Annotated in this window: 49 protein-coding genes, 6 tRNA genes, 3 rRNA genes and 1 pseudogene (1 of these 59 running past the window's edge); 11 read left to right on the forward strand and 48 right to left on the reverse strand. The window is 54.8% G+C overall.

The window, feature by feature from the left end; genetic code table 11:
- Positions 1-279 precede the first annotated feature (279 nt).
- The 11 genes from rplL to KTJ90_RS18135 form a co-directional block, all read right to left on the reverse strand.
- The gene (gene rplL, locus KTJ90_RS18085) at positions 280-642 is read right to left on the reverse strand and encodes a 50S ribosomal protein L7/L12 (RefSeq protein ID WP_008927142.1); all 363 of its coding nucleotides are present in this window, start codon (positions 640-642) and stop codon (positions 280-282) included.
- Between the two features lie 65 nt (positions 643-707).
- Complete coding sequence (rplJ, locus tag KTJ90_RS18090) at positions 708-1,205, reverse strand: 50S ribosomal protein L10 (RefSeq protein WP_003848098.1); 498 nt, start codon at positions 1,203-1,205, stop codon at positions 708-710.
- 365 nt (positions 1,206-1,570) lie between these two features.
- Positions 1,571-2,275 (reverse strand): 50S ribosomal protein L1, encoded by a 705-nt coding sequence (gene rplA, locus KTJ90_RS18095; RefSeq protein ID WP_003848092.1) that lies wholly within the window; start codon positions 2,273-2,275, stop codon positions 1,571-1,573.
- A gap of 3 nt (positions 2,276-2,278) precedes the next feature.
- On the reverse strand, positions 2,279-2,707 hold the full coding sequence (gene rplK, locus KTJ90_RS18100) for a 50S ribosomal protein L11 (protein ID WP_006121495.1): 429 nt from the start codon (positions 2,705-2,707) through the stop codon (positions 2,279-2,281).
- A gap of 147 nt (positions 2,708-2,854) precedes the next feature.
- On the reverse strand, positions 2,855-3,400 hold the full coding sequence (gene nusG, locus KTJ90_RS18105; protein ID WP_003848088.1) for a transcription termination/antitermination protein NusG: 546 nt from the start codon (positions 3,398-3,400) through the stop codon (positions 2,855-2,857).
- 1 nt (position 3,401) lies between these two features.
- Positions 3,402-3,785: a preprotein translocase subunit SecE gene (gene secE, locus KTJ90_RS18110; protein WP_008927141.1), complete on the reverse strand. Its 384-nt coding sequence runs from the start codon at positions 3,783-3,785 to the stop codon at positions 3,402-3,404.
- Between the two features lie 231 nt (positions 3,786-4,016).
- Positions 4,017-5,201, reverse strand: coding sequence for an elongation factor Tu (gene tuf, locus KTJ90_RS18115; RefSeq protein WP_013359730.1), 1,185 nt, complete (start codon positions 5,199-5,201; stop codon positions 4,017-4,019).
- A 108-nt stretch (positions 5,202-5,309) separates the two neighbouring features.
- Positions 5,310-5,385, reverse strand: a tRNA-Thr gene (locus tag KTJ90_RS18120).
- Between the two features lie 5 nt (positions 5,386-5,390).
- Positions 5,391-5,465: transfer RNA gene (locus KTJ90_RS18125), tRNA-Gly, on the reverse strand.
- A 190-nt stretch (positions 5,466-5,655) separates the two neighbouring features.
- Positions 5,656-5,740, reverse strand: a tRNA-Tyr gene (locus KTJ90_RS18130).
- 7 nt (positions 5,741-5,747) lie between these two features.
- Positions 5,748-5,823 (reverse strand) — tRNA-Thr (locus tag KTJ90_RS18135).
- Between the two features lie 779 nt (positions 5,824-6,602).
- On the opposite strand from KTJ90_RS18135, the gene coaA reads away from it, so the two are divergent.
- A complete protein-coding gene (coaA, locus tag KTJ90_RS18140; protein WP_033743664.1) occupies positions 6,603-7,550 on the forward strand; it encodes a type I pantothenate kinase in 948 nt (315 codons plus the stop codon).
- Positions 7,551-7,592: 42 nt separating this feature from the next.
- Here coaA and birA read toward each other — a convergent pair whose 3' ends face one another.
- The 11 genes from birA to pepQ all read right to left on the reverse strand — a co-directional run bounded on the left by birA (position 7,593) and on the right by pepQ (position 19,366).
- Entirely contained in the window at positions 7,593-8,552 is a 960-nt protein-coding gene (gene birA / locus KTJ90_RS18145) for a bifunctional biotin--[acetyl-CoA-carboxylase] ligase/biotin operon repressor BirA (RefSeq protein ID WP_008927172.1), read from the reverse strand.
- Positions 8,549-9,586 (reverse strand): UDP-N-acetylmuramate dehydrogenase, encoded by a 1,038-nt coding sequence (murB, locus tag KTJ90_RS18150; protein WP_008927171.1) that lies wholly within the window; start codon positions 9,584-9,586, stop codon positions 8,549-8,551. The genes birA and murB overlap by 4 nt, the downstream gene beginning before the upstream one ends.
- Positions 9,587-9,736: 150 nt before the next feature.
- Positions 9,737-9,852, reverse strand: a 5S ribosomal RNA gene (rrf, locus tag KTJ90_RS18155).
- Between the two features lie 93 nt (positions 9,853-9,945).
- Positions 9,946-12,853 (reverse strand): 23S ribosomal RNA (locus KTJ90_RS18160).
- Positions 12,854-13,061: 208 nt separating this feature from the next.
- Positions 13,062-13,137 (reverse strand) — tRNA-Ala (locus KTJ90_RS18165).
- Between the two features lie 142 nt (positions 13,138-13,279).
- Positions 13,280-13,356 (reverse strand) — tRNA-Ile (locus KTJ90_RS18170).
- A 73-nt stretch (positions 13,357-13,429) separates the two neighbouring features.
- A 16S ribosomal RNA gene (locus KTJ90_RS18175) occupies positions 13,430-14,972 on the reverse strand.
- Together the 16S, 23S and 5S rRNA genes with 2 tRNA genes alongside form the textbook arrangement of a ribosomal RNA operon.
- A gap of 410 nt (positions 14,973-15,382) precedes the next feature.
- Positions 15,383-15,916, reverse strand: coding sequence for a menaquinone-dependent protoporphyrinogen IX dehydrogenase (gene hemG / locus KTJ90_RS18180; RefSeq protein WP_039658599.1), 534 nt, complete (start codon positions 15,914-15,916; stop codon positions 15,383-15,385).
- 17 nt (positions 15,917-15,933) lie between these two features.
- Complete coding sequence (gene trkH, locus KTJ90_RS18185; RefSeq protein ID WP_004571219.1) at positions 15,934-17,385, reverse strand: Trk system potassium transporter TrkH; 1,452 nt, start codon at positions 17,383-17,385, stop codon at positions 15,934-15,936.
- A 32-nt stretch (positions 17,386-17,417) separates the two neighbouring features.
- Entirely contained in the window at positions 17,418-18,035 is a 618-nt protein-coding gene (locus KTJ90_RS18190) for an IMPACT family protein (protein ID WP_286862900.1), read from the reverse strand.
- The gene (gene pepQ, locus KTJ90_RS18195) at positions 18,035-19,366 is read right to left on the reverse strand and encodes an aminopeptidase P family protein (protein ID WP_499025652.1); all 1,332 of its coding nucleotides are present in this window, start codon (positions 19,364-19,366) and stop codon (positions 18,035-18,037) included. Before pepQ ends, KTJ90_RS18190 begins: the two co-directional genes overlap by 1 nt.
- Positions 19,367-19,553: 187 nt before the next feature.
- On the opposite strand from pepQ, the gene fadB reads away from it, so the two are divergent.
- Entirely contained in the window at positions 19,554-21,737 is a 2,184-nt protein-coding gene (gene fadB, locus KTJ90_RS18200) for a fatty acid oxidation complex subunit alpha FadB (RefSeq protein ID WP_499025654.1), read from the forward strand.
- A 10-nt stretch (positions 21,738-21,747) separates the two neighbouring features.
- Complete coding sequence (gene fadA / locus KTJ90_RS18205) at positions 21,748-22,911, forward strand: acetyl-CoA C-acyltransferase FadA (protein ID WP_039658602.1); 1,164 nt, start codon at positions 21,748-21,750, stop codon at positions 22,909-22,911.
- 80 nt (positions 22,912-22,991) lie between these two features.
- Here the strand turns inward: fadA and fre are convergent, their stop codons facing one another.
- Both fre and ubiD read right to left on the reverse strand, forming a co-directional pair.
- Positions 22,992-23,693 carry an NAD(P)H-flavin reductase gene (gene fre, locus KTJ90_RS18210; RefSeq protein ID WP_008926461.1) on the reverse strand — a complete coding sequence of 234 codons (702 nt, stop codon included), beginning with the start codon at positions 23,691-23,693 and terminating at the stop codon, positions 22,992-22,994.
- Between the two features lie 41 nt (positions 23,694-23,734).
- Positions 23,735-25,219 carry a 4-hydroxy-3-polyprenylbenzoate decarboxylase gene (gene ubiD, locus KTJ90_RS18215; protein WP_008926460.1) on the reverse strand — a complete coding sequence of 495 codons (1,485 nt, stop codon included), beginning with the start codon at positions 25,217-25,219 and terminating at the stop codon, positions 23,735-23,737.
- A 240-nt stretch (positions 25,220-25,459) separates the two neighbouring features.
- On the opposite strand from ubiD, the gene rfaH reads away from it, so the two are divergent.
- On the forward strand, positions 25,460-25,948 hold the full coding sequence (rfaH, locus tag KTJ90_RS18220) for a transcription/translation regulatory transformer protein RfaH (RefSeq protein ID WP_008926459.1): 489 nt from the start codon (positions 25,460-25,462) through the stop codon (positions 25,946-25,948).
- Here rfaH and tatD read toward each other — a convergent pair.
- The 10 genes and pseudogenes from tatD to udp form a co-directional block, all read right to left on the reverse strand.
- Entirely contained in the window at positions 25,945-26,727 is a 783-nt protein-coding gene (gene tatD / locus KTJ90_RS18225) for a 3'-5' ssDNA/RNA exonuclease TatD (protein WP_039658603.1), read from the reverse strand. The genes rfaH and tatD overlap by 4 nt on opposite strands.
- 94 nt (positions 26,728-26,821) lie before the next feature.
- Positions 26,822-27,580 (reverse strand): Sec-independent protein translocase subunit TatC, encoded by a 759-nt coding sequence (tatC, locus tag KTJ90_RS18230; protein WP_192378256.1) that lies wholly within the window; start codon positions 27,578-27,580, stop codon positions 26,822-26,824.
- Complete coding sequence (tatB, locus tag KTJ90_RS18235; RefSeq protein ID WP_154926814.1) at positions 27,580-28,281, reverse strand: Sec-independent protein translocase protein TatB; 702 nt, start codon at positions 28,279-28,281, stop codon at positions 27,580-27,582. The genes tatC and tatB overlap by 1 nt, the downstream gene beginning before the upstream one ends.
- Positions 28,282-28,284: 3 nt before the next feature.
- Positions 28,285-28,539 carry a twin-arginine translocase TatA/TatE family subunit gene (gene tatA / locus KTJ90_RS18240; RefSeq protein ID WP_008926455.1) on the reverse strand — a complete coding sequence of 85 codons (255 nt, stop codon included), beginning with the start codon at positions 28,537-28,539 and terminating at the stop codon, positions 28,285-28,287.
- A gap of 109 nt (positions 28,540-28,648) precedes the next feature.
- Entirely contained in the window at positions 28,649-30,286 is a 1,638-nt protein-coding gene (gene ubiB, locus KTJ90_RS18245; protein WP_008926454.1) for a ubiquinone biosynthesis regulatory protein kinase UbiB, read from the reverse strand.
- Complete coding sequence (gene ubiJ / locus KTJ90_RS18250) at positions 30,283-30,888, reverse strand: ubiquinone biosynthesis protein UbiJ (RefSeq protein WP_008926453.1); 606 nt, start codon at positions 30,886-30,888, stop codon at positions 30,283-30,285. Before ubiJ ends, ubiB begins: the two co-directional genes overlap by 4 nt.
- A gap of 11 nt (positions 30,889-30,899) precedes the next feature.
- Positions 30,900-31,658 carry a bifunctional demethylmenaquinone methyltransferase/2-methoxy-6-polyprenyl-1,4-benzoquinol methylase UbiE gene (gene ubiE / locus KTJ90_RS18255; RefSeq protein ID WP_008926452.1) on the reverse strand — a complete coding sequence of 253 codons (759 nt, stop codon included), beginning with the start codon at positions 31,656-31,658 and terminating at the stop codon, positions 30,900-30,902.
- A gap of 75 nt (positions 31,659-31,733) precedes the next feature.
- Complete coding sequence (gene rmuC / locus KTJ90_RS18260; protein WP_105100016.1) at positions 31,734-33,233, reverse strand: DNA recombination protein RmuC; 1,500 nt, start codon at positions 33,231-33,233, stop codon at positions 31,734-31,736.
- 85 nt (positions 33,234-33,318) lie between these two features.
- A pseudogene (locus KTJ90_RS18265) lies at positions 33,319-34,588 on the reverse strand (tetratricopeptide repeat protein).
- A gap of 89 nt (positions 34,589-34,677) precedes the next feature.
- Entirely contained in the window at positions 34,678-35,439 is a 762-nt protein-coding gene (udp, locus tag KTJ90_RS18270) for a uridine phosphorylase (RefSeq protein WP_008926449.1), read from the reverse strand.
- Between the two features lie 304 nt (positions 35,440-35,743).
- On the opposite strand from udp, the gene KTJ90_RS18275 reads away from it, so the two are divergent.
- The gene (locus KTJ90_RS18275) at positions 35,744-36,577 is read left to right on the forward strand and encodes a dienelactone hydrolase family protein (protein ID WP_008926448.1); all 834 of its coding nucleotides are present in this window, start codon (positions 35,744-35,746) and stop codon (positions 36,575-36,577) included.
- Positions 36,578-36,627: 50 nt separating this feature from the next.
- Here the strand turns inward: KTJ90_RS18275 and metE are convergent, their stop codons facing one another.
- Complete coding sequence (gene metE, locus KTJ90_RS18280; RefSeq protein ID WP_499025661.1) at positions 36,628-38,898, reverse strand: 5-methyltetrahydropteroyltriglutamate--homocysteine S-methyltransferase; 2,271 nt, start codon at positions 38,896-38,898, stop codon at positions 36,628-36,630.
- Positions 38,899-39,042: 144 nt separating this feature from the next.
- Between metE and metR the strand changes: the two genes are divergently transcribed.
- Positions 39,043-39,969 (forward strand): HTH-type transcriptional regulator MetR, encoded by a 927-nt coding sequence (gene metR / locus KTJ90_RS18285; protein WP_003854400.1) that lies wholly within the window; start codon positions 39,043-39,045, stop codon positions 39,967-39,969.
- 83 nt (positions 39,970-40,052) lie between these two features.
- The gene (locus KTJ90_RS18290) at positions 40,053-40,532 is read left to right on the forward strand and encodes a YehS family protein (RefSeq protein ID WP_003854397.1); all 480 of its coding nucleotides are present in this window, start codon (positions 40,053-40,055) and stop codon (positions 40,530-40,532) included.
- A 321-nt stretch (positions 40,533-40,853) separates the two neighbouring features.
- Here the strand turns inward: KTJ90_RS18290 and KTJ90_RS18295 are convergent, their stop codons facing one another.
- Positions 40,854-41,714: a carboxylate/amino acid/amine transporter gene (locus KTJ90_RS18295; protein ID WP_003854395.1), complete on the reverse strand. Its 861-nt coding sequence runs from the start codon at positions 41,712-41,714 to the stop codon at positions 40,854-40,856.
- 375 nt (positions 41,715-42,089) lie between these two features.
- Between KTJ90_RS18295 and glpT the strand changes: the two genes are divergently transcribed.
- Positions 42,090-43,430: a glycerol-3-phosphate transporter gene (gene glpT / locus KTJ90_RS18300; RefSeq protein WP_499025664.1), complete on the forward strand. Its 1,341-nt coding sequence runs from the start codon at positions 42,090-42,092 to the stop codon at positions 43,428-43,430.
- A 49-nt stretch (positions 43,431-43,479) separates the two neighbouring features.
- Here the strand turns inward: glpT and yigL are convergent, their stop codons facing one another.
- Both yigL and pldB read right to left on the reverse strand, forming a co-directional pair.
- The gene (gene yigL / locus KTJ90_RS18305; RefSeq protein WP_337028811.1) at positions 43,480-44,280 is read right to left on the reverse strand and encodes a sugar/pyridoxal phosphate phosphatase YigL; all 801 of its coding nucleotides are present in this window, start codon (positions 44,278-44,280) and stop codon (positions 43,480-43,482) included.
- 51 nt (positions 44,281-44,331) lie between these two features.
- Positions 44,332-45,324 carry a lysophospholipase L2 gene (pldB, locus tag KTJ90_RS18310; protein WP_003854390.1) on the reverse strand — a complete coding sequence of 331 codons (993 nt, stop codon included), beginning with the start codon at positions 45,322-45,324 and terminating at the stop codon, positions 44,332-44,334.
- A 112-nt stretch (positions 45,325-45,436) separates the two neighbouring features.
- Here pldB and rhtB point away from each other — a divergent pair, with 112 nt between their 5' ends.
- On the forward strand, positions 45,437-46,060 hold the full coding sequence (rhtB, locus tag KTJ90_RS18315; RefSeq protein ID WP_003854387.1) for a homoserine/homoserine lactone efflux protein: 624 nt from the start codon (positions 45,437-45,439) through the stop codon (positions 46,058-46,060).
- Between the two features lie 71 nt (positions 46,061-46,131).
- On the opposite strand, the gene KTJ90_RS18320 is transcribed toward rhtB, so the two are convergent.
- The 4 genes from KTJ90_RS18320 to pldA form a co-directional block, all read right to left on the reverse strand.
- Positions 46,132-46,941, reverse strand: a complete 810-nt coding sequence (locus KTJ90_RS18320; protein WP_003854384.1) for a DUF1460 domain-containing protein — start codon at positions 46,939-46,941, stop codon at positions 46,132-46,134.
- 221 nt (positions 46,942-47,162) lie between these two features.
- Complete coding sequence (gene rhtC / locus KTJ90_RS18325) at positions 47,163-47,786, reverse strand: threonine export protein RhtC (RefSeq protein WP_003854380.1); 624 nt, start codon at positions 47,784-47,786, stop codon at positions 47,163-47,165.
- A 12-nt stretch (positions 47,787-47,798) separates the two neighbouring features.
- On the reverse strand, positions 47,799-49,628 hold the full coding sequence (gene recQ / locus KTJ90_RS18330; protein WP_003854379.1) for an ATP-dependent DNA helicase RecQ: 1,830 nt from the start codon (positions 49,626-49,628) through the stop codon (positions 47,799-47,801).
- Positions 49,629-49,652: 24 nt separating this feature from the next.
- Positions 49,653-50,531 (reverse strand): phospholipase A, encoded by an 879-nt coding sequence (gene pldA / locus KTJ90_RS18335; RefSeq protein WP_003854378.1) that lies wholly within the window; start codon positions 50,529-50,531, stop codon positions 49,653-49,655.
- A gap of 194 nt (positions 50,532-50,725) precedes the next feature.
- Between pldA and KTJ90_RS18340 the strand changes: the two genes are divergently transcribed.
- Together KTJ90_RS18340 and rarD are read left to right on the forward strand one after the other, a co-directional pair.
- A complete protein-coding gene (locus KTJ90_RS18340) occupies positions 50,726-51,196 on the forward strand; it encodes a thioesterase family protein (protein WP_003854376.1) in 471 nt (156 codons plus the stop codon).
- A gap of 23 nt (positions 51,197-51,219) precedes the next feature.
- Positions 51,220-52,125 carry an EamA family transporter RarD gene (gene rarD / locus KTJ90_RS18345; protein WP_003854374.1) on the forward strand — a complete coding sequence of 302 codons (906 nt, stop codon included), beginning with the start codon at positions 51,220-51,222 and terminating at the stop codon, positions 52,123-52,125.
- Here rarD and KTJ90_RS18350 read toward each other — a convergent pair.
- From KTJ90_RS18350 to xerC, 6 genes are all read right to left on the reverse strand, one after another.
- Complete coding sequence (locus tag KTJ90_RS18350) at positions 52,090-53,148, reverse strand: AbrB family transcriptional regulator (protein ID WP_499025668.1); 1,059 nt, start codon at positions 53,146-53,148, stop codon at positions 52,090-52,092. The two genes, rarD and KTJ90_RS18350, sit on opposite strands and share 36 nt — an antisense overlap.
- 97 nt (positions 53,149-53,245) lie before the next feature.
- The gene (corA, locus tag KTJ90_RS18355) at positions 53,246-54,199 is read right to left on the reverse strand and encodes a magnesium/cobalt transporter CorA (protein ID WP_003854370.1); all 954 of its coding nucleotides are present in this window, start codon (positions 54,197-54,199) and stop codon (positions 53,246-53,248) included.
- Positions 54,200-54,377: 178 nt separating this feature from the next.
- Complete coding sequence (gene ysgD, locus KTJ90_RS18360; protein WP_369690086.1) at positions 54,378-54,434, reverse strand: YsgD/CorL family protein; 57 nt, start codon at positions 54,432-54,434, stop codon at positions 54,378-54,380.
- A 67-nt stretch (positions 54,435-54,501) separates the two neighbouring features.
- A complete protein-coding gene (gene uvrD, locus KTJ90_RS18365) occupies positions 54,502-56,664 on the reverse strand; it encodes a DNA helicase II (RefSeq protein WP_003854368.1) in 2,163 nt (720 codons plus the stop codon).
- 154 nt (positions 56,665-56,818) lie between these two features.
- On the reverse strand, positions 56,819-57,535 hold the full coding sequence (yigB, locus tag KTJ90_RS18370) for an HAD family hydrolase (RefSeq protein WP_499025671.1): 717 nt from the start codon (positions 57,533-57,535) through the stop codon (positions 56,819-56,821).
- A protein-coding gene (xerC, locus tag KTJ90_RS18375; protein WP_499025673.1) for a tyrosine recombinase XerC crosses the window boundary here: on the reverse strand, positions 57,532-57,671 show its end. 766 nt of this gene lie beyond the right edge of the window; 140 of the gene's 906 nt are visible here — the last part of the coding sequence; its start codon lies beyond the right edge, outside the window; its stop codon occupies positions 57,532-57,534. The genes yigB and xerC overlap by 4 nt, the downstream gene beginning before the upstream one ends.

Below are 57,671 nucleotides of genomic sequence, written 5' to 3' on the forward strand. Positions count from 1 at the left end.
GACAGTTCATGCAACACGATTTTGTTTGATTCACTGGCTGCGCGGCAGCAGTGCAATACCTCTTTCTATCACGCTTAAATCATTTCATCGCTTTTGAGAAGGCAGGGAACCCGCACAGGAAAGCGGTATATTAAGTCGTCGATAGAGAAAGATATTGAAGAGTAACAATGGACAAACAGTGTGAAACCCCATTGAGACCCTGTAGCGCAAAAAGGCTGGTGACCAAAAAGTCACCAGCCATCAGTCTGAAACTACTCAGACTGCAACCCGAAGGTTGTCTTACTTAACTTCAACTTCAGCGCCAGCTTCTTTCAGAGCAGCTTCAAGTGCAGCTGCGTCGTCTTTGCTGATTGCTTCTTTGATCACGCCAGTTGCTTCAACCAGGTCTTTGGCTTCTTTCAGGCCCAGACCAGTTGCAGTACGTACGGCTTTGATTACTGCTACCTTGTTCGGGCCAACAGCTTTCAGGACTACGTCGAATTCAGTTTTTTCTTCAACAGCTTCAGCCGGGCCAGCAGCAACAGCTACAGCAGCAGCAGCAGAAACGCCGAATTTTTCTTCCATTGCAGAAACCAGCTCAACAACTTCCATTACGGACATCGCTGCAACAGCTTCCAGAATTTGGTCTTTAGTGATAGACATGACAATTGTTCCTAAGAATCAGAAAAAGTTTATACGTAAGCAAGTACGAAGAAAAGAATATGGCCTTAAGCCGCTTCTTTTGCATCGCGTACAGCAGCCAGAGTGCGGACCAGTTTGCCGGCAGCGGCTTCTTTCATGGTCGACATCAGACGTGCCAGTGCTTCTTCGTAGGTCGGCAGAGTTGCCAGACGGTCAATATTGGCCGCCGTGATCAGCTCACCTTCAAAGGCTGCAGCTTTGACCTCAAATTTTGCATTCGCTTTCGCGAAATCTTTGAACAGACGAGCAGCAGCGCCCGGGTGTTCCATAGAATATGCAATCAGGGTCGGACCAACAAACGTGTCTTTCAGGCACTCAAACTGAGTTCCTTCAACGACGCGGCGCAGCAGGGTGTTACGAACAACACGCATGTAAACGCCAGCTTCACGGCCTGCTTTACGCAGTTCGGTCATTTTATCAACGGTAACGCCACGGGAATCCGCAACAACCGCTGAAAGCGCACCTTTGGCTACTTCGCTGACTTCAGCAACAATCGCTTGTTTGTCTTGAAGATTTAATGCCATTAGCTTTTGCTCCTGGATTTGACCGGGAAAGGATTTCCCCGGAACTCACTTCACTTAGCCACCCCGGAGGGTGGTAAGCGCTCGAACACGGTGAGCAGAATCCAGCTAAGAAAAAATTCTTTTGGTTCTGTCACCGTCTACGCAGGGTATTAAGCGGAATATCCGGAGATAAACAGCGCCTGCGGTCTTGGACGGAGGCCAGGATAAGGCCTGGCTCCAACCTAAATTCTGTGTGACACAGCAGAGTCAGAAGGAAAGGCGATAAACGCAACAGTCAGTTCCGACTCTCTGATGTCCTGTTCTGCTAATAACAGAACAACGGGCGTAAGATTCTAGGTGAATTTTTCGCCCGTTTCAAGCAGCAATTAGTTTGCTGTTGCGTTCAGACCAGCCTGGTCAACGGCAACGCCGGCGCCCATGGTGGTTGAAAGGCTGACTTTCTTGATGTACACGCCTTTCGCCTGAGATGGTTTTGCTTTTTTCAGCGCGACCAGCAGAGATTCCAGGTTTTCTTTCAGTTTGTCAGCGTCAAAGTCCACTTTACCGATGGTAGTGTGGATGATGCCGTTTTTGTCGTTACGATAACGAACCTGACCCGCTTTAGCATTCTTAACTGCTTCAGCAACGTTAGGGGTTACAGTACCGACTTTCGGGTTTGGCATCAGGCCGCGTGGGCCCAGAATCTGGCCTAACTGGCCAACAACGCGCATTGCATCCGGAGAAGCAATAACAACGTCAAAATTCATTTCGCCTTTCTTGATCTGATCAGCCAGGTCTTCCATGCCTACCAGCTCAGCGCCTGCTGCTTTAGCAGCTTCAGCGTTTGCGCCCTGGGTGAAGACAGCAACACGTACTGAACGACCAGTACCGTGTGGCAGAACGGTCGCGCCGCGCACGTTCTGATCAGATTTACGTGCATCAATGCCGAGGTTGACAGCAACGTCAACGCTTTCAACGAACTTGGCAGTAGCCAGTTCTTTCAGCAGAGCAACAGCTTCAGCAATGTCATACTGCTTGGTCGCGTCAACTTTGTCGCGAATTACGGTCATGCGCTTGGTCAGCTTAGCCATTTCTTAGTCCTCTACTACCAGGCCCATGGAACGAGCAGTACCTTCGATTGAGCGAGTCATCGCTTCAACGTCAGAACCAGTCATGTCCGCAGCTTTGGTTTCTGCGATTTCACGTACCTGAGCACGAGTCACTTTACCGACTTTATCTTTGTTCGGCTTACCAGAACCAGACTTGATGCCCGCTGCTTTTTTCAGCAGTACGGCAGCCGGAGGCGTTTTGGTAATGAAGGTAAAAGAACGGTCGCTGTATACGGTGATAACAACAGGAGTCGGCAGACCTTTTTCCAGAGATTCGGTCTTAGCGTTGAACGCTTTACAGAATTCCATGATGTTAACGCCCTGCTGACCCAGTGCTGGACCAACCGGTGGACTTGGGTTCGCCATACCAGCTGCAACCTGCAGCTTGACGTAGGCTTGGACTTTCTTAGCCATGATATTTCCTCAATTGGGTTATAGCGCCTGTAAAGGCTCCCCGTGATAACGATTTACACGCTGTTGCCAGCGCATAAAAACAAAAGGCGCGAAATTGTAGTTAAATTTCGCGCCTGCTGCAACAGCTAATTTGTGAGCGGAAAGAGGTTAACCTTTCTCCACCTGACCAAAGTCCAGCTCAACCGGTGTTGCACGACCAAAGATAGATACGGAAACCGTCAGGCGGCTCTTCTCGTAATCCACATCTTCAACCACACCGTTAAAGTCAGCAAATGGACCGTCATTAACGCGAACCATTTCACCCGGCTCAAACAGCGTTTTCGGACGAGGCTTGTCGCCGACCTGCTGCAGACGGTTCATGATCGCATCAACTTCTTTATCGCTGATAGGCGCCGGACGGTCAGAGGTACCGCCGATGAAACCCATCACGCGCGGGACGCTGCGTACTAAGTGCCAGCTGGCGTCATTCATGACCATCTGAACCAGTACGTATCCCGGGAAAAACTTGCGCTCGCTCTTACGACGCTGGCCACCACGGATTTCAACGACTTCTTCAGTCGGAACCATGACGTCGCCAAACAGCTCTTCCATGTTGTGCAATTTGATATGCTCGCGCAGCGATTGGGCTACGCGGCCTTCAAAACCGGAAAACGCCTGTACGACGTACCAGCGTTTCTTTGGAGCTTCAGACATCTCAGAACCTCAGGCCAGTGATAAACGATACCAGACGGACCAGAATACCATCCAGCCCCCACAAAATCAGTGACATCACGGCAGTAACCGCGGCAACGATTAACGTGGTGTGCAGCGTTTCCTGGCGGGTTGGCCAGATAACCTTACGCATTTCTGTTCTTGCTTCACGAGCAAAAGCCACGGTCGCTTTGCCTTTGGTCGTTAAAAGCGCAATGCCGCCAGCCGCTGCAATCAGTACAACTACGGCTAATGCACGCAGTGGCAGTGACACATCACGATAGAGGTAGTTACCTACAATCGCTGCAAGCAGCAGTAATACAACTACTACCCACTTTACCGCTTCCAGGCCACGCCCGCTCCCTTGAGCTTCGGTATTCGCACTCATAAACCAACCTGCCACAATAATTCAGAAACTATTCTGCCCCGCAGTGCGAGGCGTCCAAACCGAATGAGCTTTTGAGGCGTAACTCGGTATCCAACGCCGCATAACAGAGCCTGTCTCAGCAATGATTATGATTCAAAAAATCACTGATGAGCCAGGTTCTATGAAACAGCGTGCAAAAAGGGCATCAAATGATGCCCTTTCCGTGTGCATTGCGTCAAACGTTATCGGTAATTATGCGATAACTTTAGCAACAACACCCGCGCCAACGGTACGGCCACCTTCGCGGATTGCGAAGCGCAGACCTTCGTCCATTGCGATTGGGTGGATCAGGGTAACAACCATTTTGATGTTGTCGCCTGGCATGACCATTTCAACGCCTTCTGGCAGCTCTACTGAGCCGGTTACGTCAGTTGTACGGAAGTAGAACTGTGGACGATAGCCTTTGAAGAACGGAGTATGGCGACCACCTTCGTCTTTAGACAGAACGTAAACTTCTGACTCGAACTGGGTGTGTGGCTTGATTGAGCCTGGCTTAGCCAGAACCTGGCCACGCTGGATGTCTTCACGCTTGATACCGCGCAGCAGAACACCACAGTTTTCGCCTGCCTGACCCTGGTCCAGCAGCTTACGGAACATCTCAACACCGGTACAGGTTGATTTCGCAGTATCTTTGATACCCACGATTTCAACTTCGTCGCCGACTTTAACGATGCCGCGCTCAACACGACCGGTAACAACAGTACCACGGCCAGAGATTGAGAATACGTCTTCGATTGGCAGCAGGAACGGCATGTCGATCGCACGGACTGGATCCGGGATGTAGTTGTCCAGGTGTTCAGCCAGTTCGATGATTTTCGCTTCCCACTCAGGAACGCCTTCCAGCGCTTTCAGAGCAGAACCACGAACGATTGGGGTGTCGTCGCCTGGGAAGTCGTACTGTGACAGCAGGTCACGTACTTCCATCTCTACCAGCTCCAGCAGCTCTTCATCATCAACCATGTCACACTTGTTCAGGAACACGATGATGTAAGGAACGCCAACCTGACGACCCAGCAGGATGTGCTCACGGGTTTGTGGCATTGGGCCATCAGTCGCAGCAACAACCAGGATCGCGCCGTCCATCTGCGCAGCACCGGTGATCATGTTTTTCACATAGTCGGCGTGGCCTGGGCAGTCAACGTGAGCGTAGTGACGTGCAGCAGTCTCATACTCAACGTGAGCGGTGTTGATGGTGATACCGCGGGCTTTTTCTTCAGGTGTGCTGTCGATCTGATCGAATGCACGAGCCTGGCCGCCGTTGGTTTTAGCCAGTACGGTAGTGATAGCTGCAGTCAGGGTGGTTTTACCGTGGTCAACGTGACCGATGGTGCCCACGTTTACGTGCAGTTTGTTACGTTGAAATTGCTCTTTAGCCATCGCTAGTCCCTCTAAGACACGGATATATCAATGATATCATCACATTAACCAGGCATTGCCTGACTGCAAGGAAGTTACAGAGAAAATCAGGAGGGAGATTAAAGGAAGTGGTGCTGATACCCAGAGTCGAACTGGGGACCTCACCCTTACCAAGGGTGCGCTCTACCAACTGAGCCATATCAGCACATCTGGAGCGGGCAGCGGGAATCGAACCCGCATCATCAGCTTGGAAGGCTGAGGTAATAGCCATTATACGATGCCCGCATCCTGGAACTCGGCTACCTGTTCTTTCTGTAGCTTGCAGATAACAGTGAATGTTTCTCTGCTATCTACTGTCTGCCAGCGAAGCTGACCGACGTTGACTTCGCTAACGCTCAGTCTGAATTCAGGGTGATAAGTGACTCACCTGACAGATAAACAGGTTGTTTACCTGTACTCAACCGTGAGGCTGAGATGGTGGTGGGAGAAGGATTCGAACCTTCGAAGTCTGTGACGGCAGATTTACAGTCTGCTCCCTTTGGCCGCTCGGGAATCCCACCTACTTGATGGTGCCGGCTACCGGAATCGAACTGGTGACCTACTGATTACAAGTCAGTTGCTCTACCAACTGAGCTAAGCCGGCATCAAGTGGAGCGCATTCTAGGAAGGTCGGGCCTTCGATGCAACTAAAAAATCACTAATTTTGTTCTATCGCTTACTATTTGTGCAAATCATCGCATTCTGGCGTTTTTGTGCAGAATATTTGTGCGATCTGGTCCTGTTTTTACACCGCCCACCCTGCCTCGCTATCGTCCCCTGCTGCTCTGGCATGCTCTTTTTAAGGTAAAATATTCCGCCCATCGCCTTTTTATTTTGCGCAGCCTGTTCTGAGTGATGCTTTTTTAACCCTTATCGGCGTTATTTTTCGTGCACTTAAGATATCTGCAGAACAGGGAGACGTTTTTGTCCTGCATATCTCTCTCGCTGGTACGACGATAACGGTAAAAAACGGTTCCAGTGTCTCGCAGCTCTTTATTCTTCAGTCGGGAAATATACGCTGCATATTGAATGTATGTGCTTTTAGCCTCTCTGTACGCCGTTACAGCTCTATTGGGTCATACAGGGCGTCTGACTGCTATTTAAGGCAGATAAAAGCCGCACATAAGCTTTGATGGCCCGTGTAGCACTATACGTAGTGATACAGCTGTCAGAATTAGCGTTATTATGATGTTTTGTGGGTATGCCGACGAAAGCGTGATCACGTTTATCTTTTTACTTCTGTTAAAAGCCATACTGGTGATACCCTCCAGCCCATTGTTCTCACTGATAAACCAGCGATTCGTGATTTATTTCACCTGTGCTCTCCTGCTTATCGGATGACACGCGGTTGATAGCGATGAATTTGCGGTCAGATGCATGCTTATGGATAAAACGACCCCCCTGACAACGCCTTATTTAGAGTTCACTCGTGAGCAGTGGGCTGCATTACGTGATTCCGTTCCTATGACACTGTCAGAGGAAGAGATCGCGCAGCTGGAGGGCATCAACGAGGATCTCTCGCTGGAGGAGGTAGCAGAAATTTATCTGCCACTTTCGCGTCTGCTTAATTTCTATATCAGCTCTAATGTTCGTCGGCAGGCTGTACTGGAGCAATTTCTCGGCACCAATGGCCAGAAAATCCCCTATATCATCAGTATTGCGGGCAGCGTAGCCGTCGGTAAAAGCACAACTGCGCGTGTATTACAGGCGTTGCTCAGCCGCTGGCCTGAACATCGTAAAGTAGAATTGATCACGACGGATGGCTTTCTTCATCCCAATGCCGTGCTGAAAGAGCGCGGATTAATGAAGAAAAAAGGGTTTCCGCAATCTTATGATATGCACCGGCTGGTCAATTTCGTCTCCGATTTGAAATCAGGCGCCAGTCAGGTCACAGCACCGGTCTATTCGCATCTGATTTATGATGTCATCCCTGATGGCGATAAAGTGGTTCAGCAGCCTGATATCCTTATTCTGGAAGGTCTGAATGTATTGCAGAGTGGCATGGACTATCCCCATGACCCACATCATGTCTTTGTTTCAGACTTCGTTGATTTTTCTATCTATGTCGACGCTGAGGAAGAGCTGCTGCAAAGCTGGTATATCAATCGATTCCTCAAATTCCGCCAGGGTGCATTTACCGACCCGGACTCTTACTTCCACCATTATGCCCAGCTCTCAGAAGCGGAAGCAGTAGAGATAGCGGGCAATTTATGGAAAGAGATTAACTGGCTAAACCTGCGGGAAAATATCCTGCCAACACGCGAACGGGCCAGCCTGATCATGACTAAAAGTGGCAATCATGCGGTCGACAGGGTTCGCTTGCGTAAATAACCGCTCCAGTAAAAAAGCCTGCATTAGTGCAGGCTTTTTTGATCAGAGAGGACGTAGAGATATTTCTCCGCCCACCCAGGCTTTTATTTCGCCATCCTGCTCAAGTAACAGGCCACCCTGACTGTCAATGCCCCGCGCAATACCATGCACTTCACGTTCACCAATGAGCAATTTAACAGGCCGGTGAATAAAGTTATCCAGCACCATCCAGCGTGTAACAAAGGGCGTTAACCCTTCCTGCTCAAACAACGGCAGGGCTTCGCGCAGATTATTTATCAGATGGGCGGCCAGCTCATTGCGGTTAACGGATACACCGGCTTCCTGCAGGTTAATCCAGCCCTGATTAATCTGCGATGCATCGGCTGTACGCATAGCAAGGTTAATCCCGGCCCCCATGACGATATGCGCGGCATCACCCGTTTTACCGGTCAGTTCGACCAGAATACCTGCCAGTTTGCGATCGTTAAGGTAAATATCATTGGGCCATTTGACGCGAACATCATCAGCCCCTAATGAACGTAATGTCTCAGCAATGATAATACCAATCACAAGACTAAGACCCATCGCCGCAGCGGGTCCCTGCTCCAGACGCCAGTACATAGACATGTAGAGATTAGCGCCAAAGGGAGAGAACCATTGACGCCCACGACGGCCACGACCAGCCTGCTGATACTCAGCGATACAGGCAGCACCCGACTCCATCTCATGCATGCGCTCCAGCAGATACTGATTTGTGGAGTCAATCACCGGGATAACAGAGATATTGCCCTGCTTAACCTGAGCGACAATTGCCTGCTCATCCAACAGCTGCATCGGGGCAGAGAGACTGTAGCCCTTCCCTGTCACGGTATAAACGTCAAGTCCCCAGCTTTTTAAGGTCTGGATATGCTTGTTAATGGCTGCGCGACTCATGCCCAGTGTTTCACCCAGCTGTTCGCCAGAATGAAACTCACCGTCAGATAAAATATCGACCAGCTTTAGCGGGATACTGTTGTCTTTCATGCGATTACCCCGACAGCATTGCACTCGCCCTGTGCCTGAATAAACCGCACCTCAGGCTCCAGCCAGACATCAAACTTTTCACCCACCTTCGCACGCACGGTTTTTGCCAGCGCAACGATATCGTCAGGTGTGGCATTATCAGCATTAATCAGCACCAGAGCCTGTTGCTGATGAACGGCGGCACCGCCGATACGATAACCTTTCAACTGACACTGATCGATAAGCCATCCGGCTGCCAGCTTGGTTTCACCATTCGGCATCAGATAGTGTGGCATAGCTGGAAAATGCGCCAGCAAGGCGCTGCACTGCGCCTCGGTAACGACCGGATTTTTGAAGAAGCTGCCTACATTCCCGGTCACTTTTGGATCCGGTAATTTGCTCTGCCGCATCTGGCACACCGCGTGATAAACATCCCAGGCGCTAGCCGTTACCGGATTCAGAGTCTTCAGATCACCGTAGGTCAATACGGGCTGCCATTGTTTAGGCAGGATTATCCCGACCGCGACGATGACATAACCTCTCTGATAGCGATGCTTGAAAATGCTGTCACGATAGCCAAATTCACAGGCTTCACGATCGAGACGCTCTGTCTCACCACTGTCCAGGTTAAGCACATCCACATATTCGCAGACATCTTTTAATTCCACACCATAGGCACCAATGTTCTGAATCGGTGCAGAACCCGTCATTCCAGGGATTAATGCCAGATTCTCCAGGCCAGTGATCCCTTTTTCCAGTGTGCTCTTAACCAGCTGATGCCAGTTCTCACCTGCTCCGACATGCAACTTCCAGTACTCATACTCATCCTGAATGTTGATGCCTTTAATGCGGTTAAGTACCACAGTACCAGCGAAATCATCCAGAAAGAGGACATTGCTGCCTTCACCAAGCACCATGAAAGGGGTCTGATCACGCTGGCTGGCCTGCCATGCAGCCAGAATGGCAGCTGGCGTCTCAGCAACGATGCGTTTCTGTGTATGTACTTCAAGCCCAAGCGTATTGTCGGCTTTTAAGGAAGGATGCTGGCTGGACATTTGACGACCTTTACTGAGTTATCTGGGCGTAGTTTACCGTATCAGGGAGGGGTTCTCAGGCTGTTTTCGGGGATTATGATGAGGTTTTTCACGATCTGCAGACGTAAAAAAGCCCCGCACTTTCGTGCGGGGCTTCTTCACTTATTTAATGCCTGGCAGTTCCCTACTCTCGCATGGGGAGACCCCACACTACCATCGGCGCTACGGCGTTTCACTTCTGAGTTCGGCATGGGGTCAGGTGGGACCACCGCGCTAAAGCCGCCAGGCAGATTCTGTTCTCCGCGCCGCCCCTTAAGGCCGCGCAGATATATCCGGTACAGGCTGAAAATCGTGTCTCTCAAAAACGCCTCTGGCGTTGTAAGGTTAAGCCTCACGGGTCATTAGTACCGGTTAGCTCAACGCATCGCTGCGCTTACACACCCGGCCTATCAACGTCGTAGTCTTCAACGTCCCTTCAGGACTCTCAAGGAGTCAGGGAGAACTCATCTCGGGGCAAGTTTCGTGCTTAGATGCTTTCAGCACTTATCTTTTCCGCACTTAGCTACCGGGCAATGCCATTGGCATGACAACCCGAACACCAGTGGTGCGTTCACTCCGGTCCTCTCGTACTAGGAGCAACCCCCCTCAATTCTCCAGCGCCCACGGCAGATAGGGACCGAACTGTCTCACGACGTTCTAAACCCAGCTCGCGTACCACTTTAAACGGCGAACAGCCGTACCCTTGGGACCTACTTCAGCCCCAGGATGTGATGAGCCGACATCGAGGTGCCAAACACCGCCGTCGATATGAACTCTTGGGCGGTATCAGCCTGTTATCCCCGGAGTACCTTTTATCCGTTGAGCGATGGCCCTTCCATTCAGAACCACCGGATCACTATGACCTGCTTTCGCACCTGCTCGAGCCGTCACTCTCGCAGTCAAGCCAGCTTATGCCATTGCACTAACCTCACGATGTCCGACCGTGATTAGCTGACCTTCGTGCTCCTCCGTTACTCTTTAGGAGGAGACCGCCCCAGTCAAACTACCCACCAGACACTGTCCGCAGCCCGGATCACGGGCCTACGTTAGAACATCAAACATTAAAGGGTGGTATTTCAAGGTTGGCTCCACGCGAACTGGCGTCCGCGCTTCAAAGCCTCCCACCTATCCTACACATCAAGGCTCAATGTTCAGTGTCAAGCTGTAGTAAAGGTTCACGGGGTCTTTCCGTCTTGCCGCGGGTACACTGCATCTTCACAGCGAGTTCAATTTCACTGAGTCTCGGGTGGAGACAGCCTGGCCATCATTACGCCATTCGTGCAGGTCGGAACTTACCCGACAAGGAATTTCGCTACCTTAGGACCGTTATAGTTACGGCCGCCGTTTACCGGGGCTTCGATCAAGAGCTTCTCCTTACGGATAACCCCATCAATTAACCTTCCGGCACCGGGCAGGCGTCACACCGTATACGTCCACTTTCGTGTTTGCACAGTGCTGTGTTTTTAATAAACAGTTGCAGCCAGCTGGTATCTTCGACTGGCTTCGGCTCGGGGAGCAAGTCCCTCCACCTACGCGCCAGCGTGCCTTCTCCCGAAGTTACGGCACCATTTTGCCTAGTTCCTTCACCCGAGTTCTCTCAAGCGCCTTGGTATTCTCTACCTGACCACCTGTGTCGGTTTGGGGTACGATTCTGTGTTACCTGATGCTTAGAGGCTTTTCCTGGAAGCTGGGCATTTATCACTTCAGCACCGTAGTGCCTCGTCGTCACGCCTCAGCGTTGATAAGGGACCGGATTTACCTGGACCCTCCGCCTACACGCTTAAACCGGGACAACCGTCGCCCGGCTGATATAGCCTTCTCCGTCCCCCCTTCGCAGTAACACCGAGTACAGGAATATTAACCTGTTTCCCATCGACTACGCCTTTCGGCCTCGCCTTAGGGGTCGACTCACCCTGCTCCGATTAACGTTGAACAGGAACCCTTGGTCTTCCGGCGAGCGGGCTTTTCACCCGCTTTATCGTTACTTATGTCAGCATTCGCACTTCTGATACCTCCAGCATGCCTCACAGCACACCTTCGACGGCTTACAGAACGCTCCCCTACCCAACAACACATAGTGTCGCTGCCGCAGCTTCGGTGCATGGTTTAGCCCCGTTACATCTTCCGCGCAGGCCGACTCGACCAGTGAGCTATTACGCTTTCTTTAAATGATGGCTGCTTCTAAGCCAACATCCTGGCTGTCTGTGCCTTCCCACATCGTTTCCCACTTAACCATGACTTTGGGACCTTAGCTGGCGGTCTGGGTTGTTTCCCTCTTCACGACGGACGTTAGCACCCGCCGTGTGTCTCCCGTGATAACATTCTCCGGTATTCGCAGTTTGCATCGGGTTGGTAAGCCGGGATGGCCCCCTAGCCGAAACAGTGCTCTACCCCCGGAGATGAGTTCACGAGGCGCTACCTAAATAGCTTTCGGGGAGAACCAGCTATCTCCCGGTTTGATTGGCCTTTCACCCCCAGCCACAGGTCATCCGCTAATTTTTCAACATTAGTCGGTTCGGTCCTCCAGTTAGTGTTACCCAACCTTCAACCTGCCCATGGCTAGATCACCGGGTTTCGGGTCTATACCCTGCAACTTAACGCCCAGTTAAGACTCGGTTTCCCTGCGGCTCCCCTATACGGTTAACCTTGCTACAGAATATAAGTCGCTGACCCATTATACAAAAGGTACGCAGTCACCCCCATAAAGAAGGCTCCCACTGCTTGTACGTACACGGTTTCAGGTTCTGTTTCACTCCCCTCGCCGGGGTTCTTTTCGCCTTTCCCTCACGGTACTGGTTCACTATCGGTCAGTCAGGAGTATTTAGCCTTGGAGGATGGTCCCCCCATATTCAGACAGGATACCACGTGTCCCGCCTTACTCATCGAGCTCACAGCATATGCGCTTTTGTGTACGGGAGTATCACCCTGTACCCTGCGACTTTCCAGACGCTTCCACTAACACACATGCTGATTCAGGCTCTGGGCTGCTCCCCGTTCGCTCGCCGCTACTGGGGGAATCTCGGTTGATTTCTTTTCCTCGGGGTACTTAGATGTTTCAGTTCCCCCGGTTCGCCTTGCAGCACTATGTATTCATGCTGCAATGATGCACAGAGTGCACCGGGTTTCCCCATTCGGACATCGACGGCTGTAGCGGTTCATATCACCTTACCGTCGCTTTACGCAGATTAGCACGTCCTTCATCGCCTCTGACTGCCTGGGCATCCACCGTGTACGCTTAGTCGCTTAACCTCACAACCCACAGGCGTTTTACAACGCTGCGAGCTGCAAGCATTTGAGAGACTCGAACGTGTCGCGCTTTTCATTCTTATTACGGAGAATGAAAACGACACGTCGTTTCAATTTTCAGCTTGTTCCGGATTGTTAAAGAGCATAATACTTCGCAGCACACCGTTGCCGGTACGCTCTGAAGTATTCAGAAAAAACAGTTAAAACGGTATGGTGGAGCTAAGCGGGATCGAACCGCTGACCTCCTGCGTGCAAGGCAGGCGCTCTCCCAGCTGAGCTATAGCCCCATACAGTTACTGCAGAGACCACTACTACCACTCAACCGAGTACACTTCGTGAGAAATGCAATTCGTGCTCAGGCAAGGCATGTTTCCGCGAAGCATAGTGAACTATGCAAGCCGGAGACATAACGCAGCGTGAGTGCGAATTTGGTAGGCCTGAGTGGACTTGAACCACCGACCTCACCCTTATCAGGGGTGCGCTCTAACCACCTGAGCTACAAGCCTGTAGAGGTTTTTTCTGCTCGTTACTTTTTATCAGACAATCTGTGTGGACACTGCGCGGGAAGGTATCTTCAGGTAAGGAGGTGATCCAACCGCAGGTTCCCCTACGGTTACCTTGTTACGACTTCACCCCAGTCATGAATCACAAAGTGGTAAGCGCCCTCCCGAAGGTTAAGCTACCTACTTCTTTTGCAACCCACTCCCATGGTGTGACGGGCGGTGTGTACAAGGCCCGGGAACGTATTCACCGTGGCATTCTGATCCACGATTACTAGCGATTCCGACTTCACGGAGTCGAGTTGCAGACTCCGATCCGGACTACGACGCACTTTGTGAGGTCCGCTTGCTCTCGCGAGGTCGCTTCTCTTTGTATGCGCCATTGTAGCACGTGTGTAGCCCTACTCGTAAGGGCCATGATGACTTGACGTCATCCCCACCTTCCTCCGGTTTATCACCGGCAGTCTCCTTTGAGTTCCCGCCATCACGCGCTGGCAACAAAGGATAAGGGTTGCGCTCGTTGCGGGACTTAACCCAACATTTCACAACACGAGCTGACGACAGCCATGCAGCACCTGTCTCAGAGTTCCCGAAGGCACCAATCCATCTCTGGAAAGTTCTCTGGATGTCAAGAGTAGGTAAGGTTCTTCGCGTTGCATCGAATTAAACCACATGCTCCACCGCTTGTGCGGGCCCCCGTCAATTCATTTGAGTTTTAACCTTGCGGCCGTACTCCCCAGGCGGTCGACTTAACGCGTTAGCTCCGGAAGCCACTCCTCAAGGGAACAACCTCCAAGTCGACATCGTTTACGGCGTGGACTACCAGGGTATCTAATCCTGTTTGCTCCCCACGCTTTCGCACCTGAGCGTCAGTCTTTGTCCAGGGGGCCGCCTTCGCCACCGGTATTCCTCCAGATCTCTACGCATTTCACCGCTACACCTGGAATTCTACCCCCCTCTACAAGACTCAAGCCTGCCAGTTTCAAATGCAGTTCCCAGGTTAAGCCCGGGGATTTCACATCTGACTTAACAGACCGCCTGCGTGCGCTTTACGCCCAGTAATTCCGATTAACGCTTGCACCCTCCGTATTACCGCGGCTGCTGGCACGGAGTTAGCCGGTGCTTCTTCTGCGGGTAACGTCAATCGATGCGGTTATTAACCACATCGCCTTCCTCCCCGCTGAAAGTACTTTACAACCCGAAGGCCTTCTTCATACACGCGGCATGGCTGCATCAGGCTTGCGCCCATTGTGCAATATTCCCCACTGCTGCCTCCCGTAGGAGTCTGGACCGTGTCTCAGTTCCAGTGTGGCTGGTCATCCTCTCAGACCAGCTAGGGATCGTCGCCTAGGTGGGCCATTACCCCGCCTACTAGCTAATCCCATCTGGGTTCATCCGATAGTGAGAGGCCCGAAGGTCCCCCTCTTTGGTCTTGCGACGTTATGCGGTATTAGCCACCGTTTCCAGTGGTTATCCCCCTCTATCGGGCAGATCCCCAGACATTACTCACCCGTCCGCCACTCGTCACCCAAGGAGCAAGCTCCTCTGTGCTACCGTCCGACTTGCATGTGTTAGGCCTGCCGCCAGCGTTCAATCTGAGCCATGATCAAACTCTTCAATTTAAGTTTGATTTGCTTAAACAAGTTAAGCGGTGCTCATCTGTAAAACGTCATAATGAATTTCATTATGTGTTCACTCGTGAGGCTTTGATATTTTGTTGCGTCCGGAGACGCTGATATCAATCCTGCGAGTGCCCACACAGATTGTCTGATAAATTGTTAAAGAGCAGTGCGAACAGTGCGTTAGCGTCCTGTCGCGAGGTGGCGTATATTACGCTTTCCTCCTGCAGAGTCAACCTCTTTCTCAGAAGTTTTTCTCCGGCGGCGCAGTCTCCTGTGCCTCTCAACCCGCTTCCCGTTGCCGGTGTTCCGTGTCGATGGAGGCGCATTATAGGGAGTTCGCGCGGACTGACAAGTGTTTATTGCGAAAAGATTACTGTTCGCAGTAATTTTCATCAAATCGCGCTATTTCGCTACGATTTGCCTGGTAACTGTGCAAAATCATTAGCAAAAGTGCGTACCTGCTGCCAGTCCGTGTACTCCACTTCTTTTGTGGAATCGGTCTCACCGCCAGTCATACGCATAATCAACTGAATCATGACGCGATCAAACCAGCGATAGCGCGGATAATAGAGCGCGCCCGCAAACACGGCACAGCAATCAGGTTGCCACGGCGAGCTGGCCAGGAACTTCTGCGTATAAGCATTCGTTTCAGGAGAACGCTTCTCAGGTTTGCGCGCCGTGAGGTTTACCGAAAAGAAACCACTGGTACGCTGCTGCAATGCAGGGAGGTGAAGCTTTACGAACTTGTCGACGACCGGCTGGAAATGACCGTAGCGAATAGAGGCGCCAATCAGCACGCGATCATACTGCGCCCAGTCAGGCAGAGCGGCATCCTGAATATCCAGCACATCGCATGGCTGGTGCTGACGGATCATCTCGGCTATAGAAGAGGCAATCTTCTTTGTTTGTCCGTCGCGGGTGGAATAGAGAATCAGCGCTTTCATATCAGCATCCTTATTAATTATTCACGCCAGAAAGTAGGCGTGAACAGCACCAGCAAGGTAAATACCTCGAGACGCCCGAACAACATGGTGGAGATAAGAATCCATTTCGCCACGTCATTCATTGAAGTGAAGTTATCGGCCACAACCCCTAAACCGGGCCCGAGGTTATTCAGCGTCGCGGCAACGGCAGCAAATGCCGAGAAGTCATCGACACCGGTGGCAATGATCGCCAGCATGCTGACCAGGAACACCAGCGCATAAGCCGAGAAGAATCCCCATACGGCCTCAAGGATACGCTCAGGCAACGCCCGATTCCCCAGCTTAATGGTGTAGACCGCATTCGGGTGAACCAGACGCTTAAGCTCACGGTTACCCTGCTTGCATAATAGCAGGATGCGGATAACCTTCAGGCCACCGCCGGTTGAACCGGCACAGCCGCCGATAAAGGCGGAGCACAACAGCAGCACCGGCAGGAACAAGGGCCAGCGTGCGATGCTGTCGGTCGTGAATCCTGCCGTGGTGGCCATGGAAACGACCTGGAAGAAGGCCTGGTTCAGCGTTTGCCAGCCACTGTCGTAAACATTGTGGAACCAGAGCACCAGCGTGCAGATCAACACCAGCGTCAGCTGAACGCCTATAAACATGCGGAATTCAGGATCGCGCCAGTACACGCGCAGATTGCGCCCGCTTAGCATGGCAAAGTGAAGGCCATAGTTACAGCCTGAGATCAGCAAAAACACCGCCACGATAGTATTGATAGTGCCGCTGTGAAAATAGCCGATGCTGGCATCATGGGTTGAGAAGCCGCCAATCGCGATGGTCGAGAAGCTGTGACCAATAGCATCAAAGGCCGGCATGCCTGCCAGCCACAATGCCAGCGCACAGGCCACCGTCAGCAGAACATAGATCAGCCAGAGTGTTTTCGCTGTTTCGGCAATACGCGGCCGCATTTTATTGTCTTTCAGCGGCCCCGGCATTTCAGCGCGATAGAGCTGCATGCCCCCGACGCCCAGAATCGGCAATATCGCCACCGCTAATACGATGATCCCCATACCGCCCAGCCACTGCAGCATCTGTCGATAGAAGAGAATGGCTTTAGGCAGCGAGTCCAGCCCCACCAGCGTAGTGGCCCCGGTCGTTGTCAGGCCAGAGAAAGATTCAAAGAACGCATCCGTCACGGAAAGATGGGGCTGTTCGGCAAAGATAAAGGGCATGGCCCCTACGCTGCCCAGCACCGTCCAGAACAGCACGACAATCAGAAACCCTTCCCGCGGTTTGAGTTCGGTTTTCTTTTTGCGATTCGGCCACCACAGCAGCGAGCCGATCACCAGCGCCATCATAAAGGTCTGGCTAAACGCCCGCCCCGCGCCATCGCGATAAATTAATGCGACCAGGCCGGGCAAAATCATCGTCACTGAAAAGAGGATCACCAGCAGACCGACTATGCGGGTAATGGCGCGAAAGTGCATTCAGCCGTTCCTTTAAATAATAGAGATGAACATCAGGGTGTGAGCGGGATCAGCGCTAACGCGCCCCGACTAAAGTCTGACAGATTTTTTTTGAATCCGTCGATTTGTCCGTAAGGTACAGCCAGCGTCAGCGCAATGCGATCCTGAAACTGACTGTCGGTCACCTTACCGTCAAAACGCTGTACCAGCCGTTCAACATCACTGAGCTGTGGATAGTCACATTGCAGAGTGAACAGCTTCATCGGCACTTTGCGCTGTCGTGGCAGCAGCTTAAGCCCCTGCTGAACGCCACCACCATAGGCTTTCACTAAGCCGCCGGTTCCCAGCATGATGCCGCCGTAGTAACGCACCACCACGGCAGTAATCTCGCCAATATCCGCGCCCATCAGCTGCGCCAGCATCGGTTTCCCTGCCGTACCTGAAGGTTCACCATCATCAGAGAAGCCGAGCTGTTGAGAATCATTCGGCGCGCCCGCGACCCATGCCCAGCAGTGATGCCGGGCAGCCGGATGCTCGTTTTTGACCTGCTGGACAAAGGCGCGCGCCGCCTCTGCCCCCTCGGTGTGCGCCAGCAGCGTAATGAAGCGACTCTTTTTGATCGTCTCCTCACTGCTGCTCACGGGCACCGCGGGAATATCAAAGGCTTCCATCAGGCCAGATGCAGATCGCGGGTCATGTTCTCAACGCGATGCGCATGGATCACCACGTTATCCTCGATACGAATTCCGCCATAAGGCCGAAGTGCATCGATAGCCTGCCAGTTAAAGTGCTGACTGAAACGGCCTGCACGCAGTGGTGCCAGTAATGAGTCAATAATATAGAAGCCTGGCTCGATGGTTAATACCATGCCCGGTTGCAGCACGCGGGTGCAGCGAAGATAAGGATATTGCGCAGGCGCGGCCAGATGCGTGCCCTGATCATCCTGCATAAAACCCGCTACGTCATGCACCTGCAGACCCAGTGGGTGCCCCAGCCCATGTGGCATAAACGGCCCGGTCAGATCTTCAGCCACCAGCGCTTCTTCGCTGATGCCCTGCACCAGCTCAAACTTCAGCAACATCTTCGCAATACGCTGATGCATCTGAAGATGATAATCGGTGTAGCGCACGCCCGCTTTCAGCGTGGCGATCAGCGCCAGCTCTTCCGCGTTCATCGCCTCAACCATTCTGGCATAGAGCGAACTGCTCTGCGCCGCATAGCTGCGGGTCAGGTCGGCGGCGTAGCCAAGATACTCAGCGCCCGCATCAATCAAAAAGCTGTGGCGTTTCGCCGGCGGCTGATGATCCAGCCGGGTGTAGTGCAGCACCGCAGCGTGTTCATTCAGCGCAATGATATTGCCGTACGGCACATCGGTATCGCGATGACCGGTCGCGGTCAGATACGCCTGGTTGATATCGAACTCGCTTAAGCCCGCCGAGAACGCCTCTTTCGCTGCGCGATGACCCGCCACTGCCAGCTTCTGCGCCTGGCGCAGACAGGCGAGTTCATAATCTGTTTTGATACTGCGATGGAAATGCAGGAAGTCGATCACCGCTTTAGGATTGATATTGCCGGAGGCGATACCAAGCTGTGCTGCCCGTGCGTTGATCGGGCCGATATAAGCGACATTATCACGCTGTGCAGGCAGCAACTGCGCAATCTCATCCGCACTTTTCAGGCCAATAACCTCAACATCCTCCGTCCAGAAGCTATCCGGCAGAGGTTCAACGTTATGCCAGTAATCCACCGGAGAGTAGAACCACAGTTTCGGTTTGTTCACGCCATCAATCCATAGCCAGCAGTTGGGAACCTGTGTCACCGGCACCCAGGCCTTGAACTGCGGATTCACCTTAAACGGATAGGTGTGGTCATCCAGAAACACCGTCAACAACTCACCGGAATGGATCAACATCGCATCCAGTTTATTGCGTGCCAGCACCTGCTGCGCCCGTTGTTGCAACGTGGCGATGTGCGCGTGATACAAGGTCTTCAGTGAATCCATTGACGTCTCTCCAGTGTCGCGAAATGGCCGCAAGTTTAGCATACCCCTTGCGCAGTTGCTGATGTCGACACGGCTGTGATCTTGTTAGCAAATAAGCAAAGAGCAGTTTGCAAATAATTAACATCCCTCCCACACTCACGATCATCTGGTATGACCAGATCACCTTTCGCGGTTTCAGGAGACGCACATGCTCTACCAAGGCGCTAACCTTACACTTCACTGGCTGGACGATGGTATCGCCGAGCTGGTTTTTGACGCTGCAGGCTCAGTCAACAAGCTTGATACGCAAACTGTCGCCAGTCTGGGCGAGGCAATTGCAGTGCTGGAGCAGCAGCCAGATCTTCGCGGCCTGCTGTTGAGCTCCGCTAAACCTGCTTTTATTGTGGGTGCGGATATCACCGAGTTCCTTTCACTGTTTAATGCACCCACCGAAAAGCTGAGCCAGTGGCTGAGCTATGCCAACAGCATCTTCAATCGTCTGGAAGATTTACCCGTGCCGACCCTGGCCGCCATTGACGGCTATGCGCTGGGTGGCGGATGTGAGTGTGTGCTGGCAACCGATCTGCGTATTGCTACTGCGGACGCCCGCATTGGCCTGCCGGAAACCAAACTTGGCATCATGCCTGGCTTTGGTGGCAGCGTGCGGTTGCCACGCCTGCTGGGTGCCGACAGTGCACTGGAAATTATTGCGGCGGGCAAAGATGTTGATGGCAATGCCGCCCTGAAACTCGGTCTGGTCGATGCCGTGGTCGCTCGCGAAAAACTGCGCGAGGCGGGGATCACCATGCTCAAAGCCGCCGCCACTGATGGCAGCTGGCGCGCGCGCCGGGCACCGAAACTGGCTCCGCTGAAACTCAGCCCGATTGAAGCAGCCATGAGCTTTTCTATTGCGAAAGCGATGGTGCTTCAGACTGCAGGTAAACACTATCCCGCCCCGCTGATGGCAGTGAAAACCATTGAAGCGGCGGCCAGCCTTGGCCGTGACGATGCATTGAAACTTGAAACCGCGGCGTTTGTGCCGCTGGCGCAGTCTGATGAAGCTCGCGCTCTGGTCGGCATCTTCCTTAACGACCAGTACGTCAAAGGCCTGGCGAAAAAGCGTGGCAGCGAAAGCGGCGCCCCCGCTCAGGCGGCAGTACTGGGCGCAGGCATTATGGGTGGCGGCATCAGCTACCAGTCTGCGTGGAAAGGCGTGCCGGTCAGAATGAAAGATATCAACCCACAGGCGCTAACCCTGGGGATGAACGAAGCCAGTAAGTTACTTAATAAGCTGTTAGAACGCGGCAAAATCGACGGCAACAAACTCGCCAGTGTGATCGCCACTATCCAGCCCACACTCGATTATGCCGGTTTTGATCAGGCCGATGTGGTGGTGGAGGCCGTGGTTGAAAACCCGCTGATCAAGGCCAAAGTGCTGGCTGAAACCGAACAGCATCTGCGTGAAGACGCGATTCTGGCCTCCAATACCTCGACCATTCCTATCAGCCAGCTGGCGCAGGCGCTGCAACGCCCGGAAAACTTCTGTGGCATGCACTTCTTCAATCCGGTGCCACGTATGCCGCTGGTTGAAGTGATTCGTGGCGAGAAAACCAGTGAAGCCACGCTGAGTAAAGTGGTGGCCTGGGCCAGCAAAATGGGCAAAACCCCTATCGTGGTGAATGATTGTCCCGGCTTCTTTGTTAACCGGGTGCTGTTCCCCTACTTCGCCGCTTTCAGCCTGCTGCTCCGCGACGGCGCTGATTTCCGCCAGATTGATAAAGTAATGGAAAAACAGTTCGGCTGGCCGATGGGTCCCTCCTGGCTGCTGGATGTGGTAGGCATCGATACCGCACATCACGCGCAAAGCGTCATGGCGGACGGTTTCCCGGATCGTATGAAGCATGACTATCGTGATGCGATTGATCTGCTGTTTGATGCCGGTCGTTTTGGCCAGAAAAATGGCAAAGGTTTCTGGCGCTGGGAAGAGGATAAAAAAGGCAAGCTGAAGAAAGTGCCCGATGCAGAGGTGGACACACTGCTGCAACAGGTCTGTCAGCCCGCGCGGGTCTTCAGTGACGAAGAGATCCTGAACCGCATGATGCTGCCGATGCTGAATGAAGTGGTGCGCTGCCTTGAAGAGAAGATTATCGCCTCACCCGCTGAAGCAGATATGGCGCTGGTATACGGCCTTGGCTTCCCGCCGTTCCGTGGCGGCGCATTCCGCTATCTCGATACCCTTGGCAACAGTAATGTGGTCGATCAGGCACGCCGCTATAGCGCGCTCGGTGGGCTCTATGCCTTGCCTGCGCTGCTGGTGCAGAAAGCCCATCAGCATGAAAGCTGGTATCCCGCCGCTAAACCGATTGATGAAGCCGCGCTGAAAAGCGCCTGAGGGCAAAAAGATGGAAAATGTGGTGATTGTTGATGCGGTGCGCACGCCAATGGGACGTTCAAAAGGCGGAGCCTTTCGGAACGTGCGCGCTGAAGACCTCTCTGCGCACCTGATGCGCGAAATTCTGAGCCGCAACCCGGCAGTGGATCCGAGTTCGCTCGACGATATCGTCTGGGGCTGCGTACAGCAGACGCTGGAACAGGGATTTAATATCGCGCGTAACGCCGCGCTGCTGGCCGAAATCCCGCACTCTGTACCGGCCACTACCGTTAACCGGCTGTGCGGTTCGTCAATGCAGGCGCTGCACGATGCGGCCCGCACCATTATGGTGGGCGATGCACAGTGCTGCCTGATCGGTGGCGTGGAGCACATGGGGCACGTGCCGATGAATCACGGTGTGGATTTTCATCCCGGCCTGGGACGCACCGTCGCCAAAGCCGCAGGCATGATGGGCTTAACTGCCGAGATGCTGGCACGTATGCATCATATCAGCCGGGAGCAGCAGGATGCGTTTGCCCTGCGTTCGCACCAGCGCGCATGGCAGGCCACCCAGCGCGGCGACTTCGCCACTGAGATTGTCGCCACTTATGGACACGACAGCGACGGCATTCTTAAACGCTATGACTTTGATGAAGTGATCCGCGAGGAGACCAGCGCCGAAGGACTGGCGGCGCTCAAACCCGCCTTCGATCCGGTGAATGGCACCGTCACGGCGGGCACGTCGTCGGCGTTGTCAGATGGTGCAGCCGCCATGCTGGTCATGAGTGAATCACGCGCCCGTGAACTGGGGCTGACGCCACGCGCCCGCATCCGCAGCATGGCAGTGGTTGGCTGTGATCCGTCGATTATGGGCTACGGACCGGTTCCGGCCAGCAAACTGGCATTGAAACGGGCGGGGTTAAGCGTCAGTGATATCGACGTGTTTGAGCTGAACGAAGCCTTTGCCGCGCAGACGCTGCCCTGCATCAAGGACTTAGGTTTGCTGGAGCTGATGGATGACAAGGTGAATCTGAATGGCGGTGCGATTGCTTTAGGCCATCCGCTGGGCTGTTCCGGCGCGCGCATCAGCACCACACTGCTGAATATTATGGAACGACGCGATGCCCGTTTCGGACTCGCTACCATGTGCATCGGACTGGGTCAGGGAATTGCGACCGTATTCGAGCGTCTGTAATACGTTGAGTCTTACTTTGTCAGATTTACCCGCCGTTAACCGGCGGGTTTTTTCTGTCTGCTACAGGCTGCTACCGGGAATCAGATAAAGGCAAACGCATCGCCATACATCTGTGACTCTACGGCGCCACGCTCGGCACAGAAACGATCGCGGGCAATCTTCGCCATCTCAAACCGTCCGGCGATGTAGATCTCATGCTCGCTCAGCGTGCTGAAGTCCTGCATCACGGCTGTCAGGACCGTGCCTGACCGACCCTGCCAGCCCGCTTCGGGCTGCTCGACGACCGGGATCACCTTCAGGTTCGGGTGCTTGACTGCCAGCGCATCCAGCTCGTCCATATCGTACAGATGCTTGAGCTCACGTCCGCCCCAGTAAATGGCGATATCGCGCTCTGGCTGTTCCGCCAGCGCGGTAAGCAGAATTGAACGGGCATAGGAGAAACCGGTGCCGCCCGCAATCAGAATCAGCGGCTTAGTGCTCTCTTCGCGCAACCAGGCGTCGCCGTGCGGCATATCAACCGTGATCTGGCGATCGTTACGGATGCGATCCATAACGGCCATGGCATAGAGGTTCAGATCGGACGCGCCGATATGCAGCTCAATGATATCTTTTTCCATCGGCGTTGAAGCCAGTGAGAACGGACGCTTGTCGCGCTCATCCATCACTACCATCAGATACTGTCCCGCGCGAAAACTGAATTCCGCTTCAGGGATCAGGCGAACGCGATAGACCGTGTCGGTAATCGCCTCAACTGAAGTTACTTTACAGCTTAACGTTGTCATGCGTTCCCTCTGTCGGGTCGTCTTTATGGTTGTGCTCGCCATCAACGCTGTGGCGGCTGATCAAAAATACCTAGCTCATCCCAGATGGCATCAATGCGCGCGGTGACCGCAGGGTCTTTCACAATGGGTGTACCCCATTCGCGCTGCGTTTCACCCGGCCACTTGTTGGTCGCATCCATCCCCATCTTCGATCCCAGCCCGGACACAGGCGAGGCGAAATCGAGATAATCGATCGGGGTATTTTCCACTAATACCGTATCGCGAGCCGGATCCATACGCGTGGTGATCGCCCAGATCACATCGTTCCAGTCACGCGCATTAACGTCATCGTCACACACAATAACAAATTTGGTGTACATGAACTGCCGTAAAAACGACCAGACGCCAAACATGACACGTTTGGCATGCCCTGCGTACTGCTTTTTAATTGTCACAACCGCGAGGCGGTATGAGCAACCCTCTGGCGGCAGATAGAAGTCCACGATCTCCGGGAACTGCTTCACCAGAATCGGCACCAGCACTTCATTCAGCGCCACACCCAGTACCGCAGGTTCATCCGGTGGACGGCCAGTGTAGGTTGAGTGATAGATAGGCTTATGGCGCTGCGTAATATGCGTCACAGTAAACACCGGGAAGCTATCTACTTCATTGTAGTAGCCCGTGTGGTCACCGTAAGGGCCTTCCGGCGCCATATCGCCCGCTTCGATATATCCTTCCAGCACGATTTCAGCGCTGGCAGGCACCTCGAGATTGTTCGAGAGACACTTCACCACTTCTGTTTTATTGCCGCGCAGCAAACCGGCAAACGCATATTCTGACAGCGTATCAGGCACCGGCGTCACGGCACCAAGAATGGTGGCAGGATCGGCACCCAGCGCCACCGACACCGGAAAACGCTCACCCGGATGCGCTTTCGTCCACTCCAGATAATCAAGCGCACCGCCACGGTGCGACAGCCAGCGCATAATCAGACGATTTTTGCCGATCACCTGCTGCCGATAGATACCAAGATTCTGCCGCTCTTTATGGGGACCACGCGTCACAGTCAGGCCCCAGGTAATCAGCGGTGCCGCATCACCGGGCCAGCACTTCATCACCGGAATGCGCGTCAGATCAACGTCATCGCCACTGAACACCACCTCCTGACAGGGTGCATTACGCAGCCGTTTGGTCGGCATGTTCAGAACCTGCTTAAACTGCGGCATTTTATCGAACAGATCGCGGAAGCCTTTTGGCGGCTCCGGTTCTTTCAGGAAGGCCAGCAGTTTACCCACTTCACGCAGTGCGCTGACCTCCTCCTGGCCCATGCCCATTGCCACGCGCTTTGGCGTGCCGAACAGATTGCACAGTACCGGCATGTCGTACCCTTTCGGGTTTTCAAACAGCAAGGCGGGACCACCGGCGCGCAGTGTACGGTCGGCAATTTCGGTCATTTCCAGTTCGGGATCGATCGACTGGGTAATGCGCTTTAGCTCACCGCGCTGTTCGAGCAGCGCGAGAAAGTCTCTTAAATCGTGATATTTCATGCGGCTTTAGCTTTCCGGCCAGAGTGAATCGGCCATTATAGGTCTGATTAAGCGGATATGCTGAGGTTTATAGTGCAGCCTCTTAAGCAGACGTCAATTTTCAGTTACCTTTTCACCTGCCAGCCGGCCTGTTAAGAAAAGTCTCAGTTTATTTTCTTTGCAGGACGCTTTACCCTGCCCCTGCGCTATAACTCTGGCAGCAGGTTTGCTATTCTTAGCGTCCATTCAATGGGAGCAGTTATGGAATCCTGGTACTTACTCTATTGCAAACGTGGACAGCTATTGCGCGCGAAGGAGCATCTGGAGCGGCAGGAAGTGCATTGCCTGAGTCCGATGATCGCTCTGGAAAAGATCGTGCGCGGAAAACGTACCACGGTGAGTGAGCCACTGTTTCCAAATTATCTGTTTATTGAATTCGATCCGGAAGCGATTCACACCACGACCATCAGCAGCACGCGCGGTGTCAGCCACTTTGTGCGCTTCGGCACCACACCTGCGACCGTGCCATCGGCCGTGATTGAAGCGCTGGAGACTGATGTCCCGCAAATCCTGCTTGATCCGGAAACCCCTCAAAGCGGCGACGAAGTGGTTATCACTGAAGGGACCTTTGAGGGGCTGCGCGCCATCTTTGCCGAGCCGGATGGTGAAACACGCTCGATTCTGTTGCTTAATCTGCTGAACAAGCAGGTGATGCGCAGTGTGGATAACAAGCAGTTCCGCAAGCTTTAAGCCAGTCTGAACAACGTCCGCGCATTCTGATCAATGCGGACCGCCAGTTCCTCAGCATTCTCCCCACGCCATGTCGCCACCTGATGCACAATATGCGGTAAAAAGCAGGGTTCGTTCCGGCGTGAAGTCGGGCGCGGACGCATGTCGCGTGGCAGCAGATACGGCGCATCGGTTTCCAGCAGCAGACGATCGGCCGGAATCAGTGGCAGCAGCTCTCGCAGTTCCAGACCACGACGCTCATCGCACACCCAGCCCGTGATCCCCACGGATAATCCCATGGCCAGACAGCCTTCAAGTTCATCACGCGTGCCGGTAAAGCAGTGAATCACCGCGCCCGGCAATTTTGGCAGCCAGGGTTCAAGCACCGCGGCGAAACGTGCATGGGCTTCACGGCAGTGAAGGAACACCGGCATGTTGAGTTCCGCCGCCAGTGCCAGCTGTGCATCAAACGCATACTCCTGCTGCTCATGCGCCGACAGGTTGCGATTAAAATCGAGCCCGCACTCACCGATAGCCACCACTTCCGGTTTTTCAGCCAGTCGACGCAGGGTACTGGCAATGTCCGTGGACCATTCGCTGGCATGATGAGGATGAACGCCCGCGGTAGACCAGCAGAAATCGGGTTGCGCTTCAGCCAGCCGCTGAGCCTGCTGGCTCTCCAGCGCATTAGTGCCGGTAATAAGCATGCCGGTGACGCCCGCATCACGCGCGCGTTTAACCACCTTTTGCCGGTCGGAGGCGAATTGCGTGCTGGTCAGGTTTACACCGATATCAAACATAATTTTTCCCACAGTTTATAAACAAAAACCGCCCATCAGGGCGGTTTGGATTGATCGCTTCCCGCCTGTGCGGGTAACGGTAACGCGGTCGGCATCAGGAGTCGATGTTCTCGTCCTCATCCTGTGACCGGCGGCCTTTACCCACGTAGTAACGGGAAAAGAATACGCCGACTTCAAACAGGCAGTACATCGGAATAGCGAGCAAAGTTTGGGAAAAAACATCCGGCGGTGTGAGCAACATCCCGACGACGAAGGCACCCACCAGAATATAAGGACGTTTCTTCTTCAGATCGTCCGGACTGGTGATGCCGGTCCAGCACAGCAGCACAATCGCCACCGGCACTTCAAACGCCACGCCAAATGCCATAAACAGCGTCATGACAAAATCGAGGTATTTGGCAATATCTGTCGCAACGGTGACGCCGATCGGCGCGGTTTTGGTGAAAAAACCAAATGCCAGCGGAAAAACCACAAAATAGGCAAACGCTACGCCGAAATAGAACAGGAAGGTGCTGGAAAAGAGCAGTGGCATAACCAGCCTGCGCTCATGCCGGTATAGCGCCGGGGCGACAAATGCCCAGACCTGATAGAGGATCACCGGCACCGCAAGAAACACCGACACAATGATGGTCAGCTTAATCGGGGTGAAAAACGGTGAGGCGACATCAGTCGCGATCATGCTCGATCCAACCGGCATCTGGCTAATCAGAGGTGCCGCGACCAGCTGGTAAATATCATTGGCGAAGAAAACCAGCACCAGAAAAATCGCTAATACTGCGACCATGCAATTCAGTAGTCGCTTACGCAGCTCAATCAGATGACTGATGAGCGGTTGAGTATCTTCAACGGCCATTATCGTTCATCACTTGCAGAAGAGGGTGGAGCGGAATGTCGCACAGCATTGGCCGGTCTGGTGGCTTCATCCGCAGGCGCCTGTGCCGGGGCGCTGGCCACGGCGGCAGGTGCGGCAGAAGATTGCACAGCCGGCGCGAATGAAACGGCTGACGGAGCCTGTGCCGGGGCAGTGGCAACAGCGGAAGGTGCCGCAGCAGGTTGCACAGCCGTGACAGCGTCTGAAACCGGAGCGGGGGCCTGTGCTGGCGCGCTGGCCTGATGTTCTGCGGTAGCCGGTGTCGCCGAAAGTTCCGCCGTGCCAGACTCAGATGCGTCTCCTGCTTCTGAAGCAGGATGAGACACGGGCCTGTGCTGGGCCGAGTGAATGGTGTTTGCCTCGTCTTCCTCTTTTTCAATGTCGATGCTCTGACTGACCGAGCGTTTCATTGAATCCGCCGTTTTACGCAGCTCTTCCATCGACTCTTTCAGCTCAGGTGAGAGCGTGCCGCGGCTCGCTTCTTCCACCTTTTTCAGGCTGTCCTGCAGCTCCTGCAGCTTGAGCTCCTGCGCCAGTTCATGTTGCACATTGGCTGCCAGCGAACGAATCGCCCTGATCCAGCCGACTACGGTTTTCACCGCAACCGGTAAACGTTGCGGGCCGAGTACAATCAGCCCGATAACGAACACTAATACCAGTTCACTAAAACCAATATCGAACACGGTTTACACCTGCTTGTCGTTCTTGGTGTCTTCTTTGGTAGCCGAAGTGTGCTGTTTATCAGCCAGCGTTTTGGCCGCGAAGTCAGCATCCTGCTCTTTCGGTTGATCCTTTTTATCGTCCTCGTCACTCATGGCTTTTTTGAAGCCACGAATCGAAGAACCTAAATCCGAACCCAGATTACGTAATTTGTTGGTACCGAACAGAAGTACAACAATGACGGCAATGATTACCAATTGCCAGATACTGATACCGCCCATGAGATAGCCTCTAATATTCTGTGAAAACGATGAGGTAATGCACCACAGAGTGCCCTTTTCAACCGGGCCTGAGCCAGCGACATTACCTTTTTTTAGACGGACGTGACAATCAGTTTGTCTTACGCCAGCCGATTAACCAGGAGACGATTCCCGCCGCCATTAACACCGCCGGGAAGAAGTCCCAGTCCGGTCGGGTGAGCAGTACAGCCGTTCCGCTTAACAGCAACGTTGCCCCGACGCCAAACAGGTAGCGCGCCTGATGGTGACGAACGCGCTGTGCGTGCATATCACCCACCAATTTATCGACGCTATGCCGTAGCAACTTGTGCTGGCGCAGGCTGTCGTAAAACAGCTCGGGCAGCTCGGGTAACTTTTCAGCCCAGAATGGCGCTTTCTCTTTCACCGCACGGATAATGGCCGGCAGACCGACTTGATCCTTAATCCACTCTTCCAGGAACGGCTTGGCTGTCTTCCACAGATCGAGCTGAGGATAGAGCTGACGGCCAATCCCTTCCACATAAAGCAGCGTTTTTTGCAGCAGGACCAGCTGCGGCTGCACTTCCATGTTAAAGCGGCGTGCTGTGTTAAACAGGTTCAGGAGCACATGTCCGAAGGAGATCTCAGCCAGCGGCTTTTCAAAAATCGGTTCGCAGACCGTACGAATCGCAAACTCGAAATCTTCGACATTGGTATCGGGCGGCACCCAGCCGGAGTCTACATGCAGTTCCGCGACCTTACGGTAATCACGGTTAAAGAAGGCGATAAAGTTTTCCGCCAGATAACGCTTATCTTCTTTGTTCAGTGAACCCACGATACCGCAGTCAATGCCGATATATTGTGGATCTTCCGGATGGTCATAGCTGACAAAGATGTTGCCCGGATGCATATCCGCATGGAAGAAGCTGTCGCGAAAGACCTGGGTGAAAAAGACCTGCACGCCACGTTCAGCCAGCAGCTTCATATTCACGCCATGGCGTTCCAGCGTAGCAACGTCAGAAATCGGAATGCCGTAGATACGCTCCATCACCATCATGGTTTCGCTGCAGTAATCTGAATAGACTTCCGGTACGTAGAGCATGCGGCTGTCTTCAAAATTCCGGCGCAGCTGAATGGCGTTGGCTGCTTCACGTAACAGGTTCAGCTCATCAAGCAGGGTTTTCTCATAATCGCGCACCACCTCGACCGGACGCAGACGGCGGCCATCCGGCAGCAGACGCGGAACCCAGCGGGCCAGGCGATAGATCAGCTTCATGTCCGCTTTGATCACCGGCAAAATATCGGGGCGGATCACTTTGATCACCACTTTCTTGCCGGTCGATTTCAGCGTGGCGGTGTGCACCTGTGCAATGGATGCCGACGCCAGTGGCTTGATATCAAAATCATCAAACCAGGTTTCAATCGGCGCGCCCATTGAGGCTTCAATCTGCGCTTTCGCTTTGACGCCATCGAAGGGCGCTACGCGGTCCTGCAGGATCGCGAGTTGATCGGCGATCAGCGGCGGGAAGAGATCCCGACGGGTCGAGAGCATCTGCCCGAACTTGATCCAGACCGGACCCAGTTGCTCCATCGCCATGCGCATACGTGCGCCGATGGGTTCATGCTGATGCAGATTCGGGATCCAGAAAACAGAGCGACGCCACAGGCGAAACAGGAATGTGAGGCGTGTCTGAGGTATCAGTTCATCAAGGCCATAGGTCAGAAACACCTTCATGATCAGATATAAGCGGCGGATCTCTCCAAAACTCATTTTGCCTCCAGCTGCGCCAGACGCGCATCAAGCGCCTCAAGCGAACGTTCCATCGCGTCGACCTCCTCAGAAAACCAGGCTAATTCCAGTGAGCCAGGCGCAACACGCCACTCTTCGGTGATAGCCTGTCCGAGATAATCCTGGCGACGCTGCACTTCGCCTGTGAAAAAGCGGAATGCCTGTTGCGAGCGCTGACTGATGCCCTGTGCGGCGATATCGCCTACCCAGGGAGCCAGATATTCTGCCGGGTCCAGCTCAGCCAGATCCATCAGCGCGGAGAACTGCTGCACTACCTGCAGGTCGCCATCAACCTGCAGCTCACCGCTGCGAATCAGCGGCGTCAGCTGCTGGCGATCGCGCAGCTTCGTCAGCGTTTTCAGCGAGGTGATCACCGTGCAGTCACTGCTATCCTGCCAGTCCGATAACACGTCCAGTTGCTGTTCACTGAAAACCAGCACCAGCGGATAAGAGAACTCAGTCAGGCGCAGCGTCAGCACTTTGCCATTCAGACGTTGCCGCGCCGGTTTCAGGCCGCGATCGCGATAGAGAATACGGTTCAGCGCCGTTTCCAGGCCCGCGGTAATCAAGGGCATCAGGTTCATTACCATCTCACTCAGAACTTAAATCCACGATGCAGCGCGACAATGCCGCCGGTCATATTGGAGTAAGTGGTATTTTCAAAACCGACATCGTTCATCATCGCTTTCAGGGTCTCCTGATCGGGATGCATACGTATCGATTCGGCCAGATAGCGATAGCTCTCTGCATCCTGCGCCACCAGCTGTCCGATACGCGGCAGAATGTGGAATGAGTAAGCATCATACGCCTTGCTCAGCGGATCCAGCACCGGCTTAGAGAACTCCAGAACCAGCAGACGTCCGCCCGGCTTAAGGACACGGAACATCGAGGCCAGCGCTTTCTCTTTTTCCGTGACGTTGCGCAGACCAAAGGAGATGGTGATGCAGTCGAAATAGTTATCGGGGAAAGGCAGAGCTTCTGCGTTGGCCTGTACGTAACTCACATTGCCAACCACACCCTGATTGCGCAGCTTTTCGCGGCCCATCTTCAGCATGGAGCTGTTGATATCGGCCAGGACAACCTGACCGGTTTCGCCCACCAGGCGAGAGAATTTTGCGGTCAAATCGCCCGTACCGCCGGCCAAATCTAACACGCGCTGACCGCGACGTACGCCGCTGCTGTCAATGGTAAAACGCTTCCAGATACGATGGACGCCAAACGACATCAAATCGTTCATCAGGTCATATTTTGCCGCTACGGAGTGAAACACGTCCGCGACTTTGTCAGCTTTTTCGCTTTTGGCGACCGTCTGAAAGCCAAAATGGGTGGTTTCCTGCTGTGATTCATCTGCCATCGGTTTTACCTGCTCCACAAACAATACTTCCCGAAGTGTATCAGAGTCACGGAAGTCAGGCACGCTGCGCCCATACTATTCGTGGAGGCGTCTCACACGCGGCTCACTCTCATCCGCATCCCTGTCGTCATCTGCATCCTCATCCGCCCGGTTTTCCGGCATGGCGCGTTCGGCCAGTTGCGGGTTGATGGGCCGTTTGATCTCCACGCCCAGCGCCCGAAATCCCTCTGTCTGCGCAATCAGGTTGCCGCGCCCCTCTGACAGCTTTTTCATCGCCTCGCGATAGCTGTTTTGCGCCTTATCAAGACTGTGACCAATGCCGGTCATGTCATCGACAAACAGCCGCATCTTGTCATAAAGCCGGGTTGCCCGATCGGCAATACGCTGTGCATTGCGGCTCTGATGCTCATAGCGCCAGAGATTATTAATGGTTCGCAACGCCACCAGCAGTGTGGTGGGGCTGACCAGCATGATGTTCTGCTGCAGTGCCTCGCCAATCAGCTCAGGCTGGCGATCAATGGCCAGCAAAAAGGCGGGCTCAACCGGGATAAACATCAACACATAATCCAGCGATCGTAAACCGGGCAACTGTTGATAATCTTTTCGGCCCAGCAGACGGATGTGCGCCCGCATGGCAGCGACATGCTCCTGAATCGCCTGCTCACGTTCAATTTCATCTTCTGCATTGAAGTAGCGCTCATAAGCCACCAGCGTCATCTTGGCATCCACGACGACATCTTTGCCCTGCGGCAGACGCACTATTACATCCGGCTGCATCCTGCCCTGTTGTTCTGACTGAATGCTCACCTGGGTTTCATATTCATAACCTTCACGCAGTCCGGAGGCTTCCAGCACGCGGCCCAATACAACTTCACCCCAGTTACCCTGAATTTTGTTGTCGCCCTTCAGCGCTTTGGTCAGGTTTAATGCCTCCTGCGCCATCTGCGCATTCAGCTGCTGTAACTGCCGGATTTCATGGGTCAGGGTGTGGCGTTCACGCGCCTCTGCGCCAAAGCTCTCATGAACCTGACGACGAAAGCCATCAAGCTGCTCACGCAGCGGGCCAATCAGCCCATCCAGACTCTGGCGGTTTTGTTCATCGACGCGACGGCCGCTGTTTTCGAAAATACGGTTGGCGAGGTTTTCAAACTGGGCGCTGAGGCGTTGTTCGCTGTTGGTCAGCAGGCGCTGTTTCTCTTCAGCTGCGAAGCGGGTCTCTTCCAGGCGGATGGTCACTTCACGCAGTTCTGCTTCCTGCGCGCTGTTAACCTCCAGCTGATTACGCAGTTCACGATTGAGCTGTTCGCTTTCATTGCGCCAGTAATCAAGCTGTTGCAGTCGCTCATTGGCACCGCTTAGTGCGCCGTGAAGCTGACGCAGTTCCTGCTCACGCTGCTGCGTCTGCTGCTGAAGCTGTTCGATTTGCTGCTGCTGGCGCTGTTGCGCCTCTTCCTGCAGACGGCGCTCGGTCTGGAAACTGGCGACCTGATGACCGGCACGTAACTGTGCCAGCATCCAGCCAATCCCTAACCCGGCAAGCGCCAGACAGGCGCTGATGATGATGTGCTGATCCATGATTTCCCCGCGACTCAGGCTGCTGAGGGAAAAGGTAGAGTCGCACTGTATGAATGTCCAGACAATTTTAGCCAGACTCAGCGGCTTACAGAGCCGCCACCGTCAGCTTTCCAGCCTGCCACGCATCAATCAGGAAAAACGGCATCGGCAGCAGCCATTCACCGTTTTTGACCTGCGCCAGATAGTGCCAGGTTGTCTCGCCGGAGGTGATCGCGACGCGCTGCCGGTTACCGTCAGCGGCGCTGGTTTTACCGGTCATACTGGCAAATCCCGCATTACTACCAACGTGAAAATGCGGCGTATTCCAGCGCACAGGCGTATGGTCAGGCCACGGCTGGGCCTGATGGAAATGAAACAACTCATCATGGCTCAGGAGGCTTTCGCGCACAGTTGGCCACAGCGCTACCTTGAGGAAATACTGGTCGGTGAAGCGTTCACTACCCTGATACTGCGCGATGAAATCACGCATCGCCTGTTCCACACCCCGGAAGACGCCGTGACAGCCGCCCCACATCCCTGCCAGCAGCAGTTCGGTATGAGAGAAGTAGTCACGCATATGGTGGAACCAGTAAGGCGACGCCAGCCAGGCATTAACCGCCGCCGCTTCGCGCTCCGAGAGCAACGAGTCGGCATCGCGCACGATAAAGCGCTTCACCGCGGTGATCGTCGAGCACCAGAAAACGCCACAGGGTTGGATACAAAGTTTTTTCATGAGACATATCGACCAGCTGGACGTGCGACTGGTCAAGGCGCTGCCAGACATGCTGCGGCACGCTGTCATCAAGATAGATGCGACAGACCCAGCCGGGATAAAACTCAGGCGCGACTTCAACGTTTTTGATTAAGGTTTCGCAGTAACGTGGCTGATCGCCATACAGGCAGAAAGCAATGACATTCTGCTGCGGCTGACGGAGATCAACAGGCTCAGGTTGCGGAGCGGGAAAGGCCATGCGCTGCCCCTGACTGAAACGTGCATCAGAACGCATCAGCGACGCCAGACCGTAACGTGCGACTTCGTCCTTTTTATCCAGCCAGCCACACACTTCGGTCAGGCCATCCAGCCAGGTTTCAGAAGCTGTAGCCTGCACAGCGGGCGGTGACTGATAAATCTTCTGATAGATTTTGTACGCTTTATTGTACTGACCCAGACGCAGCAGACAAAGGGCGTAGTCGCTCAGCACCTGCATCTGGTTGGGCATTGAGCGCAGCACCTCTTCGCAGCACTGGGCTGCCAGCGCATAGTCGCCCTGTTGCATGGCGGCACGGAAACGTTCGGCACTGCGTTCCAGGCGGGCATTGAGTGCGGCAGGATTCGCGCCGGGGAGAGGACGTCGGACAGGAATGGTGTTGCGCATAAACACTCTCAGGTTTCACTGACGTTACGCGCCATTAACGACCGGCAGCAGGTTTTGAGTCTGGACAAAAACCTGCTGCCTGACGCGGCCTACAGCAAGCGACGCGCCGCTTCGACCACAATCTTCACTGCGTCACTTTCTGTCTGTTTCATGGTGACCGCATCCGGGATCTCTTTCTGCGTGCGGTTCACAATCACGCCCGCCACCATGCCGGCTCGCAGACCCTGGCTGGCGCACATGGTTAACAGTGTAGCGGATTCCATCTCATAGTTAAGTACACCCATCTCCTGCCACTCTTTCATCGAACCTTTAAAGCGGCTGACGACGCGGCCTGAAACAGTGTCGTAACGCTCCTGGCCCGGATAGAAGGTGTCAGATGAGGCGGTGATACCGATATGGGTCTTCGCGCCACAGGCTTCTGCGGCAGCAACCAGTGCGGTGGTACAGGCAAAATCTGCCACTGCCGGGAACTCCATCGGCGCAAAATGCAGGCTGGCCCCGTCCAGACGAACCGATGCGGTGGTCACCAGTACATCGCCAACATTGATATGTGGCTGGATCGCGCCAGTGGTCCCGACACGCAGGAAGGTGCGCACGCCGAGCTGTGCCAGCTCTTCCACCGCAATCGACGTTGAAGGACCGCCAATACCGGTTGAGCAGACCACAACGGGTTTACCATCAATTTTTGCCAGCCATGAAGTAAATTCACGGTGTGAGGCGAGATGCGTGGCATCTTCCATCAGTCCGGCAATTTTCTTCACACGCTCCGGATCGCCCGGCACAATCGCCAGGGTGGCGCCCTGCAGATCGGCTTTAGTCAGGCCAAGATGGAAAACGTCAGACTGTGTCATTTTTCAGACTCCTGTTAAGGGAAGGTATCGCGCCACTCTACGCCAGCACGCCCGATAAATATGTGACAGCATTCACTTAAGAAAATGAAAGTTACATTTCCAGACAGATTAAATGTGATTGATATCACACAATAACATCTTCCTGGTCCCGATAGCTCTTCGCGAGGCTGTGTCCGGGTCAGCGCAATGTTAAAGAGGAGGATGATTTTATTCGCTGCTGATTCTGTTACCCGACACCTGGCGCATATGCTTTGTCGCCAGGCTATAGTTACGTGATTGCGCAAATGCTTGCACGGAGAGAATAATGAAACCCAGTGATAATATGGCACAAAAACCGGCGACGGGCGGCTTTGCCCCTGCCGTGCAGCCCACCGCCTCTACGACCATCATTACCGAAAGCCCGGCCATTCACGCAGGTGAAACCTCGGTTCCCAGCCAGGGCGAAAACATGCCGGCATTTTTTGCAAAGCCTCACTCAGCGGAAGGCCCGTTGCCTGTTGTCCTGGTGGTGCAGGAAATCTTTGGTGTGCATGAACACATCCGGGATATCTGCCGTCGTCTTGCGCTGGAAGGCTATCTGGCGATCGCGCCCGAGCTCTATTTCCGCGAGGGCGATCCTTCTGAATACAATGATATCCCGACGCTATTCAGCGAGCTGGTCAGTAAAGTCCCTGACACTCAGGTGCTGGCTGACCTCGATCATGCCGCAAACTGGGCGGCGCGCAATGGCGGCGATATCCGTCGCATGGGCATCACCGGTTTTTGCTGGGGTGGCCGCATCAGCTGGCTCTACGCCGCGCATAACCCACAGCTGCGCGCCGCGGTTGCCTGGTACGGGCGACTGACCGGTGAGCGCACGCTGAAGCAGCAGAAGCATCCTATTGATATTGCGGTCGACTTGAGTGCCCCGGTGTTAGGTTTGTATGGTGGTCAGGATGACGGCATTCCACTGGAGAGCGTCGAGCAGATGCGTCAGGCGCTGCATGCCGCCAATGCAACCGCCGAGATCATCGTCTATCCCGAAGCGGGACATGCGTTTAATGCTGATTACCGTCCGAGCTATCATGCTGAATCAGCGAATGATGGCTGGCAACGCATGCTGGCCTGGTTCAGGCAGTATGGTGTGGCATCAAAATAAATGAAAAAGGGGCGCTTCTGCGCCCCTGATTTTACCCACCGGCCCCATTCCTACGCCGTCTCACCACGCAGTTTCTTCGCCGCCGTCACCATATTCGCCAGCGCCTGACGCGTCTCCGTCCAGCCACGCGTCTTAAGACCGCAGTCCGGGTTTACCCAAAGACGTGTTTCCGGAATCCGTTTCGCCGCCTTCCGCAACAGTGCTTCTATCCACTCCACGCTGGGAACATTGGGGGAGTGAATATCATAGACGCCGGGCCCGATTTCATTCGGATACTCGAAATCTTCAAACGACTCCAGCAGGTCCATGTCAGAACGCGAAGTTTCGATCGTGATGACATCCGCATCCAGGGCTGCGATGGCGTCCATAATGTCGTTAAACTCGCAGTAACACATATGCGTGTGAATCTGGGTTTCATCCCGCGCCACCGCCGCATTCAGCCGGAACGCTTCAACGGCCCAGTTCAGATAGGTCGCCCACTCAGACTGATGCAGGGGCAGACCTTCACGCAGCGCAGGCTCATCAATCTGAATAATCCCGATGCCCGCCTTCTCCAGATCTTCCACTTCATCACGCAGCGCCAGCGCGATCTGCTTAGCGATGATTTCACGTGACACATCTTCACGCGGGAATGACCAGCAGAGAATCGTCACCGGACCGGTCAGCATCCCTTTTACCGGCTTGTCCGTCAGCGACTGGGCATAGTGGGCCCACTCCACAGTGATCGCCTCCGGGCGACTGATATCGCCAATAATGACAGGCGGTTTCACACAGCGAGAACCGTAGCTCTGCACCCAGCCGTTCTGGGTAAAGACAAAGCCGTCCAGATGCTCGCCGAAGTACTCAACCATATCGTTACGTTCTGCTTCGCCATGCACCAGCACATCCAGCCCCAGCCGCTCCTGCTCGGTAATCGCCTGTTTAATGTGCTCCGCGATGCCGGTGCGGTAATGACTGCTGTCAAGACGGCCCTGTTTAAAGTCGAGACGCAGGCCGCGAATTTCAGTGGTCTGTGGAAAAGAGCCAATGGTGGTGGTGGGCCAGGCGGGCAGATTGAAACGCTGACGCTGCAGGACGGCGCGAACCGGGTAAGCACTCTGCCGCTCACTGTGCTGTGGCGTGATGGCCTCCAGACGCTGCCCCACCGCCGCATTATGCACCCGTCGGGAGTGAGCACGGGCCTGCACCGGCGCGCTCCAGGCGTCCAGCGCCGCCGCATCATTGTTGTTCAGAGCCTGACTCAGCAGCGAGAGCTCAGCACATTTCTGCAGCGCAAAGGCGAACCAGCTTTTGACTTCGTCATCCAGGCGGGTCTCGACACTCAGGTCGATCGGGCTGTGCAGCAGTGAGCAGGAAGATCCAATCCACAGCTGCTCACGCTCTCTGGTCAGCGGTTGCAGGCGACTGAACCAGCGGCTCAGATCGGCGCGCCAGACGTTACGTCCGTTGATCACGCCCAGCGACAGCAGCCAGCTGGCGGGGAGTTGCTGATTCAGCTGCTTAATATCATCATTGCCATGGACCAGATCGACATGCAGGCCCTGCACCGGCAGCGCACGAATCACATCAATGTTCTGGCCGATGCTGTCAAAATAGGTGGTCAGCAGCAGCTTGCTGTGGCCCTGCAGAGCGTCATACGCCAGCTGAAAGGCGTCGCGCCAGGTCTGCGGCAGCTCCAGCGCCAGGGCGGGTTCATCAATCTGTACCCATTCGATGCCGCGCTTTGCCAGTTCCGCCAGCACCTGCTGATAGACCGGCAAAATCGCCGCCAGCAGCGACAGACGTTCAAAGGGTTCACCTTTGACTTTACCCAGCCACAGATACGTCACCGGCCCGAGCAGCACCGGCTTAATGTTATGGCCCAGCGCCAGCGCCTCATCAACCTCGTCCAGCAGCTGAGTCCAGCTCAGTTTAAATGTCTGGCCCTGAGTAAATTCCGGCACGATGTAGTGATAGTTGGTGTTAAACCATTTGGTCATTTCTGCCGCCGCCGCGGGTTCGCCGGTCGGCGCACGCCCGCGCCCCACGCGAAACAGCGTATCCAGATCAACGGTGCCCTCTGTGTTCTGATGACGTGCAGGCACATTGCCCAGCAGCAGGCTGGTGGTCAGCACATGATCATACCAGGCGAAATCGCCGACCGGCAGCAGATCGACGCCCGCCTCTTTCTGCTGTTGCCAGTGTCGCGCCCGCAGCTCGCGGCCCGTCGCCAGTAGTGCCTGCTGCGTGCTGTCGCCTGCCCAGTAACTCTCCAGTGCTTTTTTCAGTTCACGGCGCAGACCAATGCGGGGAAAGCCGAGGGTATGGTTGAGGATAGTCATGTGCTGTTCTCCAGATAATCTTTCACTTTGGCTAAAATGGGCAGCCAAAGATGTTTAGCCGTCCAGATGTTTACACTGCTATAATCTGCGGGTACTGTATGTCTCTCAAGCGCAATATGTTCATTTTCGATGTGAAGGACTCTCATGATCGAACTCAAGCACCTGCGGACGCTTCAGGCTCTGCGCAATACGGGATCGCTGGCGGCGGCGGCGGCCCAGCTTCATCAGACGCAATCGGCGTTGTCTCATCAGTTCAGCGATCTGGAGCAGCGGCTGGGATTCCGCCTGTTCGTGCGTAAAAGTCAGCCGCTACGCTTTACGCCGCAGGGGGATATTCTGCTGCAGCTGGCTGAGCAGGTGCTGCCGCAGATTCAGCAGGCGTTGCAGGCCTGTCATGAGCCGCATCAGACCACGCTGCGGGTGGCGATTGAGTGTCACAGCTGCATTCAGTGGCTGACTCCCGCGCTGGACAAGTTCCGCCAGAGCTGGCCGCAGGTGGTGATGGATTTCAAATCAGGCGTGACCTTTGATCCGCAGCCCGCTCTGCAACAGGGTGAGCTGGATGTGGTGCTGACCTCCGACATTCTGGCGCGCTCGGGCCTGTTCTACTCGCCGATGTTTGATTATGAAGTCCGGCTGGTACTGGCGACGGACCACCCGCTGGCGCAGGTTGAGCAGATTTCGCCAGAAGATTTGGCCGATGAAGTGTTAATGATCTATCCGGTTCAGCGTCAGCGTCTGGATATCTGGCGTCACTTCCTGCAGCCAGCGGGCGTGAGTCCGGCTCTGAAAAGTGTGGATAACACCCTGCTGATGATTCAGATGGTGTCGGCGCGCATGGGGATTGCCGCACTGCCGCACTGGGTGGTGGAGAGTTTTGAGAAGCAGGGTCTGGTCGTTACCCGCACGCTGGGCGATGGCCTCTGGAGCCGTCTTTATGCCGCCGTGCGCGAAGGCGAGCAGCGTCAGCCTGTGCTGGAAGCCTTTATCCGCTTTGCCCGTCAGCACGCCTGCGAGCATCTGCCATTTGTGCGCGACGCCGCGCTGCCCGGTGCAGTATTACAGCGGTAATCCGGCGGGCACAAACCTGCGCGAACGCGGGCGAAATCCCCTATAATGCGCAGCCTGTCGACTGAACATGAGAAGATCTCACCATGACTAACAATGATATTCTGCGCAGCGTGCGCTACATGCTCAATCTGAGCGATGCCAAAATGGTGGAGATTTTTGCGCTGGCGCAATGTGACGTGCCGGTAGCGGATATTCAGGCGTGGCTGAAAAAAGATGACGATGCCGCGTTTCGTCCCTGCCCGGATGTGCTGATGGGTTATTTTCTGAATGGCCTGATCTTTTACCGTCGTGGCAAAAGTGAAGATGCGCCCGCGCCGTCCATAGAACGCAAGATGACTAACAATATCTTCATGAGAAAGCTGCGCATCGCTTTTGATCTGAAAACCACCGACATTCCTGATGTCCTGAAGCGCGTGAATTTTACTGTTTCACAGGCTGAGATTGGCGCGATTTTCCGCAAACCGGATCATAAGAACTATCGCGAGTGTGGCGACCAGATTCTGCGCAACTTCCTGAAAGGGCTGGCGATGATTCAGCGTCCTAAGAGTGAGAAGCCTGCCTGATATGGCGCCATCCAGTCGGAAATGGCGGGTTGCTGCGTAAAGACGGCGTAAATCCATCCCTGGAGCCTCGACCGCCGCATCCCTGCGGCGGACGCTTTACTTCTCAACCCGCCATCCCCTCCTTCATATTCGCTCTGAGTCCTTTGTTCAACTGCGATGATGCTGTTAAGTCTCCAGGGCTGGCGCGTCTGAAGAGCGAAGCGTCCGGGCCAGGGATGGCCCGGACGATCCACAGGGAGGTGAGATTCCTTCGCGATCGGACGCGCCAGCCCGGGAGGCCGCAGTCCGGCTACAGCAACGGTTTGTCCCAGCACCTAATGATTACCGGTCACTACGCCCCACCACCCACCGCTTATGCACCCACAGTGAGGCGAGGATCACCAGCGCGCCCGCAATAAAGCTCGGCCAGTGCGGCTTCTCCTGCCAGATAGCCAGATTCACCAGCAGCCCGGCGGGAACGTGCATGTTATTCATAATGCCCAGCGTACCGGCATCGACCTGCGTCGCACCGTAATTCCACATAAAATAGCCGAGACCGGAAGCTGCCACCCCCAGCCAGACCAGAATGCCCCACTGCAATGAAGTCGTCGGCAACTTCTGCGGGTTACCCCAGGCACACCAGGCGATCACCGCAATCAACACTGCCCCCAGATAGAACCAGGAGAAAGCGGTATGCTGCGGCATGGGTCGGGTCTCCTGCAGACGCTTATAACCTACCATTCCCGCCGCAAAGCAGATGTTTGCCAGCTGCACTAACAGCAGGCCAAACCAGAAATGATCGCTGACTTTGTCATAGCGAATAATGGCCGCGCCTGCCACCGCCAGCAACGCACTGAAGATATAGCCGATGCGCAACGGACGACGGCTGATCAGATCATAAATCAGCGTCACGTAGAGCGGGGTCATCACCGTAAACAGCAGGAACTCCGACACGCTCAGGTAGAGATAGGCTTCGAAGCTCAGCAGATACATCACGCCCAGCTGCAACATCCCCACCAGCATATAAAGCAGCAATGTCGAAGGGCGATGGCCGCGCCAGCGCAGGAAAGGGAGAAACACCAGCGCAGCAAGCGCCAGACGCATGAGCACAGAGAACCAGCTGTCTACCTGACCGGCAAGATACTCGCCAATCAGGCTGAACGAAAAGGCCCACAGAATGGTGGTAATAATCAATAAAAACACGGTGACGATCCCGAAATAAACAGGCCGTCAGTGTAAACAATGTGCAGCCCTCAGGCTGTTAAATCTGGTTGACATCTGATTACTAACCAGGCGATTAAAACGCCCGAAAAATGACTTGTTTACACTTACTGACATAAGCGGTGCCGGAATGGGTTTTATGCCAGATAAAATGCGCGAAATGATCCATCGGATGATCATATTCGCTCTCAACTGTAATAAAACTGTAACAAATGTGTCACTCATCACAGTAACGTTGCGCAACTAACACTATTCTTTGCGCGAAATGGAACATCCTGCGTCCATTTTTTTCTGCTCTTTTCCTGCCCCAACCTGCTGGGAATAAAAAACCATAATGTGCCCTGGAGGGCCTCACTGATGCTGAGCATTTTTAAACCTGCACCACGTCAGCCGCAGGTGGCGGAGGATCATGTCGATCCGCTCTACCGTCGCCTGCGCTGGCAAATTTTCATCGGGATCTTCTTTGGTTACGCGGCCTACTATCTGGTCAGGAAAAACTTCGCACTCGCCATGCCCTATCTGGTGGAGCAGGGTTTTTCACGTGGCGATCTCGGTTTTGCCTTATCCGGCATCTCCATTGCCTACGGCTTTTCAAAATTCATCATGGGCTCGGTCTCTGACCGATCAAATCCGCGCGTCTTCTTACCGGCTGGTCTGATTCTGGCCGCGGCGGTGATGCTGATTATGGGATTTGTCCCCTGGGCGACGTCCAGCATCATGGTGATGTTCGTGCTGCTGTTTGTCTGCGGCTGGTTCCAGGGCATGGGCTGGCCACCCTGTGGACGTACCATGGTTCACTGGTGGTCGCAGAAGGAGCGCGGCAGGATTGTCTCGGTCTGGAACTGTGCACATAACGTAGGCGGCGGTATTCCGCCTCTGCTGTTCCTGCTCGGTATGGCGTGGTTCAACGACTGGAAAGCAGCACTCTACATGCCGGCGTTTGGCGCGATTGCTATTGCGATTCTGGCCTTTGCGCTGATGCGTGATACACCGCAATCCTGTGGTCTGCCGCCGATTGAAGAGTACAAAAACGACTATCCGCCTGATTACGATGCCAGCCACGAAGAGGAGCTGACGGCAAAACAGATCTTCATGAAGTATGTGCTGCCAAACAAATTGCTGTGGTACATCGCACTCGCCAACGTCTTTGTTTATCTGCTGCGCTACGGCATTCTCGACTGGTCGCCGACCTATCTGCGCGAAGCAAAACACTTCACGCTGGATAAATCGTCGTGGGCCTACTTCCTGTATGAATATGCGGGTATTCCGGGCACGCTGCTGTGTGGCTGGATGTCGGACAAAGTGTTCCGCGGCAATCGCGGTGCAACCGGGGTGTTCTTTATGACGCTGGTGACCATTGCAACTGTGATCTACTGGCTCAACCCGGCGGGTAATCCTGGCGTCGACATGGCCTGCATGATCGTGATTGGCTTCCTGATCTACGGCCCGGTGATGCTGATTGGTCTGCACGCGCTGGAACTGGCACCGAAAAAAGCGGCGGGCACGGCAGCGGGCTTCACCGGCCTGTTCGGCTATCTGGGCGGATCGGTGGCGGCCAGCGCCATTGTCGGTTACACCGTCGATTATTTCGGCTGGGACGGCGGCTTCATGGTCATGATTGCGGGCTGTGTGCTGGCGGTTATTCTGCTGTTACTGACCATGGTCAGCGAACACAAACACAAAAAGACCCTCGCCTGACGGCCATAAAAACAGGGTCGGTTATCCGGCCCTGTTTTACGCTGACGGCTTAAGCCAGATAGAGCGTGCGAAGCATCTGCGGCACCGCATCATCGGCATTCGACCCAATCACATCCAGCGCTGGCAGCGTATCTTTCAACCGCTGATGGGCGTTCTGCATGATAAAGCCTTTACCCGCCATGCTCAGCATCTCCACATCATTCATGCCGTCGCCAAAAGCGATACAGCTTTTCAGCGTGTGGCCCAGCGTCTTCGCGACCGCCTCCAGCGCATGTCCTTTCGACACGCCACCCGCCATCACTTCCAGACAGGTTGGCAGCGAGAAACTGACATTAACCCGGTCGCCCCAGCGCGCTTCAATCGCCTGCTCCATCGGAATCAGATGCTCAGGATTTTCGCAGGTGAAGAAAACCTTGCTGATGTTATCAGTAGGCAACAGACCCGGCTCATAGACCTGATAGTTGAAGACCGACTCGCGGAAATAGTCCTGCTCCGCCGGGCTTGAACGGCTGACAAACCACTCATCGTCGCGGTAAACGTGCGTCAGAATATCACTGTGATGATACTGCAGACCAAACAGATCGCTGGCGATGCCCTCATCCAGATTATGACTGAACACCAGTTCGCCCTGTGCGTTGTGCACGCGCGCGCCGTTTGAGGTGATCATATAGGCAGGAATGGCCAGGCTGTCGCGCATCTGTCCGACATCAATATGATGACGGCCAGTGGCGAACACAAAGTGAATATCTTTCGCGACCAGCTGCTGCAGTGTTTCACGCGCAAAAGGGGTCAGACGATGTTCGGGAGAAAGCAGCGTGCCATCCAGATCGGATGCAACGATGTGATACATGAAAACCTCGGGTATCTGGTTCTGCCGGTTTAACCGGTCGGATAAAAAACGTCAGTGGTGCGATGAAAAAAAGTCGACCACTGCATTGAGTGCTTCGGCGCGCATCTCATCCTTTTCAAACAGGATCTCATGACGCGCACCCTCGATCACCCGTGGCTTATTGCCCTCACACGGATGACCCGCCGCGGCCATTGCGGCACAAAACAGATCCTGTGAACGATTGTCGACCACCCGATCGTCGCTGGCCTGTAACAGCAGCAGTGGCGTGGTGATTTTATCGACCTGACTGATAATATTGCGACCCGCATGGATGCCTTCACGCACCCAGTGGTAGGTTGGCCCGCCGACGCGAATCGCCGGATCGTCCGCATAAAATCGCAGGTTTCGCCGGTAACGCTCGGTGCTGTGCGTCAGCCGGTTAATGCCAAACGGGTGCGCGCGCCAGCGTCCGGTGCCGAGCGCATAGCCATCGCGCATAGCCGGACGTTTCTCCGCCCAGTCAAGAAGCCGATGGGCCAGAAATGAGGGCAGCGGCAAGGCAATGCCAAACATCGGCGCCACTAACGCTGCCGCATGAAACGCCTGCGGCTGACGCGCCAGGAACAGCGTTAAGATTGCGCCACCCATCGAGTGAGCCAGCGCATAGCGCTGCTGATAGTGACCGCTGACAATTTCTTTAAGATAGAGCGTTTCAAGATCGTCGACGTAATGGGTAAATTCTGCCACGTGACCGCGGTGTGAATCTTCCAGCAGGCGATCGGAACGCCCCTGACCGCGATGGTCCAGGATCACCACATCAAATCCGCAGTGAAACAGATCGTACGCCAGCTCAGGATATTTTATGTAACTCTCGATGCGTCCCGGCACAATCAGGATCACACGCTTATGTTGCGGCGATGTGAAGCGGACATAGCGCAGCGTCAGATTTCCTACGCCGGTAAACTCCCGTTCTTCACGACTGTGCCAGAAATCGAGCAGCGGCCCGGTGGCGAAGGCAGCAAAGGCTTTTTCACGTCGCAGCCAACTGGCTTTGTGTTGATTCATTCGCCCTCCTGATGACCGGATACTGAGTCATGAATGCCATGCGCAGGCCGTAGCGTCGCGCTTATTTCTGGCGTATTGTGTCACAATTCCGTTACTAAAGAGAGCCTGACCCATGACCATCGAATGGTGGCTGACCTATCTGCTTACCACCACAATTCTCAGCCTGTCGCCTGGCTCCGGGGCAATCAACACCATGAGTACCGGTATCAGCCATGGCTACCGTGGCACGGTAGCGTCCATCTCCGGTTTGCAGGTCGGCCTGGCACTGCACATCGTGCTGGTCGGTATCGGACTGGGCGCGCTGTTTTCACAGTCGTTGCTGGCGTTTGAAATTCTGAAATGGGCCGGTGCAGCCTATCTGGTCTGGCTGGGTATTCAGCAATGGCGCTCCGCAGGTGGCATCGATCTGGATGCGGTCGCCAAAGCGATGCCGCGTCGTCGCCTGTTTAAACGCGCCGTGCTGGTTAACCTGACCAACCCGAAAAGTATCGTCTTTCTGGCCGCCCTGTTCCCGCAGTTTATCCAGCCGCATCAGCCGTTGTTTATGCAGTATCTGGTGCTGGGCGTGACCACCGTAGTGGTCGATATCATCGTGATGATTGGCTACGCCACGCTGGCCACACGCATTGCTGGCTGGATTAAAGGCCCAAAACAGATGAAGTTAATGAACCGTATTTTCGGTGGTCTGTTTATGGCGGTGGGCGCGCTACTGGCCAGCGCCAGAAAGATCGCTTAAGGCCTTACGCGCCGACACGCTGAGGTCGGCGCGATCCTGCCCTGCATCACATTCTCCTTTTCCTGGCACCACTACGATGCGGTCAATGGCACCGCACGCAACACAATAATGCCCGGTTTTGATCGCATATACTCCCTGAATGGCGTATCGACCACTTTGCGATGAGCGGCCAGCGAAGAGGCGTTCCTGAACCACAACCGTCCATCATGCCAGACGGCAATCCCAACGTGCGACACATCCAGTCCCTGAGCGTTGGTATAAACGCCAATGTAATCGCCGGTCTGAATCTGCTTCAGTACCTGCGATGTGATGGCGCGGGCTGGGATGTAAGTAATGCGTCGGGGAACCACACCCAGACCGGGCAGCCTTTCTTTTCCGCTGACCTCACGATTCAGTTGCTTCACCACCGTCACCGCATCCGGGCTGAGTGTGCGGGTTATGTCAGTGGCATTACGCGGGCTTTCAGCAAACCAGTCGGAAAAAAAGTGACGCCGTTTCAGGTAGCTGACTTCTCCACCCGCGTAACGGGTGCGAACCAGGTTAGCCTCAAAGCTGGCGCGATCCTGACTGCGGCTTAGCGCCTGAACGTAATCAAGCAGCGTGAAACAATCCACTCCGTTGAAATTGATCACCAGCGCTTCTGGTGTTTCGGGTGAGCCGATCAGCGTATCCGCCTGATAAGGCGTACCGAGAAACGCAGCGGAGATCTGGTTAATTCTTTCGCCCTGCTGCTGCTCAGACACCGGAGGCAACTGCGCCAGGATGGCCGATACCCTGTCTCCCTTCACCTGGTCAGGAACGCGATAATGGACAGCCTCAGGCGCGGCGCAGGCGCTGATGCAGAACGCGATTAACAACACTAACAGGGGTTTTGTGTTCATTATCATCTCCATGAAAACAGAGTCCGTCGATACGACCATACCGGAGGTGAAGGTTTCATTAATCAAAGAAGGGTGACGATTTATACGCGGTTGTAACAGTGGGGCGTTAACAGGTGCAGTTTGTGACAGTCGTCACGCACGTGAAGTTCAGAGAGATACCACAGGCAATGAAGTTTTGCCGGATGCGCAATGCGCTCTCCGGCATAAAGGGATTACAGCGCTTAACGTGAAATAATCAGGTGGATACCAAAACCGGCAAACAGGACTCCTGCCATGCCATCGACCCACTTTGCCAGGCGCTGATATTTTGCGCGGATCCACGGTAGCGCAAAGATAGCCGCGACCAGAGCAAACCAGGCAAAGGTTTCACCAATAATCAACAGGAACAGGCCCCAGCGCTCTGCCGAACCCACATCATCACCGACGAACAGCGAGAAGACGCTACCGAAGTAAATAATCGCTTTAGGATTCGACAGGTTCGTCAGCAGGCCTTTGAGAAAGCTCATTCCGCGTTTCGGCAGCTCAACTACGGGCTCATCCTGCTGCGGCTGTTTGTGTCGCTGACGTGCCGAACACATCAGCTGCCAGCCCATCCACAACAGATAGAGTCCACCACCGACCATGATGACCTGATGCAGCCACGCCATTTTTTCCAGGATCAGGTGCAGTCCCATCAGCGCCACGCCCGCCCAGACAACGATACCCAGTGTAATACCCAGTACCCCCATCATCGCCTCTTTACGCGAGCGGCTGGCGGCGGTTTGCGATACGAAAAAGAAATCAGGGCCGGGGCTCATCAATGCCACCAGATGAACCAGCGCAACCGTTGCGAATAACATCAGCATAATCAGTGTCCTTTATTCTTCATCATCAAGATGCTCTTTGATCATCACCAGGAAAGGTTTGCCAAAGCGCTCCAGTTTGCGGTGGCCCACGCCGTTGACGCTGAGCATCTCCGACGCGCTGACCGGCATCTGTTCTGCCATCTCTATCAGTGTGGCGTCATTGAACACCACATAGGGGGGAATATTCTCTTCGTCGGCGATCGCTTTTCGCAGCTTACGCAGCTTGGCGAACAGCTTGCGGTCGTAATTGCCACCGAGAAACTTCGCCGGACTGCTGCTTTTTGTTTTCGCAGTAATCAATCGCGGCACTGCCAGCATCAGTGGCACTTCACCGCGCAGCACCGGGCGCGCTGCTTCGGTCAACTGTAACGCCGAATGCATAGCGATGTTCTGCGTCACCAGCCCCAGATGGATTAACTGACGTAACACACTGACCCAGTGTTCGTGGCTCTGGTCTTTGCCCAGTCCATAAACCGGCAGTTTGTCATGACCCTGTTCACGAATACGCTGATTATTAGACCCGCGCAGCACCTCAACGATATAGCCCATGCCAAAACGCTGACCAACACGGTAGATACCGGAAAGCGCTTTTTGCGCTTCAACCAGACCGTCATAGCGTTTAGGCGGATCGAGACAGATATCGCAGTTGCCGCATGGCTGCTGGCGACCCTCGCCAAAATAGTTCAGCAGCACCAGACGCCGGCAGGTCTGCGCTTCCGCAAACGCGCCCATCGCATTGAGCTTGTGGCGTTCAATATCCTGCAGCGGCCCTGGCACTTTCTCTTCGAGGCATTTACGCAACCAGGCCATATCGGCCGGATCGTAGAGCATCATCGCTTCGGCGGGCAGACCATCACGTCCGGCCCGGCCGGTTTCCTGATAATAGGACTCAATATTACGCGGAATATCGAAGTGAACGACAAAACGGACGTTGGGTTTGTTGATACCCATGCCAAAGGCCACCGTCGCCACCACGATTTGCAGATCGTCACGTTGAAACGCTTCCTGCACCCGGCCACGCTGTTCGCTATCGATTCCGGCATGATAGGCGCCCACGCTGAATCCACGGCTTTGCAGACGCGCGGCGGTGTCTTCCACCTTCGCCCGGCTGTTGCAGTAGATAATGCCGCACTTACCGCGCTGATCCTGAACGTAGCGCAGCAGCTGATCGGTGGGTTTAAATTTCTCCACCAGCGTGTAACGGATATTAGGACGGTCAAAGCTGCTGATCTGGATCAGCGGATCCTGCATGTGCAGCAGGTTAACGATGTCATTGCGGGTGGTTTCATCCGCCGTCGCGGTCAGTGCCATCACCGGTAATTCCGGGAAGCGCTGACGCATCTTTCCGAGTGCGCCATATTCCGGACGGAAATCGTGGCCCCACTGGGAAATGCAGTGCGCTTCGTCCACGGCCAGCATCGCGGGCTGCCAGTGCGCCAGACTTTCCAGGAAGTTATCCATCATCAGGCGTTCGGGAGCGATATAAAGTAGCTTAACCCGACCGGTACGGCAGTCTGCCATCACCGTCTGCTGCTGATCGCGCGTCATGGTGGAGTTGAGATACGCCGCCGCCACGCCATTCGCCAGCAGCTGATCGACCTGATCTTTCATCAGAGAGATCAGCGGTGACACCACCAGCGTCAGTCCCTCGCGCACCAGCGCCGGAATCTGATAACAAAGCGATTTCCCTCCGCCAGTGGGCATCACCACCAGGCAATCGCGCCCGCTTAGCGCCTGATGAATGATCGTCTGCTGACCGGGACGAAAATGCTGATAGCCGAAGGTATCCTGCAATACCTGCTGCGCCAGCGCTTCCTGATTGAGAACTGCCGAGGTTGCCACGCGATTCCTGTCTTACGTTTGAGATTAGAACAAGTCGTTAAGCGTTACACCCACACCCAGACGCGTCTGGCGATGGTTGTAATCGATCAGTGATTCACCGTAACCGCTAAATACCTGAGTATAGAAGCGGACATGCTCACTGATAGGGTAGCTCCAGCCCATTGTCGCGCCGCCATAACCGCTGTTCCAGTTATAGTTGCCCTCAACGCTGAAAATACTGTCGCCTAGCCGGTAGCCCACTTTGGCACGGTAATAACCCATGTATTTGGTGATATCAGGATTATCATCGCTGCTCTCCCCTTCCGGGATGCGATACCAGGGTTTGATTTCCGCCAGGAAGTTACCGTTCTCCGCCATCAGACGCGCATAAACACGGTTCCAGCTGCGTGAAGTCGGATCGCTTCGTCCATTGGACTGATGATTCAGACCCACTTCAACATCCCGTAAGGTCCAGCCCGCCAGTGAATAGTCGGTTGCCCAGCCGAGGAAGATCTGGGGTTCATAGTTGGTTTCGCGGAATGGCGAAGACTCCGCGCTATTCGACAGCTGCCACCAGGAACGCTGTGTATAAGAGGCCGCCAGGACGGAGTTGTCGCCCAGAATACCGCGCCATAACGGAAATGCCAGACTGAGCTGGAATTTCACTTCATCTTTACGGGCATTTTCTCCCCAGTTATAAGATGAGATCGCCTCTTTATTCAGATCGCTGGTATAGGTGTAGAGCAGATAGTTGTTCTCGTAAGGATAGAGAACAAACGGGTTGTCGTGCTTCTCCAGCAGGTTAGCAATAATGCTGCCCTGGACCTGTGGCGCGTCATGAACCTCTTTAATCTGGGCTTCATCCGCCTGCGCCAGCGCAGGAAATATCAACATTGCCGCCAGCAAGGCGCGATGCTTACGCATAGAATTCTCCGGTGAGCAACTGCGTATCAGAATAACTGAAAGGGTGTCGTAAAAAGCAGGCCATTCTACACACAAATGGCAGCGAGCATGAGTGCTGATTTCTTAAACTGGAAACACCCTCGCAGGCGTCATAGAATACACAACTCATTAACGTTCCGCGCCCCTCTGGCCCGATTTTTTCAGGACACATCATCATGTCATCACCCGTGCTGACACAGCAGGACGCTCGTAAGCTGGTCGGCGAAATTTTCGTTTATCACATGCCGTTTAATCAGGCGCTGGGCCTGGAGCTGCTGCGCCTTGACGCAGACTACGCAGAGATCAGTTTCAATAACAAAACCATGCTGGTAGGTAACCAGGCACAGCAGATTCTGCACGGCGGCGTTATCGCCTCGGTACTGGATGTCGCTGCGGGCATGGTCTGCGTCAGTAATGCGCTAACCCGTCAGGAGAGCATCACTGAGGAGGAGCTGCGCCAGCGTCTGTCGCGCATGGGCACCATTGATATGCGTGTCGACTATTTACGTCCCGGACGCGGTGAACGCTTCATCGCCACCAGCAGCCTGCTGCGTGCCGGTAACAAAGTCGGCGTGGCTCGGGTGGAGCTGCACAATCAACATGGCGACTACATCGCTACGGCGACTGCCACCTATCTTATCGGCTAACCACGACACTGAATGGATCGCATATGGATACGCAACAAACCCGGCAGGGCGTTGGCTTTGCACTGGGCGCTTACTTTATCTGGGGCATTGCGCCCGCCTATTTCAAGCTAGTGAAACAGGTTCCCGCGACAGAAATCATGACGCATCGTGTGATCTGGTCTGCGCTCTTTATGCTGTTGCTGATTACCCTGAGCCGCAGCTGGCCCGGTGTACGCAGCGTATTGCGCCAGCCCCGAAAAGTGCTGATGCTGGCGCTGACAGCAGTGACGATCGGCGGCAACTGGCTGCTGTTCATCTGGGCGGTCAACAATCAGCATATGCTGGAAGCCAGCCTCGGTTACTTTATTAACCCGCTGATTAACGTGGTGTTCGGCATGCTGTTTCTGCGCGAACGCTTTCGTCGCCTGCAGTGGCTGGCCGTACTGCTGGCAGCCGTCGGCGTGCTGGTGCAGCTGTGGCAGTTTGGATCGTTACCGATTATCGCGCTGGGCCTGGCGCTGAGCTTTGCCCTCTACGGTCTTTTGCGCAAAAAGATTCAGGTCGATGCGCAGAGCGGTATGCTGATTGAAACCCTGTGGCTGTTCCCGCTGGCGGCGATTTACCTGTTTGGCTTTGCCGACAGCGCCACCAGCCATTTATCGGCTAACCCGCTGAGCCTCAACCTGAAGCTGATTGCGGCCGGCATTGTTACCACCATTCCACTGATGCTGTTTGCGGCGGCCTGCAGCCGACTGCGACTCTCCACCGTGGGCTTCTTCCAGTACCTCGGCCCGACGCTGATGTTTGTCCTGGCGGTGGTGTTTTACGGTGAAACCATCACGCCAGACAAGCTGGTGACCTTTGCCTTCATCTGGCTGGCGCTGCTGGTGTTTGTCTGCGATGCGGTGGCGTTTTCATTCCGCTCCCGTTCCCGTGCGCGCGTAGCGTGAAATAAAGCGCGCTAAAGCCGGGCCGGTCAGCAGGATGGTAAAGAGACGCAACGTCTGCATCGCCATCACAAACGCCATATTGACCTGCGTGCCTGCAGCAATAATCGCCACCGTGTCCAGTCCGCCTGGACTGGTGGCGAGATAAGCCGTCATCAGATCGATATCCAGCATTCGGGTCAGCATCCACGCCAGCCCGCCACACAACAACATCAACCCGAAGATCGAGGCCAGCATTTGCGGCAGCGTGCGCAGTGCCAGCAGAAAAATCGGGCGGGTGAAACGCAGTCCCACGCTCCAGCCAATCAGCGCATAGGCCACGGCCAGCAACCATTCCGGCACCTGTAATATCGCGATATGACTGCTGTTCAGTGCCGCACCCGCCAGTGCGGGCAGCAGCAACGCGCCAGAAGGAATGCGCAGTCGTGTGCCCAGCCATGCACCCAGCAGCATGACGACCAGGGTAATGGCAAAACCGCGATTCAGCGCCGGAAACCAGAGCAGCGACACGCTGTGTGCTTCATCGCCCAGCCCGATGCGCGCCACCAGCGCGGCCGCCGAGGCGACAAACAGCACCCGCAGATACTGCATAAACGCCACCAGCCGGACGTCAGCGCCAAAGTCACCCGCCATCGCCACCATGGCCGATGCTCCCCCCGGCGACGATCCCCATGCGCCGGTCGGGCCAGGCAGATGACTGAAGCGCACCAGCAGAAAACCGGACAAGCCACTGGCCGCCAGCGTCAGCAACAGCACCGCCAGTACGATCGGCCAGTCCTGAATCAGCGGTGTCAGAATTGAAGGTGACAGGCTTTGCGCAATCATGCAGCCCAGAACGGCCTGAGCAACCAGGAAGAACCGTTTATCAATGCGCAGCGTGGCACCTGATAGCCCCATCACCACGCCCACGATCATCGGTCCCAGTAACAGCGCGGCAGGCACATGAAAATAGTGCAGCACCGCACCCAGCATCACTGAGACCAGCAACAGCAGCGTCCACTGCGCGCGCAACGAAAAAGCGTCCATAAGAAGTTAATTATTTGTAAAAACAGGAGGGTCAGAGTACGCAGAAACGGGGATGAGAGCCAGCAAAACGGGCCATCTGAGATGGCCCGTGGCTGTTTTAAAGCCAGTTTTTACGCTTGAAGTAGAGATAAGGTGCCAGTCCGGCAAGAATCATCAGGCCGATAGCCGCAGGATAACCAAAGCTCCACTTCAGTTCCGGCATAAACTCGAAGTTCATCCCGTAGCTGGAAGCCACCAGCGTTGGCGGCAGAAATACCACGGAGACCACGGAGAAGATCTTGATGATGCGGTTCTGCTCGATATTGATAAAGCCCATTGCCGCCTGCATCAGGAAGTTCACCTTCTGGAACAGCGATTCGTTATGCGGCAGGAGCGATTCGATATCGCGCAGAATTTCACGTGCCTGCTCCAGCTGATTGCCCGGCAGGCGCGCTTTACGCACCAGGAAGTTCAGCGCGCGCTGGGTATCCATCAGACAGAGGCGCACTTTCCAGCCGATATCTTCCAGTTCCGCTAACCGCGACAGCGCCTGATCGTACTCTTCGCCCTGCTGACCTTCCATGATCACCCGGCTGAGTTTCTCCAGCGCGCTGTAGATGTTCTCGATTTCATCGGCAAGCTGTTCGATTTTGGTTTCAAACAGGTCGAGCAGCAGCTCAAAGGCATTGCCGTCGATCAGCGTCTGGTTACGGGCGCGCATACGATAGAGGCGAAAAGCGGGCAGTTCGCGTTCGCGCAGTGTATAGAGGCGGCCTTCACGGATGGTGAACGCCACAGTAGAGTTACCGGCGTGATCGTCAGCATCTTCATAGAAGAAGAAGGAGTGAATATGCAGACCATCTTCATCTTCGAAGAAACGTGCTGAGGCCTCAATGTCTTCCAGCTCAGGCCGTGTTGCCAGGCTCTGACCCAGTTCTGACTGCACCCGATCACGTTCGCCCTCTTCCGGTTCAATAAGATCGACCCAGACGGAGGTGGTCAGTTTGTCGTTTTCGTCTTCCAGCTCCAGTCGCGTCAGGCGGCTGTGATCCAGTTTAAATGCGCTCAGCATAGCAATACTCCCCATTGCAGACTAAATGGGACAAGGCAGTCCGCCGTTCCTCAACATGGAACGTGCGGCCTGAACACGGAAACAGAGTTTCAGAGATAAATCAGTGCTGACTCGTGCGACGGAATCAAAAAGGGAGGTCGCTGATAACCGCTAAGGCTACCCGCGTAAAGAGGTAGCCTTAGATGTTATTCCTGGTATCCAGGTCATTGAGCCAGCATCGACTGGGCGTGTCCAAGGCATTGTCCTCTCATGATAATAGTGGGCGCATGTTACGCTGAGACGAAAAAGCCGTCAACCGCACGCTAAAGCGTTTCCAGCTTTGCGTAAGCCGCCACCAGCCACTTGATTCCCTGCCCCTGAAACGCCACCTGCAGGCGGCTGTGTTCACCGCTGCCTTCCAGATTAATGATGGTGCCTTCGCCAAATTTCGCGTGATGAACACGCTGACCCAGCGCGAATCCGCTGTCATTTTTGGTCACCGGGGCACCCATCCGCTGATGGTTTACCGGACGGCTCACGCTGGCGCGCAGACGCACTTCTTCGATGCACGCTTCGGGCAGTTCGCCGATGAAACGGGAAGGCCGGTGATACACTTCCTTACCATAGAGTCGGCGGGTTTCAGCGTAGGTCAGTGTCAGTTTCATCATGGCACGGGTTACGCCGACATAAGCCAGACGACGCTCCTCTTCCAGACGGCCGCCTTCATCCAGCGACATCTGGCTCGGGAACATCCCCTCTTCCATGCCGACAATAAAGACCTGGCTAAACTCCAGCCCTTTCGCCGAGTGCAGCGTCATCAACTGAACCGCATCCTGCCACTTGTCCGCCTGACCTTCACCCGCTTCAAGGGCGGCATGGGACAAGAAGGCCTGCAGCGGCATCAGATCTTCATCTTCGTCCTGATAGCTGAACTGGCGTGTTGCCGTCACCAGCTCCTCAAGGTTTTCGATACGCGCCTGGCCCTTCTCACCTTTTTCCTGCTCATACATCAGCCACAGGCCTGAGTCTTTAATGACCCGGTCAGTCTGAACATGCAGCGGTAAATCGGCGGTTTCGGTAGCCAGTGAATCGACCAGCTCACAGAAGCGTTGCAGCGCAGACGCGGCACGGCCAGCCAGCGCGCGGCTTTGCAGCAGTTCGCGCGTGGCCTGCCACAACGTCATCTGACGCTCACGGGCGGTCTGACGTACCACGTCGAGCGTGCGATCGCCCACGCCACGTGTCGGGGTATTTACCACGCGCTCAAAAGCCGCATCGTCATTGCGGTTCGCCATCAGACGCAGATAGGAGAGCGCATCTTTGATCTCCTGGCGTTCGAAGAAGCGCATGCCGCCATAAATACGGTACGGCATGCTGCTTTGCAGCAGCGCCTCTTCCAGCACACGCGACTGGGCGTTGCTGCGATAGAGAATGGCGCAGTCGTTGAGCGCGCCGCCGTTCTCCATCCAGACCTTGATGCGGTTAACCACAAAGCGTGCTTCATCCAGCTCATTAAAGGCGCAATAGATAGAGATTGGTTCGCCATCGCTGCCTTCGGTCCAGAGCTCTTTACCCAGGCGGCCATTGTTGTTGGCGATCAGGGCGTTGGCGGCTTTCAGGATGTTATTGGTTGAGCGATAGTTCTGCTCCAGACGAATGGTTTCCGCGCCAGGGAAATCCTGCAGGAAGCGCTGGATATTCTCGACCTGCGCGCCGCGCCAGCCGTAGATAGACTGGTCATCATCGCCTACGATAATCACACGACCGCTGTCACCCGCCAGCATCCGAATCCAGGCGTACTGAATGTTGTTGGTATCCTGAAACTCATCCACCAGCACGTTGGTAAAACGTTCGCGGTAGTGATTAAGAATGTGCGGCTTGTTGAGCCACAGCTCATGGGCGCGCAGCAGCAGCTCAGCGAAATCGACTAGACCGGCGCGATCACAGGCTTCCTGATAGGCCTGATAAATGCGCAGCCAGGTCTGCTCAATCGGATTGCCGTAGCTTTCAATATGCTTTGGCCGCAGGCCTTCATCTTTTTTGCCGTTGATGTACCACATGCCCTGACGCGCAGGCCACTGCTTGTCATCAAGGTTCATGGATTTAATCAGGCGCTTAAGCAGACGCAGCTGATCTTCACTGTCGAGGATCTGAAAATCCTGCGGCAGACCGGCATCAAGATGGTGAGCGCGCAGTAAACGGTGCGCCAGGCCGTGGAAGGTGCCGATCCACATCCCGCCCTGACTGGTGCCGATCAGATGCTCGATACGGTGACGCATCTCCGCGGCCGCTTTGTTGGTAAAGGTCACCGCCATAATTGAATAGGGAGAGCAATTCTCCACCGACATCAGCCAGGCAATGCGATGCACCAGCACCCGCGTTTTACCACTGCCCGCGCCTGCCAGCACCAGCAGGTTACTGCGCGGAGCCGCAACGGCAGCGCGCTGATTGTCATTCAAACCATCGAGCAGTTCAGAAACGTCCATAAGCACCGTTTACCAGAGAAAAAGCGTCGTCGTCGCGCTGATTATTCCGCCTGCCGCAAGACAGTATCGCTGCCCGTCAGGCGGCGACACAGATGCCAGATTAGCGACGGCGGCAAAGCAGAAAAGAGGAGACGACTGGATAAATTTACAGCCATTATAGCAGTGAGGTGAGTGATGCCAACCGCGAAATTTCGACATGCGGCAACAGGCGCGCATCCGGGATATGCATCAGGTTGCCCTGCCGCAGGTTAATCCAGCAGGCCTGCAGTCCGCAGCGCAGTGAGCCCGCGACATCGGTTGTGAGGTCATCACCGACATGCAGAATATGATGTGGTGCGATATCAAGGCGTTGCGCGGCAAGCTGATACATATCCTGCCACGGCTTGGCGCGCCCATCCGGCCCGGCCCGCAGCGTAAACTGAAAGTAGTGCGCAATGCCCATTTTTTCCGGGCAGGCGTTACCGTTGGTGACCGCCACCAGCGGGATTTTTTCCGCCAGCGCTTTTAGCGTCTGATACGTCTCATCCGGCATCTCGACCTGACTCCGCCACTGATGAAAGACCGCCATGACATCTGCCGCGCCCGCTGTCGCTTCAGCGGCCGAGAGGCCGACATTCAGCATCGCCAGCTCTACCGAACGGCGTCGCCACTCCGATACATCATGATAGATTTCAGGCTCACGCTGCAGCAGTTCGTCACGTAACTGCTGATAATCCTGCGGCGTGAAGTCACGCAGCGCCGGATGAAAAGCCTGCAACGCCGCATGGGACTCCAGCGTGGTACGACGAATCACCGGGTAGTTATCGTAGAGCGTGTCATCAAGGTCGAAGCTCATAGCTTTAATGGCCGATAGCGGACGATAAAACTTCATTCGTTCTTTCCTCGTTTGGCGCGGGGATGCGCAGCATCATACACCGAAGCCAGATGCTGGAAGTCGAGATGGGTGTAGATCTGGGTCGTCGACAGATTCGCATGCCCCAGTAACTCCTGCACGGCGCGCAGGTCGC

The organism is Pantoea jilinensis, from assembly GCF_019104105.1.
Taxonomy (GTDB): Bacteria; Pseudomonadota; Gammaproteobacteria; order Enterobacterales; family Enterobacteriaceae; genus Pantoea; species Pantoea eucalypti.

Bases quoted from the DNA above. Each gene is read 5' to 3' on its own strand.
- rplL (WP_008927142.1), bottom strand. From the start codon at position 642: ATGTCTATCACTAAAGACCAAATTCTGGAAGCTGTTGCAGCGATGTCC.
- rplJ (WP_003848098.1), bottom strand. From the start codon at position 1,205: ATGGCATTAAATCTTCAAGACAAACAAGCGATTGTTGCTGAAGTCAGC.
- rplA (WP_003848092.1), bottom strand. From the start codon at position 2,275: ATGGCTAAGCTGACCAAGCGCATGACCGTAATTCGCGACAAAGTTGAC.
- rplK (WP_006121495.1), bottom strand. From the start codon at position 2,707: ATGGCTAAGAAAGTCCAAGCCTACGTCAAGCTGCAGGTTGCAGCTGGT.
- nusG (WP_003848088.1), bottom strand. From the start codon at position 3,400: ATGTCTGAAGCTCCAAAGAAACGCTGGTACGTCGTACAGGCGTTTTCC.
- secE (WP_008927141.1), bottom strand. From the start codon at position 3,785: ATGAGTGCGAATACCGAAGCTCAAGGGAGCGGGCGTGGCCTGGAAGCG.
- tuf (WP_013359730.1), bottom strand. From the start codon at position 5,201: ATGGCTAAAGAGCAATTTCAACGTAACAAACTGCACGTAAACGTGGGC.
- coaA (WP_033743664.1), top strand. From the start codon at position 6,603: ATGGATAAAACGACCCCCCTGACAACGCCTTATTTAGAGTTCACTCGT.
- birA (WP_008927172.1), bottom strand. From the start codon at position 8,552: ATGAAAGACAACAGTATCCCGCTAAAGCTGGTCGATATTTTATCTGAC.
- murB (WP_008927171.1), bottom strand. From the start codon at position 9,586: ATGTCCAGCCAGCATCCTTCCTTAAAAGCCGACAATACGCTTGGGCTT.
- hemG (WP_039658599.1), bottom strand. From the start codon at position 15,916: ATGAAAGCGCTGATTCTCTATTCCACCCGCGACGGACAAACAAAGAAG.
- trkH (WP_004571219.1), bottom strand. From the start codon at position 17,385: ATGCACTTTCGCGCCATTACCCGCATAGTCGGTCTGCTGGTGATCCTC.
- KTJ90_RS18190 (WP_286862900.1), bottom strand. From the start codon at position 18,035: ATGGAAGCCTTTGATATTCCCGCGGTGCCCGTGAGCAGCAGTGAGGAG.
- pepQ (WP_499025652.1), bottom strand. From the start codon at position 19,366: ATGGATTCACTGAAGACCTTGTATCACGCGCACATCGCCACGTTGCAA.
- fadB (WP_499025654.1), top strand. From the start codon at position 19,554: ATGCTCTACCAAGGCGCTAACCTTACACTTCACTGGCTGGACGATGGT.
- fadA (WP_039658602.1), top strand. From the start codon at position 21,748: ATGGAAAATGTGGTGATTGTTGATGCGGTGCGCACGCCAATGGGACGT.
- fre (WP_008926461.1), bottom strand. From the start codon at position 23,693: ATGACAACGTTAAGCTGTAAAGTAACTTCAGTTGAGGCGATTACCGAC.
- ubiD (WP_008926460.1), bottom strand. From the start codon at position 25,219: ATGAAATATCACGATTTAAGAGACTTTCTCGCGCTGCTCGAACAGCGC.
- rfaH (WP_008926459.1), top strand. From the start codon at position 25,460: ATGGAATCCTGGTACTTACTCTATTGCAAACGTGGACAGCTATTGCGC.
- tatD (WP_039658603.1), bottom strand. From the start codon at position 26,727: ATGTTTGATATCGGTGTAAACCTGACCAGCACGCAATTCGCCTCCGAC.
- tatC (WP_192378256.1), bottom strand. From the start codon at position 27,580: ATGGCCGTTGAAGATACTCAACCGCTCATCAGTCATCTGATTGAGCTG.
- tatA (WP_008926455.1), bottom strand. From the start codon at position 28,539: ATGGGCGGTATCAGTATCTGGCAATTGGTAATCATTGCCGTCATTGTT.
- ubiB (WP_008926454.1), bottom strand. From the start codon at position 30,286: ATGAGTTTTGGAGAGATCCGCCGCTTATATCTGATCATGAAGGTGTTT.
- ubiJ (WP_008926453.1), bottom strand. From the start codon at position 30,888: ATGAACCTGATGCCCTTGATTACCGCGGGCCTGGAAACGGCGCTGAAC.
- ubiE (WP_008926452.1), bottom strand. From the start codon at position 31,658: ATGGCAGATGAATCACAGCAGGAAACCACCCATTTTGGCTTTCAGACG.
- rmuC (WP_105100016.1), bottom strand. From the start codon at position 33,233: ATGGATCAGCACATCATCATCAGCGCCTGTCTGGCGCTTGCCGGGTTA.
- udp (WP_008926449.1), bottom strand. From the start codon at position 35,439: ATGACACAGTCTGACGTTTTCCATCTTGGCCTGACTAAAGCCGATCTG.
- KTJ90_RS18275 (WP_008926448.1), top strand. From the start codon at position 35,744: ATGAAACCCAGTGATAATATGGCACAAAAACCGGCGACGGGCGGCTTT.
- metE (WP_499025661.1), bottom strand. From the start codon at position 38,898: ATGACTATCCTCAACCATACCCTCGGCTTTCCCCGCATTGGTCTGCGC.
- metR (WP_003854400.1), top strand. From the start codon at position 39,043: ATGATCGAACTCAAGCACCTGCGGACGCTTCAGGCTCTGCGCAATACG.
- KTJ90_RS18290 (WP_003854397.1), top strand. From the start codon at position 40,053: ATGACTAACAATGATATTCTGCGCAGCGTGCGCTACATGCTCAATCTG.
- glpT (WP_499025664.1), top strand. From the start codon at position 42,090: ATGCTGAGCATTTTTAAACCTGCACCACGTCAGCCGCAGGTGGCGGAG.
- yigL (WP_337028811.1), bottom strand. From the start codon at position 44,280: ATGTATCACATCGTTGCATCCGATCTGGATGGCACGCTGCTTTCTCCC.
- pldB (WP_003854390.1), bottom strand. From the start codon at position 45,324: ATGAATCAACACAAAGCCAGTTGGCTGCGACGTGAAAAAGCCTTTGCT.
- rhtB (WP_003854387.1), top strand. From the start codon at position 45,437: ATGACCATCGAATGGTGGCTGACCTATCTGCTTACCACCACAATTCTC.
- KTJ90_RS18320 (WP_003854384.1), bottom strand. From the start codon at position 46,941: ATGAACACAAAACCCCTGTTAGTGTTGTTAATCGCGTTCTGCATCAGC.
- rhtC (WP_003854380.1), bottom strand. From the start codon at position 47,786: ATGCTGATGTTATTCGCAACGGTTGCGCTGGTTCATCTGGTGGCATTG.
- pldA (WP_003854378.1), bottom strand. From the start codon at position 50,531: ATGCGTAAGCATCGCGCCTTGCTGGCGGCAATGTTGATATTTCCTGCG.
- KTJ90_RS18340 (WP_003854376.1), top strand. From the start codon at position 50,726: ATGTCATCACCCGTGCTGACACAGCAGGACGCTCGTAAGCTGGTCGGC.
- rarD (WP_003854374.1), top strand. From the start codon at position 51,220: ATGGATACGCAACAAACCCGGCAGGGCGTTGGCTTTGCACTGGGCGCT.
- KTJ90_RS18350 (WP_499025668.1), bottom strand. From the start codon at position 53,148: ATGGACGCTTTTTCGTTGCGCGCGCAGTGGACGCTGCTGTTGCTGGTC.
- corA (WP_003854370.1), bottom strand. From the start codon at position 54,199: ATGCTGAGCGCATTTAAACTGGATCACAGCCGCCTGACGCGACTGGAG.
- uvrD (WP_003854368.1), bottom strand. From the start codon at position 56,664: ATGGACGTTTCTGAACTGCTCGATGGTTTGAATGACAATCAGCGCGCT.
- yigB (WP_499025671.1), bottom strand. From the start codon at position 57,535: ATGAAGTTTTATCGTCCGCTATCGGCCATTAAAGCTATGAGCTTCGAC.